Source organism: Archangium sp. (genome assembly GCF_045802675.1).
Classification (GTDB): domain Bacteria; phylum Myxococcota; class Myxococcia; order Myxococcales; family Myxococcaceae; genus Archangium.
Window position 1 is genome coordinate 228,983 of record NZ_JBJMQO010000026.1, and the last position, 57,671, is coordinate 286,653.

Annotated in this window: 43 protein-coding genes (2 of these 43 running past the window's edge); 18 read left to right on the forward strand and 25 right to left on the reverse strand. The window is 68.7% G+C overall.

The features are described 5' to 3' along the window. A protein-coding gene (locus ACJ8AN_RS07850; RefSeq protein WP_407754623.1) for an Rpn family recombination-promoting nuclease/putative transposase crosses the window boundary here: on the reverse strand, positions 1-840 show its 5' portion. Its footprint begins 213 nt before the window's first position; only the first 840 of its 1,053 coding nucleotides appear in the window; its start codon is at positions 838-840; the stop codon falls past the left edge of the window. A gap of 270 nt (positions 841-1,110) precedes the next feature. On the opposite strand from ACJ8AN_RS07850, the gene ACJ8AN_RS07855 reads away from it, so the two are divergent. Then, positions 1,111-1,482: an SDR family NAD(P)-dependent oxidoreductase gene (locus ACJ8AN_RS07855; protein ID WP_407754624.1), complete on the forward strand. Its 372-nt coding sequence runs from the start codon at positions 1,111-1,113 to the stop codon at positions 1,480-1,482. A 148-nt stretch (positions 1,483-1,630) separates the two neighbouring features. On the opposite strand, the gene ACJ8AN_RS07860 is transcribed toward ACJ8AN_RS07855, so the two are convergent. The 3 genes from ACJ8AN_RS07860 to ACJ8AN_RS07870 all read right to left on the reverse strand — a co-directional run bounded on the left by ACJ8AN_RS07860 (position 1,631) and on the right by ACJ8AN_RS07870 (position 8,774). Next, positions 1,631-4,009, reverse strand: coding sequence for a PKD domain-containing protein (locus tag ACJ8AN_RS07860; protein ID WP_407754625.1), 2,379 nt, complete (start codon positions 4,007-4,009; stop codon positions 1,631-1,633). Between the two features lie 89 nt (positions 4,010-4,098). Continuing rightward, positions 4,099-7,089 carry a PKD domain-containing protein gene (locus ACJ8AN_RS07865; RefSeq protein WP_407754626.1) on the reverse strand — a complete coding sequence of 997 codons (2,991 nt, stop codon included), beginning with the start codon at positions 7,087-7,089 and terminating at the stop codon, positions 4,099-4,101. 398 nt (positions 7,090-7,487) lie between these two features. Next, positions 7,488-8,774 carry an adenylate/guanylate cyclase domain-containing protein gene (locus tag ACJ8AN_RS07870; RefSeq protein ID WP_407754627.1) on the reverse strand — a complete coding sequence of 429 codons (1,287 nt, stop codon included), beginning with the start codon at positions 8,772-8,774 and terminating at the stop codon, positions 7,488-7,490. A gap of 322 nt (positions 8,775-9,096) precedes the next feature. Here ACJ8AN_RS07870 and ACJ8AN_RS07875 point away from each other — a divergent pair, with 322 nt between their 5' ends. Both ACJ8AN_RS07875 and ACJ8AN_RS07880 read left to right on the forward strand, forming a co-directional pair. After that, on the forward strand, positions 9,097-10,176 hold the full coding sequence (locus tag ACJ8AN_RS07875; RefSeq protein ID WP_407754628.1) for a hypothetical protein: 1,080 nt from the start codon (positions 9,097-9,099) through the stop codon (positions 10,174-10,176). Positions 10,177-10,189: 13 nt separating this feature from the next. Further along, the gene (locus tag ACJ8AN_RS07880; RefSeq protein ID WP_407754629.1) at positions 10,190-11,056 is read left to right on the forward strand and encodes a hypothetical protein; all 867 of its coding nucleotides are present in this window, start codon (positions 10,190-10,192) and stop codon (positions 11,054-11,056) included. Positions 11,057-11,160: 104 nt separating this feature from the next. On the opposite strand, the gene ACJ8AN_RS07885 is transcribed toward ACJ8AN_RS07880, so the two are convergent. Genes ACJ8AN_RS07885 through ACJ8AN_RS07895 form a run of 3 tightly spaced genes read right to left on the reverse strand, consistent with a single transcriptional unit; the run spans position 11,161 to position 13,498 of the window. Continuing rightward, the gene (locus ACJ8AN_RS07885) at positions 11,161-11,685 is read right to left on the reverse strand and encodes a DUF1993 family protein (protein ID WP_407754630.1); all 525 of its coding nucleotides are present in this window, start codon (positions 11,683-11,685) and stop codon (positions 11,161-11,163) included. Between the two features lie 40 nt (positions 11,686-11,725). Further along, on the reverse strand, positions 11,726-13,021 hold the full coding sequence (locus ACJ8AN_RS07890) for a WD40/YVTN/BNR-like repeat-containing protein (protein ID WP_407754631.1): 1,296 nt from the start codon (positions 13,019-13,021) through the stop codon (positions 11,726-11,728). A gap of 18 nt (positions 13,022-13,039) precedes the next feature. Continuing rightward, the gene (locus ACJ8AN_RS07895; RefSeq protein ID WP_407754632.1) at positions 13,040-13,498 is read right to left on the reverse strand and encodes a hypothetical protein; all 459 of its coding nucleotides are present in this window, start codon (positions 13,496-13,498) and stop codon (positions 13,040-13,042) included. 116 nt (positions 13,499-13,614) lie between these two features. Between ACJ8AN_RS07895 and ACJ8AN_RS07900 the strand changes: the two genes are divergently transcribed. Continuing rightward, positions 13,615-14,478, forward strand: a complete 864-nt coding sequence (locus ACJ8AN_RS07900; protein WP_407754633.1) for a hypothetical protein — start codon at positions 13,615-13,617, stop codon at positions 14,476-14,478. Next, on the forward strand, positions 14,475-15,980 hold the full coding sequence (locus tag ACJ8AN_RS07905; RefSeq protein ID WP_407754634.1) for a putative metal-binding motif-containing protein: 1,506 nt from the start codon (positions 14,475-14,477) through the stop codon (positions 15,978-15,980). Before ACJ8AN_RS07900 ends, ACJ8AN_RS07905 begins: the two co-directional genes overlap by 4 nt. A gap of 21 nt (positions 15,981-16,001) precedes the next feature. Here the strand turns inward: ACJ8AN_RS07905 and ACJ8AN_RS07910 are convergent, their stop codons facing one another. After that, entirely contained in the window at positions 16,002-16,745 is a 744-nt protein-coding gene (locus ACJ8AN_RS07910; protein WP_407754635.1) for a glutathione S-transferase family protein, read from the reverse strand. A gap of 115 nt (positions 16,746-16,860) precedes the next feature. Between ACJ8AN_RS07910 and ACJ8AN_RS07915 the strand changes: the two genes are divergently transcribed. Together ACJ8AN_RS07915 and ACJ8AN_RS07920 are read left to right on the forward strand one after the other, a co-directional pair. Further along, on the forward strand, positions 16,861-19,836 hold the full coding sequence (locus tag ACJ8AN_RS07915; protein WP_407754636.1) for a chemotaxis protein CheB: 2,976 nt from the start codon (positions 16,861-16,863) through the stop codon (positions 19,834-19,836). Between the two features lie 104 nt (positions 19,837-19,940). Beyond that, positions 19,941-21,542 (forward strand): ATP-binding protein, encoded by a 1,602-nt coding sequence (locus tag ACJ8AN_RS07920; RefSeq protein WP_407754637.1) that lies wholly within the window; start codon positions 19,941-19,943, stop codon positions 21,540-21,542. Positions 21,543-21,609: 67 nt separating this feature from the next. Here ACJ8AN_RS07920 and ACJ8AN_RS07925 read toward each other — a convergent pair whose 3' ends face one another. The 4 genes from ACJ8AN_RS07925 to ACJ8AN_RS07940 form a co-directional block, all read right to left on the reverse strand. Continuing rightward, positions 21,610-23,067, reverse strand: a complete 1,458-nt coding sequence (locus ACJ8AN_RS07925) for an ELWxxDGT repeat protein (RefSeq protein WP_407754638.1) — start codon at positions 23,065-23,067, stop codon at positions 21,610-21,612. 210 nt (positions 23,068-23,277) lie between these two features. Continuing rightward, positions 23,278-26,433, reverse strand: a complete 3,156-nt coding sequence (locus ACJ8AN_RS07930; protein ID WP_407754639.1) for an efflux RND transporter permease subunit — start codon at positions 26,431-26,433, stop codon at positions 23,278-23,280. A gap of 76 nt (positions 26,434-26,509) precedes the next feature. Next, entirely contained in the window at positions 26,510-27,649 is a 1,140-nt protein-coding gene (locus ACJ8AN_RS07935; protein WP_407754640.1) for an efflux RND transporter periplasmic adaptor subunit, read from the reverse strand. 14 nt (positions 27,650-27,663) lie between these two features. Beyond that, positions 27,664-29,052: a TolC family protein gene (locus ACJ8AN_RS07940; protein WP_407754641.1), complete on the reverse strand. Its 1,389-nt coding sequence runs from the start codon at positions 29,050-29,052 to the stop codon at positions 27,664-27,666. Between the two features lie 135 nt (positions 29,053-29,187). Between ACJ8AN_RS07940 and ACJ8AN_RS07945 the strand changes: the two genes are divergently transcribed. Further along, a complete protein-coding gene (locus ACJ8AN_RS07945; protein ID WP_407754642.1) occupies positions 29,188-29,613 on the forward strand; it encodes a MarR family winged helix-turn-helix transcriptional regulator in 426 nt (141 codons plus the stop codon). A 16-nt stretch (positions 29,614-29,629) separates the two neighbouring features. On the opposite strand, the gene ACJ8AN_RS07950 is transcribed toward ACJ8AN_RS07945, so the two are convergent. The 7 genes from ACJ8AN_RS07950 to ACJ8AN_RS07980 form a co-directional block, all read right to left on the reverse strand. Next, positions 29,630-30,943, reverse strand: a complete 1,314-nt coding sequence (locus ACJ8AN_RS07950) for a hypothetical protein (RefSeq protein ID WP_407754643.1) — start codon at positions 30,941-30,943, stop codon at positions 29,630-29,632. 137 nt (positions 30,944-31,080) lie between these two features. After that, a complete protein-coding gene (locus ACJ8AN_RS07955; protein ID WP_407754644.1) occupies positions 31,081-31,905 on the reverse strand; it encodes a cyclase family protein in 825 nt (274 codons plus the stop codon). Between the two features lie 103 nt (positions 31,906-32,008). Further along, a complete protein-coding gene (locus ACJ8AN_RS07960) occupies positions 32,009-33,040 on the reverse strand; it encodes a histone deacetylase family protein (RefSeq protein ID WP_407754645.1) in 1,032 nt (343 codons plus the stop codon). Between the two features lie 151 nt (positions 33,041-33,191). After that, on the reverse strand, positions 33,192-34,280 hold the full coding sequence (locus tag ACJ8AN_RS07965) for a metallophosphoesterase (RefSeq protein ID WP_407754646.1): 1,089 nt from the start codon (positions 34,278-34,280) through the stop codon (positions 33,192-33,194). A gap of 195 nt (positions 34,281-34,475) precedes the next feature. Then, entirely contained in the window at positions 34,476-36,317 is a 1,842-nt protein-coding gene (typA, locus tag ACJ8AN_RS07970) for a translational GTPase TypA (protein ID WP_407754647.1), read from the reverse strand. A gap of 212 nt (positions 36,318-36,529) precedes the next feature. Beyond that, complete coding sequence (locus ACJ8AN_RS07975) at positions 36,530-37,507, reverse strand: alpha/beta fold hydrolase (protein ID WP_407754648.1); 978 nt, start codon at positions 37,505-37,507, stop codon at positions 36,530-36,532. A 4-nt stretch (positions 37,508-37,511) separates the two neighbouring features. Further along, positions 37,512-39,095: a sigma 54-interacting transcriptional regulator gene (locus ACJ8AN_RS07980; protein ID WP_407754690.1), complete on the reverse strand. Its 1,584-nt coding sequence runs from the start codon at positions 39,093-39,095 to the stop codon at positions 37,512-37,514. Between the two features lie 110 nt (positions 39,096-39,205). On the opposite strand from ACJ8AN_RS07980, the gene ACJ8AN_RS07985 reads away from it, so the two are divergent. The 3 genes from ACJ8AN_RS07985 (at position 39,206) to ACJ8AN_RS07995 (ending at position 42,355) form a co-directional block, all read left to right on the forward strand. After that, positions 39,206-40,189, forward strand: coding sequence for a cation diffusion facilitator family transporter (locus ACJ8AN_RS07985; RefSeq protein ID WP_407754649.1), 984 nt, complete (start codon positions 39,206-39,208; stop codon positions 40,187-40,189). Positions 40,190-40,255: 66 nt separating this feature from the next. Beyond that, positions 40,256-41,044 carry a ceramidase gene (locus ACJ8AN_RS07990; RefSeq protein ID WP_407754650.1) on the forward strand — a complete coding sequence of 263 codons (789 nt, stop codon included), beginning with the start codon at positions 40,256-40,258 and terminating at the stop codon, positions 41,042-41,044. Positions 41,045-41,131: 87 nt separating this feature from the next. Continuing rightward, complete coding sequence (locus tag ACJ8AN_RS07995; protein ID WP_407754651.1) at positions 41,132-42,355, forward strand: Bcr/CflA family multidrug efflux MFS transporter; 1,224 nt, start codon at positions 41,132-41,134, stop codon at positions 42,353-42,355. Positions 42,356-42,377: 22 nt separating this feature from the next. On the opposite strand, the gene ACJ8AN_RS08000 is transcribed toward ACJ8AN_RS07995, so the two are convergent. After that, a complete protein-coding gene (locus tag ACJ8AN_RS08000) occupies positions 42,378-43,280 on the reverse strand; it encodes a LysR family transcriptional regulator (protein ID WP_407754652.1) in 903 nt (300 codons plus the stop codon). A 165-nt stretch (positions 43,281-43,445) separates the two neighbouring features. Between ACJ8AN_RS08000 and ACJ8AN_RS08005 the strand changes: the two genes are divergently transcribed. The 3 genes from ACJ8AN_RS08005 to coaD are packed head-to-tail and all read left to right on the forward strand — an operon-like array spanning position 43,446 to position 45,553. Further along, the gene (locus ACJ8AN_RS08005; protein ID WP_407754653.1) at positions 43,446-44,483 is read left to right on the forward strand and encodes a hypothetical protein; all 1,038 of its coding nucleotides are present in this window, start codon (positions 43,446-43,448) and stop codon (positions 44,481-44,483) included. Beyond that, positions 44,483-45,040: a 16S rRNA (guanine(966)-N(2))-methyltransferase RsmD gene (gene rsmD / locus ACJ8AN_RS08010; RefSeq protein ID WP_407754654.1), complete on the forward strand. Its 558-nt coding sequence runs from the start codon at positions 44,483-44,485 to the stop codon at positions 45,038-45,040. The genes ACJ8AN_RS08005 and rsmD overlap by 1 nt, the downstream gene beginning before the upstream one ends. A 33-nt stretch (positions 45,041-45,073) precedes the next feature. Next, entirely contained in the window at positions 45,074-45,553 is a 480-nt protein-coding gene (gene coaD, locus ACJ8AN_RS08015; RefSeq protein ID WP_407754655.1) for a pantetheine-phosphate adenylyltransferase, read from the forward strand. Between the two features lie 9 nt (positions 45,554-45,562). Here coaD and ACJ8AN_RS08020 read toward each other — a convergent pair whose 3' ends face one another. Then, entirely contained in the window at positions 45,563-45,985 is a 423-nt protein-coding gene (locus ACJ8AN_RS08020; protein ID WP_407754656.1) for a GtrA family protein, read from the reverse strand. A gap of 159 nt (positions 45,986-46,144) precedes the next feature. Between ACJ8AN_RS08020 and ACJ8AN_RS08025 the strand changes: the two genes are divergently transcribed. Continuing rightward, positions 46,145-47,335, forward strand: a complete 1,191-nt coding sequence (locus ACJ8AN_RS08025) for a pyridoxal phosphate-dependent aminotransferase (protein WP_407754657.1) — start codon at positions 46,145-46,147, stop codon at positions 47,333-47,335. A gap of 188 nt (positions 47,336-47,523) precedes the next feature. Here ACJ8AN_RS08025 and ACJ8AN_RS08030 read toward each other — a convergent pair whose 3' ends face one another. From ACJ8AN_RS08030 to ACJ8AN_RS08040, 3 genes are all read right to left on the reverse strand, one after another. Beyond that, positions 47,524-48,075 carry a hypothetical protein gene (locus ACJ8AN_RS08030; protein ID WP_407754658.1) on the reverse strand — a complete coding sequence of 184 codons (552 nt, stop codon included), beginning with the start codon at positions 48,073-48,075 and terminating at the stop codon, positions 47,524-47,526. Between the two features lie 3 nt (positions 48,076-48,078). Continuing rightward, on the reverse strand, positions 48,079-48,573 hold the full coding sequence (locus tag ACJ8AN_RS08035) for a hypothetical protein (protein ID WP_407754659.1): 495 nt from the start codon (positions 48,571-48,573) through the stop codon (positions 48,079-48,081). A gap of 75 nt (positions 48,574-48,648) precedes the next feature. After that, positions 48,649-49,329: a hypothetical protein gene (locus ACJ8AN_RS08040; protein WP_407754660.1), complete on the reverse strand. Its 681-nt coding sequence runs from the start codon at positions 49,327-49,329 to the stop codon at positions 48,649-48,651. A gap of 156 nt (positions 49,330-49,485) precedes the next feature. Between ACJ8AN_RS08040 and carB the strand changes: the two genes are divergently transcribed. The 3 genes from carB to ACJ8AN_RS08055 all read left to right on the forward strand — a co-directional run bounded on the left by carB (position 49,486) and on the right by ACJ8AN_RS08055 (position 56,926). Next, the gene (gene carB / locus ACJ8AN_RS08045) at positions 49,486-52,713 is read left to right on the forward strand and encodes a carbamoyl-phosphate synthase large subunit (RefSeq protein WP_407754661.1); all 3,228 of its coding nucleotides are present in this window, start codon (positions 49,486-49,488) and stop codon (positions 52,711-52,713) included. Between the two features lie 489 nt (positions 52,714-53,202). Then, entirely contained in the window at positions 53,203-56,289 is a 3,087-nt protein-coding gene (locus ACJ8AN_RS08050; protein WP_407754662.1) for a class I SAM-dependent DNA methyltransferase, read from the forward strand. After that, positions 56,273-56,926 (forward strand): hypothetical protein, encoded by a 654-nt coding sequence (locus ACJ8AN_RS08055; RefSeq protein ID WP_407754663.1) that lies wholly within the window; start codon positions 56,273-56,275, stop codon positions 56,924-56,926. The genes ACJ8AN_RS08050 and ACJ8AN_RS08055 overlap by 17 nt, the downstream gene beginning before the upstream one ends. A 263-nt stretch (positions 56,927-57,189) precedes the next feature. On the opposite strand, the gene ACJ8AN_RS08060 is transcribed toward ACJ8AN_RS08055, so the two are convergent. Next, a protein-coding gene (locus tag ACJ8AN_RS08060) for an aldehyde dehydrogenase family protein (protein WP_407754664.1) crosses the window boundary here: on the reverse strand, positions 57,190-57,671 show its 3' end. Its footprint extends 904 nt past the window's final position; the window shows 482 of its 1,386 coding nt (coding positions 905-1,386); its start codon lies off the right edge, out of view — the gene reads right to left on this strand; it ends in the stop codon at positions 57,190-57,192.

Sequence of the window (57,671 nt, forward strand, 5' to 3'; positions counted from 1 at the left end):
GCCGCGCGCCAACCCTTCTTCCCTGCCTCGCACCAAGCCCCGCTCAATCATTTCCTCGGCCCAGCTTCCCATCAGCGCCTCCGCTTGCTGTGCGTCCATCACCGAATGTAGCACCTGCCCCGCTGCTGCGTGGGTGGCTGTGTCCCCAATCCAGAGGAGGTAACGGATGACCACCACCAGATGTTCGGTGCCCTCGGGGGTGGCATGCACTTGTGCGAACAAAGCCGTCCACTCCGGTAGACGGTGGGCCAGTTCCTTGGTGCGTCCGTAGCGCAGGACGAGCCACGCCAATCGGGCCAGAGGCGGGCCGGGCCGGGCTCGCAGCGCCTCCGCCTGCTCGGCCGTCAAGTCATCGAGCAGATACTCGAAGCGCGGCACCAACGCTCGCCAGTACCTCCGCGCTTCCTCTGTCTCTCCCGGCAACTCGAAGAGGTCCTCCACCCGCTGCGGCGCCGTCCAGGCCCCCTCTGGCCCGTGATACATGACGAGCGGGATGATGACTGGCAGCAGAGAGCGCTCCGGATGCTCCTGACGCCAGCGCTCCACCTGGCGCACCACGTAGCGCAGCATGCGCAAAGCCATCCACCTGTCCACCGTCGACTGGTGCTCCAGTAATACGTACAGCAGCAGCGAGCGGCCCGTCCGCAGGCGCGCGGTGAAGAGCAGATCGCTCTCCGTCTCGCGCAGTTCCGGATCCACCACGCTCCCGGACTCCAGGCGCAGGCTCGACCAGTCCACCTCGGAGACGACATGGGCGGGGAGGACGGCACGCAGCTCGGCCTCCGCCCGCTCGGGGCGGCCAAAGGTATAACGGGCGAAGAGGTCATGAGGTCCGGGCATGGCGCACGGCGCCCAAGCACGGAGCGCGCCAGCACCAGCGCTCAGGGAGCCAGCAGGCTGTGTACGTCCGCTCGCGCGCCCCTTCGTCCCGTCGGCGAGACGCTACCCTCCGGGGCCACCAGCTCATCCGCCCGAGCCCGTACAGCCGATTCGACCAGGCCGCGAGGATTTGCGTGGGACCGCGCTGCCTCCGCGTGCGGGAGACTCCTGTCGCTCGTGGTACCGTCCGCGCCCCATGTGGCTCAGGACACGTCGCTGAAGGGTCGCACGATGCTCCTCACCGGTGCCAACACGGGCATCGGGCTCGCCACGCCTGAAGTGCTCGCCGCGCGAGGCGCACGGGTGTGGCTCGACTGCCGCTCCGAGGAGCGCGACCGGCCCGTCCTCGAGCGCCTGCGCGCGAGCGGTGGCGGCGTGGAGTTCCTCTCGATTGATCTCGCGGACCTCGCCTCCGTGCGCGCCGCGGCCGGGCGCTTCCTGGCTACCGGCGAGCCGCTCCACGTCTTCATCAACAACGCGGGCGTGGCGGGAAGGAGCGGGCTGACGCCCCAGGGCTTCGAGCTCACCTTTGGGACCAACCACCTGGGCCCCTTCCTCTTCACCACGCTGCTGCTCGACCGGCTTCGAGGCCCTGGCCGCTGAGCTGTGGGCTCGGAGCGAGGCCCGGGTGCGCGAGGCGTGAGCAGGGCGGGGGCTGGTTGAGTCCATCCGAGGTGGTGTCCAGGGGAGGCCGGAAGCCGCTGAGTCCCAGCGGCTCCCGGCCTTGGGTGTTTTCAGGCCCCGGAGGGCCTCAGAACGCTGGCACCTGCATCGGCAAGAGGCGGTTGGTGAGGGTTCCATCTCCGAGCTGGCCGGTGCCGTTGTTACCCCAGGCCCACAGCGTGCCGTCCTGGCGCAGCGCCAGCATGTAGTAGGCGCCCGCGGAAATGGCGGTGATACCGCTGAGGCCGGGTACCTGCGCCGGGGAGGCGCGGTCGGTGGTGGTCCCATCCCCGAGCTGACCCAGGTTGTTGCGGCCCCAGGTCCAAACGGTGCCGTCCTGGAGCAGCGCTGCCGTGTGGAACTGACCCGCGGAAATGGCCGTGACGCCGCTCAAGCCCGGCACCTGCACCGGGGAAGTGCGGTTGAGGGTGGTTCCATCCCCGAGCTGGCCTTGGGCGTTTTGGCCCCAGGCCCAGAGGGTACCGTCCTGGCGCAGCGCCAACGTGTGGAGGTGGCTCGCGGAAATGGCGGTGATGCCGCTGAGGCCCGGTACCTGTATCGGGGAAGTGCGGCGGGTGGTGGTTCCATCCCCGAGTTGGCCGTCGTTGCTACCCCAAGCCCAGAGGGTACCGTCCTGGTGCAGCGCCACGGTGTGGTAGGCGCCCGCGGAAATGGCGGTGATGCCGCTGAGGCCGGGTACCTGTCCCGGTGAGGTGCGGTCGGTGGTGGAGCCATTCCCGAGCTGACCGCCGAAATTGTAACCCCAGGTCCAGACGGTGCCGGCCTGGCGCAGCGCCACCGAGTGGTAATCACCCGCGGCAATGGCGGTGACGGTGCTCAGGCCTGGCACACTCGCCGGGGAGGAGCGGTCGGTGTTTGTCGCATTCCCGAGTTGGCCGTAGAGGTTATAGCCCCAGGCCCAGACGGAGCCGTCCTGGCGCAGTGCCAACATGTGAGCAACCCCTGCATCAATGGCGGTGACACCACTGAGGCCCGGCACCTGCATCGGGGATTTGCGGGTGGTGGTGGTCCCATCCCCGAGATTGCCATAGGCGTTGGAGCCCCAAGCCCAGACAGTGCCATCCTGCTTCACGAGGGCGGAATGGTAATTGGCCAGGAGGGTGGTCGTCTCTTGGGAAGCACAGGGGGGCAAGCCCGTGACGGTGAAGGATTGGGAGGCGGAAGCGCCCAGGGCGTTGGCGACGGTGACCGTGACAGTGGGAGTGGTAGCCGAGGAGACGCAGGCGGGGGCCGTCCACACCACCTCACTGGTGCTCGCGCCGGTGGTGGGCGTGCCGGTGGTGCCCGTGTTGGAAGCCCAGGAGAAGCTCATGGCGCTGCCCTGCGGGTCCACCGCCTTCACGCGGAAGGTGACGGTGCCATTGGCGGAGGTGGAGGCCGCGGACTGGAACGTCTCGGTGATGTCGGGAGGGAAGAGGGCCGTCTTCTTGGGGCCCACGCAGAGGGAGAGGGTGCCCGTCGTCTGGCCGCCAATGGCCAGGCCGTTGCGGAAGTCGGTGACGGTGACGGTGAGGTTGCAGTTGTTGCAGGTGCTGCTGCCGGGCAGGGCGGTGGCGGTGAATTGCGCGGTGGCGGAGGTGGCATTGGTCCACGTGCCGGGGCAGGAGGCCGTCCAGCTGTAGGCCAGCGTGTCGCCATCGTTATCGGAGGCGGTGGCGGAGACGGTGGTGGAGTCATTCACCTCGAGGGCGGTGGCGCTGGCGGAGAGGTTGCTCACCTGGGGCCAGGTGTTGAGGGAGGCATTGACGGCGGCATCTCCCTTGCCGGAGGTGACGTTGACGTTGAAGGTCACCTTGCCCTGCAATCCCTTGGAGTCCGTCACCGTGAGCGTCAGGGGCACGGTGGCGGCGGAAGCGGGTGCCGTCCAGGAGGTGGAGAGGCTGGAGGGCTGGGCGAAGGTGCCCGAGGGAGCGCTCCAGGCGTAGGTGAGGGTATCGCCCGGGTTGGCGTCGGAAGCGGAGGCGTTGAGCGTCACCGTGCCGCCGGGCTCGACGGTGCCGGGGGCGGCGGACAGCGAGGAGATGATGGGCGCGGCATTGGAGAAGGGAGCCGCGGGGCTGACCTCCTGCAGGGTGATGGAAACGGCGGTGGTCTGCCTGGCGAGGATGGTGACGCTGGTGGCCGAGCCGGCGTACAGCTTCGTGCCGCTGCTGTTGAAGGCCTCGGCGGAGAAGGAGCGGCCGGTGCCCGCCGGCAGCTTGCCGACGAGGCCGCTCCACTGGTAGTTCGTCTTCACGAGCTCGGAGGTGCGCGCCGGCATGTCGGCCGCGGACACCGTGACGCGCACCGAGGTGACGTCAGCGGAGGAAATAGCCTGCTCCACGCTGCCAAACAACTGGGCCGAGCCAGTGGTGTCCTCGTCCTGCTGAGGCGCGCCGCAGCCAGCTGCTAGCGCGAGGAGAGTGGCTGCCAGGTACAGCCACACGTGTTTTGTCATTCGAGTCATGGGGTATCTCTTCGAAAGCCGGTGAATGCTGCTGGAGGCGATGGCGTGCGCCCGCGCGTCAATGGCACGCGGGCGCACGCGGGAGGGCGTCAGGGGAGTTGGGACTGGATGGGCGAGGAGTAGACGGCGGGGACGCCGCCATTGCCCAACAGGCCGGAGTTATTGTTGCCCCATCCCAAGAGTGTCCCGTCCTGCTTCACCGCCAGGGAGTAGTTGAAGGTCGCGGTGATGGCGATGGGGTTGGACAGACCGGGCACCTGGACGGGAGAGGTGCGTCGGGTGGTGCTTCCGTCGCCCAGCTGACCATGGTCATTGAGGCCCCAGGCCCAGACAGTCCCGTCCTGTTTCAGCGCCAGGGTGTGGGAGATGCCCGCGGAGATGGCGGTGAGGTTGGACAGACCGGGCACCAAGACGGGAGAGAAGTGGCCGATGGTGTTGCCGTCGCCCAGCTGTCCGTCGCTATTGTTGCCCCAGGCCCAGACAGTGCCGTCCTGCTTCAGCGCCAGGGAATGGACTTGGCCCGCGGAGACGGCGATGACGTTGGACAAGCCGGGCACCTGGCTGGGGGAGGTGCGTTGGGTGGTGGTGCCGTCGCCCAGCTGGCCGTTGTAATTGCTGCCCCAGGCCCAGAGCGTCCCGTCCTGCTTCACCGCCAGGACGTGGCCGACCGCGGCGGTGGAGATGATGTTGGACAGGCCAGGCAGCTGGCTGGGCGCGATGCGATGGACGCTGGTGCCATTGCCGAGCTGGCCGTATTGATTGTAGCCCCAGGACCAGACGGTGCCGTCCTGCTTGAGCGCCACGGTGTGGTACTGGCCCGTGGAGAGGGCGGTGATGTTGGAGAGGCCAGACACCTGGACGGGGGAGGTGCGTTGGGTGGTGGTGCCGTCGCCCAGCTGGCCGGTGACATTATAGCCCCAGGCCCAGAGATTCCCGTCCTGCTTCAGCGCCAGGGAGTGGTAGTTGCCCGCGGTGAGGGCGATGATATTGGAGAGGCCGGGCACCTGGACGGGGGAGCTGCGGTTGGTGGTGGTGCCATCGCCCAGCTGGCCGTAGCTGTTGTAACCCCAGGCCCAGACGGTGCCGTCCTGCTTCAGCGCCACGCTGTGTGAAGTGCCCGCCGAGATGGCGATGATATTGGAGAGGCCGGACACCTGGACGGGGGAGCTGCGGTTGGTGGTGGTGCCGTCACCCAGTGGGCCGTATTGATTGTAGCCCCAGGCCCAGAGGGTGCCGTCCTGCTTCAGCGCCAGGGAGTGGAGGTAACCCGCGGAGAGGGCGGTGATATTGGACAGGCCCGGCACCTTGATGGGGGAGGCGCGGTAGTTGGTGGTGCCGTCGCCCAGCTGGCCTTGGCCATTGGCGCCCCAGGCCCAGAGGGTGCCGTCCTGCTTCAGCGCCAGGGAGTGGACGCCGCCCGCGGAAATGGCGGTGATGTTGGACAGGCCTGTCACCTGGACGGGGGAGGCGCGGCTGGTGGAGGTGCCATCGCCCAGCTGGCCGTTCACATTGGAGCCCCAGGACCAGACGGTGCCGTCCTGCTTCAGCGCCAGGGTTTGATTGCTGCCTGCGGCGATGGAGATGATGTTGGACAGGCCCGGCACCTGGCTGGGGGTGCCGCGATAGCCGGTGGTGCCGTCGCCCAGTTGGCCGTAGCCATTGTAGCCCCAGGCCCAGACGGTGCCGTCCGGCTTCAGCATCACCGTGTGGTCGTCTCCAGCATCGAGGACTTGTGCCGCCGGGGCGGTGCTGCACGCGGGGAGCCCGGAGACGGTGAAGGCGGTGTTGGCGGAGAGGCCGAGCGCATTGGTGACCGTCGCGGTGACGGTCGGAGAGGTGCCAGAAGAAACACAGGCTGGAGCCGTCCACACCACGTCACTGGTGCTCGCGCTGGTGGTGGGCGAGCCCGTGGTGCCCGTGTTGGAAGCCCAGGAGAAGCTCATGGCGCTGCTCTGCGGATCCACCGCCTTCACGCGGAAGGTGACGGTGCCGTTGGCCGAGGTGGAGGCCGCCGACTGGAACGTCTCGGTGATATCGGGAGGGAAGAGAGCCGTCTTCTTGGGGCCCACGCAGAGGGAGAGGGTGCCCGTCGTCTGTCCGCCGATGGCCTGGCCATTGCGGAAGTCGGTGACGGTGACGGTGAGATTGCAGTTGTTGCACACGTTGCTGCCGGGCAGGGCGGTGGCGGTGAATTGCGCGGTGGCGGAGGTGGCGTTGCTCCAGGTACCAGTGCAAGAGGACGTCCAGCTGTAGGCCAGGGTGTCGCCGTCGTTGTCGGACGCGGTGGCGGAGACGGTGGTGGAGTCATTCACCTCGAGGGCGGTGGTGCTGGCGGAGAGGTTGCCCACCTGGGGCCAGGTATTGAGCGAGGCATTGACGGCGGCGTCGCCCTTGCCCGAGGTGACGTTGACGTTGAAGGTCACCTTGCCCTGCAGGCCCTTGGAGTCCGTCACCGTGAGCGTCAGGGGGACGGTGGCGGCGGCAGCGGGTGCCGTCCAGGTGGTGGAAAGACTGGCAGCTTGGGCGAAGGTGCCCGAGGGAGCGCTCCAGGCATAGGTGAGGGTGTCGCCCGGGTTGGCGTCCGAAGCGGAGGCGTTGAGCGTCACCGAGCCGCCGGGCTCGACGGTGCCAGGGGCGGCGGACAGCGAGGAGATGATGGGCGCGGCATTGGAGAAGGGAGCCGCGGGGCTGACCTCCTGCAGGGTGATGGAAACAGCGGTGGTCTGCCTGGCGAGGATGGTGACGCTGGTGGCCGAGCCGGCGTACAGCTTCGTGCCGCTGCTGTTGAAGGCCTCGGCGGAGAAGGTGCGGCCGGTGCCCGCGGGCAGCTTGCCGACGAGGCCGCTCCACTGGTTGTTCGTCTTCACGAGCTCGGAGGTGCGCGCCGGCATGTCGGCCGCGGACACCGTGACGCGCACCGAGGTGACGTCAGCGGAGGTAATGGCCTGCTCCGTGGTGCCGAACAACTGGGCCGAGCCGGTGCTGTCCTCCTCCTGCTGTGGGGGCGCGCCGCAGCCAACCGCGAGGGCGAGGAGGGAGGCTGTCAGGTACAGCCACACGTGCTTTCTCATTCGCGTCATGGGGAACCTTTCCGGGAACCCGGGGACTGGGATCGACCCGGGTTCGCTTCCACGGGGCCAACCACGTCTCCCGTGAAATACAGGAGCCGACGAATGAGAAATTGATGCAGAAAATCTGCATGCCACTGGAAAGCGCCCTGCGAGTCCCCCCGCGACGAGGGCGCTCCAGGCCCCCGCCACGCCAGCCGTGCCAGTGGTGGGCCGGGCCGTGCTTTCAGCGCCCCTTTCCGCTCGGCTATCAGGTCATCTGGCAGGTACTCGAAGCGCGGCACCAACGCTCGCCAAGGCTTCCGCGTTTCTTCTGTCTCTCCCGGCGGATCGAAGACGTCGGCGAGACGCCACGCTCCGCACCACACCCGCGGCGCGGCGAGTACGACGAGCGTGCTTCCGGCCCCGGCTCAGGCGGCCTGCTGGGCCTCGGACTCGCGCAGGCTGAAGAGCTCGAGCTGCTGGAGGCGGCCCTTGACGGCGTGGGAGCCGAGCGGCTCGAAGGTGCTGTCCGCGAGGGCCTCGCGGCACTCGCGGGTGAGCAGCAGCGAGCGCCCGAGCACCTTGGTCAAATCCTGCACGCGCGAGGCGGTGTTCACCGTGTCGCCAATGGCGGTGTATTCCTGGCGTTGCGCGCCGCCCACGTTGCCCACCACGGCCTCGCCCCGGTGCAGGCCCACGCCAATGCGCAGTCCGGGAAACTCGCCGCTCTCGCGCATCCGGTCCGCCTCGGCCAGCATGTCGCGCGCGGCGGCGAGCGCCCGCTGCGCATCGTCCGGCTGGTGCGTGGGCGCTCCAAAGACAATCATCATCCCGTCTCCGAGGAACTTGTTCACCAGTCCCCCGTGCGCCGCGACAATCTCACACATGCGCCCGTAATAGAGATTGAGCAGGCGCACGGTCTCCTCGGCGGGCTGGGACTCGGAGAGCCGGGTGAAGTCGCGGATGTCGGTGAAACAGACGGTGATGGCGCGCCGCTCGACTCCGCCGGGCACGTGGCCGGACAGCAGGTGCTCCATCACCTGCTCACTGACATGCATTCCCAGCACGCTGCGCACGCGCTCGCGCTCCAGGGCACTCTCGGTGAGGCGCAGCAGCATCCAGCGCATGGAGCGGCTGGCCACCATGCCCAGCACGCCGATGGTGACCAGGAAGATGGCCTTGCCGAGCACGACGGTGAGGTCCCCCACGCCGGTGGCGAGCAGCTCGGGCGAGAGGCCCGGGCGCACGGCGAGCATCATGACGGCCACGAGCTGGGCCGCGGCGGCCAGGCCCGCGAAGAGGCACAGCCCGGGCTGGAGGCGCAGGGTCGCCATGACGACGCCCACCGCGTAGAAGGCGGGCCCCGCGGCCGTCACGGTATAGAGCGAGCCATTGGCGTGCACGTCCAGCAGCGTCACCACGCTGCCCAGGGACACGTCCACCAGCGAGGAGGCGTAGCGCATCCAGGGCCGGAAGAGCCCGGCCTTCAGCAGCAGGCGGATGCCGAGGTACCACACGAAGAACGTCACCGGGACGGCGAGGATGATGGGCGGCGTGGGGGAGCCCAGGCGAATCCCCCCGAGCACGAGCAGCGTCACCACGGCTCCGCCGATGGCGACGATGCGCGCCATGCGCGCCTCGAGGTGCAGGATGGTTTCCTCGAAGAGGGAATCGAACCCCCGGGAGGCGGAGTCGAAGCCAGGGTTGGCGCGCATGCTGTGCGGCAGGATAGCGCACCTGCCATGGGCATTGCGCTTCAGCGGCTACCGCGGCTCGGCCGGCGCGGGCCGCTGCTCCAGGGAGAGCTTCACGGTGAAGGTGGATCCCTGACCGGGCGAGCTTTCGACGTGAATCTCCCCGCCCCTGGCACAGCAGCGCCAGCAAGGCACTCAGGACAGCGAGCGCGTACCGGTAGGGACCTCCACCGCGCGATGCGAAGTGGCGCTCTCAAATGGTGAGAGGCGAGTGGGAGTGCTTTTCGCGGAGAAGTGCAGGATGCTCGCCAGCCGTCCCACTCCCTCCAACCCGAGGTCCTCCGTGAGAACCCCGCTCGCTCTCATCGCCTGGATTGCCCTGACGGCCTGTTCCGGTACTGTCGAGCCGCCCGACCCGGGCACGACGGATACCTATGCGCTGGACCCCGTCCCGCGGGGGCAGGGCTTCCAGTTCAGCACCCGGGAGACCGAGGTTCCCCAGGGCGTCGAACAGCAGGACTGCTACTTCTTCCGGGCGGGCGAGCTCGCCGCGGCCAACGGTCTGCCGGACGAGCCCATCAACCTGCATCGCGTGCAGATCTCCCAGCGTGATGGCTCGCACCACATGAACATCTTCCGGGTGCGCACCATCTCGGGGTTGGATCCGGCCAATGGCACCTTCCAGCCCGCCGCCAACGGCGTGGGTCCCTGCTTCAACAGCGCGAACTGGGCGGACTGGCCCCTGCTGGCCAACACCCAGCAGGAGGGGACCGTCGATTGGACGTATCCGGAGGGGGTGGCCAATGTCATCCAACCGGATGAATGGTTGATGTTGCAGACGCACTTCGTCAATGCCTCCACCCAGAAGACGCCACAGAACTACGGCCGGGTGTGGGTGAACTTCTGGACCGTCCCCAAGGAGCAGGTGAAGGACGAGCTGGGGACCCTCTTCGTCACCAAGCAATCCATCCGGGTGTGCTCGAAGCTCCTCACGCCGACCTTCGAGGGCGGCTGCCATATCAACAGCCCGAGCCCCGTGCAGATCATCGGGGCCAACGGCCATTTCCACAGCCGCGGCAGGGAGTTCCGGATCTACTCCTGGGATGGCAAGAGCACCGAGCGGCCCGCGGAGGGCCAGCGCTTCTACACCTCGGAGTCGTGGGATGACCCGCCCATGACGCACTCGCCCGAGCTGGACATCACGGTGCCCGCGGAAGGTGGCATCTGGTACACGTGCTCCTACGAGTGGACGCCTCCTCCCGTGGGCTGCCAGGCCCTGGACGAGTTCGATCGCAAGAAATACTCGACCCCTGATCGCCTGCTCGACTGCTGCTACACCTTTGGACCGCAGGTGGATCAGAACGAGCACTGCAATGCCTTCGTCTATTACTATCCCAAGCAGGATGACGTAACCTGCTTTTGACGGGAATCGTGTCATGCAAGTGTATTCCATGAAGTATGTCCCCCTGGTGCTGCTGTCTCTCTGTCTGGCCATGAGCTGTGGCTCCGAGGGCGACGACTCCTCCCATGACGCGGGCACGGGTCAGGATTCTGGCACGGGCCACGACGCGGGGACGAGTCAGGACGCGGGCACGGGCCACGACGCGGGCACGGGCCACGACGCGGGGACGAGTCAGGACGCGGGGACGAGTCAGGACGCGGGGACGAGTCAGGACGCGGGTTCGGGTACTGTCGAGGACGCGGGGACGAGCCAGGACGCGGGCACCGTTGTGGACGCGGGCACGACTCCGGACGCGGGCACGGTCACCACCTCGTGTGGCATCCCCTACCTGGGAGACCTCAATGGCGAACCCGACTTCACTCCCAAGGCGCTCTCGTCGCTGTGGCCGGATGCGAAGTCGTCAACGATCACGAACGGGAGCACTGTCTCGCTCATCTTTCCCCCCCAGGGCGGGCGTGTGTCGTTCATCGGGGTGCGTGACGTGATCAACATGGATCCCTGTGGAGTGGTCCTGCAGGGCGTGGTGACGGATCTCAACGGCAAGCCCCAGTTCGACACGCGGACCATCAACCTGCAACGGGGTGCGGACGGCCGGGGGTACACCCTCGACGAGGACGAATCCTCGTTCTCCAACGTGCCGTTGTGTCCCAACCCATGGTCGAGCCGGGACATCTTCAACCAGGACTACGAGCTCATCGTCCGCCTCCAGGATAGCCGGGGCAAGAAACTCCAGAAGATCCTCACCATCCGCCCCGCCTGCAACGTGCCAGGGCAGGAAGCGGGTTGTCTGTGTCTGTGCAAGCAAGGCTACAAGTCGACCGATTCCTGCCCGACCCCGTAGCGTGGCCAATGGAGGGCCCTTCCCTCCGCTCGCCGCCCACCGCGGCTAAGAACCTGTTTCGGTAGGAGCCAATCTGCTCAGGAAGCTCCTACCGAAACTGGTTCTTAGGCTGCTCTGGTGCGCAGCCGGCCTTCGTAATCACGCTTGCCGAGCGGTACACCGCGCGAGCGGAGGATGTCGTAGGCAGTGACGGCGTGGAAATGGAAGTTCGGCAGGGAAAACGAGAGAATGAACGTCTCCGACGTGAAGGCGAGCCTCCGCGGCCCGATCTGAAGGTCCAGGTCCTTGCCCGCGCATTGGTCGACCTCGTCGGGCGTGAACGCCTCCAGCGCCACTTCCGCTTTGCCGATCATCGCCTGCAGGTCGGCGAAAGGGACCGGTCCGACCAAGGCCGGCGGGGCGAACACACCGGTCTTGAGGGCTTCCACCCCCCACACGGAATGGTGCCATGTGGCTTCGACCTGAAAGTGGAAGGGCGCCATGTCGTCGAAAAGGCGCGCGTTCACGAAGTCGTCGGGATCAACACCCGTCTCAGCGCAGTGCCTGGCCGCACGGTCGAGAAAGCCTGCGACGGCCCTCACGGTCTGCAGGAAGGTGGGCACGCTGAGGTCGTAGAGTGATGTTGCCATCGGCTTTCCCTCGCTTTCTGGCGCTCGCGTTTCCGCCTTTTCAGCATCTGCCCGAACGACCACGACAGCAAGAACCGGGCGTTCGAAGCCGTCCGTGGCTTAGCAGGGTCACGAGGAGCAGCGGGGCCATCCCCGCGCTCCCGGCCGAGGCACCACACCCCTCGGATTTCGGAGGGGGTTGTTCCCCGGGCGTTCCGGCATCCGGTGGCGCGGGCGAGACAGGTGCACCGAGCTGAGCGGCGAGCTGGGGCCAGAGCGGCGTGCACAGCCCGCTCACGGGCGTACCCGCCGGGCACTGGTGGACGCCCTGGACCTCACGCAGGCTGAAGAGCGGCTCCCACGAGTTGCCCTCGTCGGTGCTGCGCGCCAGGGCCCAATCGTGCAGCCAGGTGGAGCCGCAGGCGTAGAGGGCACCGCTCTCGCGCTTCACGCACGCATTGCCCGTGGGCAGGGGCAACGGAAGGAAGGGCTCACCCTCGCGCGCCCGGTACAGGCGCGTGTAGCTCGCCACCCACGCGGTCTGGCCATCGGCCGAGACGTCCATGTCGACGAGCGGCTCGTCCACCTCCAGCACGGACGTGAGCGTGCGGCCGCCATCGTCACTGCGCAGCACGGTGTAGACGATGTTGCCCGCCGCCCTCAGCGAGGACACGCGCACCCACAGCACGTCGGGATGGGCCGGGCTCACCGCCAGCAGCTTCAAGTCATATGCGCCCTCGAGCGGCCCGGAGAACGCTCGAGGCAGGTCCTCCCACGTCTGGCCGGCATCGCCGCTGCGGAACAGGTACATCGCGTAGCCCATCCAACCGCTGACATAGAGGCGCTTCGGATCGGAAGGCGCCACGCGCACCGTGGAGAAGACGGCGTCGCGCTTCAGCGGAGTGGGCGTCCACGTCTCCCCGCCATCCTCCGAGCGGTACAGGAGATTGCTCACCGCGGGCCTTCCCGTGGCCACATAGAGCACGGTGTCGTCCGTGGGGTGCTCGGCGAGACTGGTGACCCAGGCGTCCTGGAAGGCGGGGGAGGGGGCCCAGGAGCAGCCTCCGTCGCGCGAGCGCAACAGCACCTTCCCGGTGGCCGTGAGGAGCTCTCCGCTCGAGAGCCACACGTAGCGCTCGGGAGTCCAACTGCCGTAGCCCATGGCCTCCGCGCACACCCAGCGCCACGAGCTACCGCTGTCGCGCGAGATGAGCGTGCCCCGGCTGAAGCCCATCACCTGATCTTCCGGATGCCCGCGGCGCGAGGTGTAGCTCTGGGTTTCCATCAAGCCGCCGTGTGCATGCACGGCGGCCGCGGACAGCACGCCCAGACAGGCGAGGAATCTCCATGAGGCCATGGTGCGGAGTGTATCGCCCTACTCGAGGCCGGCGCCCTGTTGGATCCACTGCTCCAGCAAGTCGAGGTCCTCCCGCGGAAGCGGCGTGCCGCGCTGGGGCATGCGCTCGCCACAGGCGCTCGGAGCACACGGCAGGCCGGTGAAGTCCCCCGTCACCTTTCGCAGCAGGAAGCTCCCCGAGGGATTTCCCGGGTCCACCAGCGGCAGCGAGGGCTCGCGGACGCTCTTCGCCTTCAACCGCTCCAGGAGGGCGGCGGCGTCTCCCGTGCCGAGGGTGAGTTGCACGGAGCCCGCGGGCTGGGCGGTGCCGTGGCACCCCGAGCCGAAGCCGCACGAGCCCTGGAGGAGGGGAGCCACGTCACGGCTGAAGGTGGGAGGCGTCGCTAGCGGTTCCGGTTCCGCTCCACCGCCGCATCCCCACGCCAGCGTCCACCCGCCCAGGACGAGCACCCAATGCCTCGGTCGCTGCTTGCGCATGGGTCCCAACCTACCAGGGCCGTGGACTCGAAACAGGCAAGCGCACGCCCCTGGGTGGAGCAGCGGGAGGGGGAGGACTGCCAGTAGCGGGCCTGCTCCTGCTACGGTGTTGCACCATGAATTCCAGCTCCCCCCGGACAGGACGAGCACGGGCGCTTGCCCTCTGCCTCGCGGCCTGCCTGCCTGCCCAGGCGCTCGCCTCCGCCGCGCCCGCCCGGAAGACCCCGGCCCGGAAGACTCCGAATCGCAAGGCCCCGGCCCCCCAGGAAGACTTCCAGAGCGTGTTCTCCGCCGCCGTCAGCCTCTACGAGAACTTCGAGTACGAGAAGTCGCTGGAGCAGCTGTCGCGGGCCAAGGCGTTGGCGCACGGCGTCGAGCAGGAGGTGCCGGTGGCCCTGTACCAGGGCATCGTGCAGGCGGAGCTCGGCCAGCACGACGAGTCGCTGGCCTCGTTCCGCACCGGCCTCTACCTCCAGCCGGACGCGAGGCTGCCGGTGAAGGTCTCCCCCAAGGTGGAGCGCGACTTCGAGGACGTGCGCCAGTCGGTGCGGCGTGACCTGGGCGTCCAGGAGCCGGCCTCCGGGGCTACCGCGCAGGCTCCGGCGGATCGCCCGGTGCAGACCCCCGGGCTCACCCCGCGCGTGGAGCCGCGGCCCCAGACTCCCGCCTACGTGCCCTCCGTCAACGAGCAGAAGGCGTCCGGCCGCTCGGTGCTGCCGGCGGTGCTGCTGGGGACGACCGCGGTGGCGGGCGGCGCCGCGGCCTTCTTCGGCCTGCAATCGGCCACCCAGGTGTCGCACGCGCGCGAGGCCGGCTTCTACGACGAGCGCGTCGCGTACCTGAATCGCGCCGAGAGCAACGCCCTCGTCGCCAACATCCTGTTCGGCACCGCGAGCGCCGCCGCGCTGGGTGCGCTCGCCACCTTCCTCATTCCCGGGAGCTCCACCGCTTCCGCCTCCACGGGAGGAGGTTCGCCGTGAGCCCCCTGTCCAAGCTTCTGCTGTTGTCCTGTCTGGCCTGCTGCGCCGTTGCCTGCACCGTCCCCTCCATCGAGGAGGTCGAGCAGGAGGAGGGCCCCGCGGGCTGCAACGCCACGGACCACACGTGTCCCGCGGACTTCGTCTGCTACGAGAACCGCTGCATCCAGCTCACCTCGGACATGGTCTGCAAGCCCGGGACGGCCGAGGACTGCACCTCCTCCGGACTGGGCGAGTGCGTCGCGGGCGCGCGTGTGTGTGGCGCGGAGGGAACCTTCGGCGCCTGTGAGAGCAAGAAGAAGCCGGCCTTCGAGCGGTGCGACGGCCTGGACAACGACTGCGACGGCACGCCGGACAACCAGGCGTCCCTCAACATCACCCGGAGCCAGGACGCCGACGCCTCGCTGGTCGCCCTTCCCCTGGGGGGCCCGGGTACGGACGAGCCGGAGGTGACGCTCATCGTCACGACGGAGTCCGGCAAGGTCGTGACCCGCACCCTGTCGCCTGGTGGAACCCTGCGCGACGGGGTGACGTTCCCGCCCGCCACCTCGGGTGGCAGGAACACGGCTGTCGCGGGCGCGTCGGCGGGCCTGGCCGCGGTCGCCTGGCTCGAACAGCCCGGGGTGCTTGGCGGGACCCAGATCAAGCTCTACGTGGCCCTGCTGGATGCGCGCGGCGACATCCTTCGCGCTCCCGTGGAGATCCCCTACACCAATGGCGGTGCCTCCCCCAATGCATCGGAGGTCAGGCTCGCGGTCAATTCGACCCATATCCTGGTGCTCGTCCGGACGACGGGGGGGGCCTCCGCACCCGTCCCCGAAATCTGGGCGCTCACGATTCCCGTCGGGCTCGACCAGGATGCGAGCACCGCCTTCAAGCTCGCCAACCCGCAGACGAATTTCGGGCTGCATGCCACGGAGAACGGCATGTCGACCCGGTTCCTGGTGGCGTACGAGAGCGGCCTGGTCCGGAACGTGGCGACCATTTCCAACGAGGGCGCGCTCGTCGGCAACCCCATGACCCTCTTCCGGGATCCGGACACGCATTCGCCGTTCCTCGTTCCGACGGTCGGCAACGAGACGGACTACAGCCTCTTCTACGTGCGGTACGACTCCCTCGAGAACACGTCGTATCTCAGCATCCAGACGTACGACAACGGGACGTTCCTCTCGCCGGCACCCTACGCCCATGCCGGCTTCATCGAGCGCATGCAGATGACGGCGCCGGCGGGGGCCCCGATGCCGAGCCTCGCGCTCTGGTCCTGGCGGAACAAGCGTGACTCCGCCCCGCGCGACATCCAGGCCGCCAGACTCTCGTTCTCGTCGGACATCGTGGACAAGGTCGCCACGCTGTCGCTCTCGAGCTCGCCCACCTTCTCCGAGGTGCCCGTCCAACTGCCGGGGGACCCGTACTACGTGGTCTACCAGCGCGACCCCGCCATGGCGGTGTCGAGCGCCGCGCCGCCGCCCCTGGAGGTGAACCTGCAGCCCTTCTGCAAGCTGTAGCCAGGGGGCGCCCACCCGCGGTCAGCGCGCCGGAGCGGGGCGATGCCCGGCGTAGAGCTGGTCCCTCCAGCGGAGCAGGTCCGCGAACCGCTCCGCGAGGGCCGGGTGGCTCCAGGCCTTCCTCCGGCCCGGCCCCAGTGGGATGAAGCGATCATCCACGGGCTGGATGAACTGGAGCGTCAGCGCCATGGCGATGTCCGCGTACGAGAACGTGCCGGTGAGGAAGGGCCCTCGCTGGAGCGCCGTGCGCAGCCGCTCGAAGCCGGGCACCGCCGTGGCGAGCAGGGCCGCCTCCGGATCCGACGCCGCCTCGTGCTTGTTCGCGAGGAAGCTCGCCGCCATCCGCGCCATGGGCTTCATCGCGCCCCGTGTCCACCCGGGGATGAACGAGGGGAGGCTCTCGGTCTGGGCGTCGGGGAACTGGATGAGCCGTTGCACCATGTACGCGCGCCCCACGCGGAGGATCGCGTCACTGAGCTGCTCCCATTGCTCGATTTCCGGGAGCGAGGCCGCGGGGAGGAGGGGAGCGCCCTGGCCCTCGCGCTCGGCCCGCTGGGCGATCGCGTAGGAGCCCATCGTGGCGCCCGAGTCCTCCAGCAGGAGCGGCACGGTGCCGCGTTGCCCGGGAGGCGCATGGCGCCGCAAGCGCAGCTCGCCGAGGAGCGGAATGTGTTCGCGGTACTGGTACGCCAGGCGGTGGTGATCCATCGCCCAGCGCGCCTTCTCGGTCCAACCGGAGTAGCCCAAGCCCACCAGGGTTCGCATGGCCGGTGACTCTCCTCCCGGTCCAGCCCCCTGGCAACAAGCGGAGGTCAGGGAGGCCGTGGCGGGCTCGGACAGGTGATAAAGAAGGCCCGTCCGGAGTCATGACGAGGGGCCCGTGAGGAAGAAACAACCCACCACCCAGAGCCGTACGCCCCGGCGCGGCGCCAGGCAGCAGGCCCACCCCCTGGAGCGCTTTCCCGTGGTGGGTATCGGAGCCTCCGCCGGCGGGCTTCGCCCCCTGCAGCTCCTGCTCGAGTCCCTGCCCCCCCATACCGGCATGGCCTTCGTCATCGTGCAGCACCTCTCGCCCGACCACGAGAGCGTGCTGCCCGCCCTGCTGGCCTCGAGGACGGCCATGCCCGTGCTCGAGGCCCGCGAAGGACTGACGCTCTCGCCCGACCACGTCTACGTCACTCCGCCCGGTGTCCGCCTCACGGTCGAACAGGACTCGCTGCACATCGGCGCGCGCACGTCCCGCCCCCACGGCTCCTTGCGCCTCATCGATGATCTCCTGCTCTCCCTGGCGAAGCTGGCGCCGGGCCGGGCCATCGGCATCATCCTCTCGGGCTCGGGCTCGGACGGCACCCGCGGCCTCGAGGCCATCCGCGACGCCGGGGGCACCACCTTCGCCCAGGAGCCGGCCTCCTGCGCCTTCGACGCCATGCCCCTGAGCGCCATCAACGCCGGCTGCGTGGACCACGTGCTCGTCCCCGAGGACATCGCGAGGAACCTGGCCGGGCTCGCTCCCACCTCCCGCTCCGGCCTCGTGCCCTCCGCCCCCCCTCCCTTCTCCCAGCACTCCGAGGAAGACCTGGCTCGCGTCTTCCACCTGCTGCGCACCACCACCCGGGTGGACTTCAGCCACTACAAGCCGAGCACCCTCCAGCGGCGCCTGGAGCAGCGGCTGCGCCTCCACCACGCCAACAGCCTCTCCGACTACGTCCGCTACCTGGAGGCGCATCCCGAGGAGTGCGAGGCGCTCGGTCAGGAGCTGCTCATCCACGTGACGAGCTTCTTCCGCAACCCGGAGGTCTTCGAGGGGCTCCAGCAGCGCGTCTTCCCCGAGCTCCTGCGCAACCGGCCCCCCGAGCTCCCCCTGCGCGTGTGGGTGCCGGGCTGCGCCACCGGGGAGGAGGCCTACTCCATCCTCATGTGCCTGCTGGAGTACCTCGGGGAGCACGCCATCTCCACGCCCATCCAGGCCTTCGGCACCGACCTGAGCGAACAGGCCCTCACCCGGGCCCGCCTCGCCCATTACCCCGAGTCCATCACCGCCGACGTCTCCCCCGAGCGGCTGCGCCGCTTCTTCGTCCGCACCGAGGACGGCTATCAAATCCACAAGTCCCTGCGCGACCTGTGCATCTTCGCGCGGCAGAACATCCTGGCGGATCCTCCCTTCTCCCGGATGGATCTCATCAGCTGCCGCAACGTCCTCATCTACCTGGATCCGGTGCTGCAGAAGAAGGTGCTGTCCGTCTTCCATTACGCCCTCAACCCCGAGGGCTACCTGCTGCTGGGAACGTCCGAGACGGTGGGGGCCTCGGCGGACCTCTTCTCGCTGGTGGACCGGCGGCACAAGCTCTACCGCAAGAAGGCCGTCTCCTACCGGCCGAGCCTCTCCTTCTCCTACCGGGAGCCCGTGGCCGGACGGCACGAGGACGGGCGTCCCCGGCCCAAGCGCGGCGTGCTGGAGCAGGATCCGCAGCGGGAGGCGGACCGGCTCGTGCTCGCCCGCTACGGCCCCCCGGGCGTCATCATCAACGACGCGATGGAGATCCTCCACTTCCGCGGCCATACGGGCCCCTACCTCGAGCCCGTGCCCGGAGTGGCGAGCCTCCACCTGCTGAGGATGGCGCGCGAGGACCTGGCCCTGGAGCTGCGCGCGGCCATCCGTGAGGCCCAGCGGGGCCAGGGCCCGGTCCGCAAGGAGCGGCTCGGAGTGTCCGCCGGGGACGGACAGCGGCGGCTCAACCTCGAGGTGCAACCCCTGTCCGCCTCCTCGGGCCTCCGGGAGCGCTACTACCTCGTCCTCTTCGAGGAGGTCGTGGAGCCCCCGGCCCCTCCCGCTCCCCGGAAGGGCCGCGAAAAGGCGGGCCTGGGCCAGCGCTCCGCCACGCGCCAGGAAGTGGAGCGGCTACGCGAGGAGCTGCACGGCGCCCGGAAGCACCTGCGGATGCTGCTGCAGGAGCAGGAGACCACCTCCGAGGAGCTGCGCGCCGCCACCGAGGAGACCCAGTCCAGCAACGAGGAGCTCCAGTCCACCAACGAGGAGCTGGAGACGGCCAAGGAGGAGCTCCAGTCCACCAACGAGGAGCTCACCACCCTCAACGAGGAGCTCCAGAACCGCAACCTCGAGCTGAGTCAGATCAACAGCGACTTGAACAACCTGATCGGCAGCCTGCGGACCGCCACCGTCATCCTGGGAAGCGATCTGCGCATCCGCCGCTTCACCCCCATGGCGGAGAGCGTGCTGGGGCTCGCCGCCGCGGACGTGGGCCGCTCGCTGCGCGAGGTGCGGCTCGCGCTCGATCTGCCCGGCCTGGAGCGCGCTGTCTCCGAGGTCACCCGGGAGTTCACCCCCTTCGAGCAGGAGGTGCGCTCCTCGTCCGGGCACTGGTACTCGCTGCGGCTGCGGCCCTACAAGACGCTGGACAACAGGCTCGAGGGCGCCGTGATGACGCTGCTGGACATCGACCGGCTCAAGCTCAGCCTCGAGGAGTCCAACCAGGCCCGGGAGTACGCGGAGGCGCTCGTGGAGACGATGCGCGAGCCGTTCCTGGTGTTGGACGGCTACCTGCGCGTCCTCACCGCCAACAGCGCCTTCTACTCGGCCTTCCGTGAGACGGAGCCGCGCACCGTGGGGCACCTCCTCTACGAGCTCGGCAACGGCCAGTGGAACATCCCCGCCCTGCGGCACGTGTTGGAGGAGATCCTCCCGGAGAACACCCGGGTGCGGGACTTCGAGGTGGAGCACGACTTCGAGCACCTCGGCCACCGGCGGATGCTGCTCAACGCCCGGAGGATCTCCGGCCGGGAGCTGGGGACTCAGCGCATCCTCCTCGCCATCATGGACGTCACCGGCCGGACATAGCTCCTGGGTCGTACGTGGTTCCGACTAACCCTTTGGTGCTAGACCGAGGCATGTCCGACTACGCGAGCCTTTCCCGTGCGGAGCTTGCGCGGGCGCTGGAGGCCATGGAATCCACGCCCGTGGCTCCGGACAGGCTCAAGCACCTGCTCCGGGAGCTGCAACGCCACCAGTTGGAGCTGGAGCTGCAGAACCGCGATCTCCGGGAGGCGCAGCAGGAGCTGGAGGAGTCGCGCGCACGCTATGTGGACCTCTACGACTTCGCCCCCATGGCCTGCGTGAGCCTGGATGGCCGGGCCTGCATCCGCGAGCTCAACCTCACCGGCGCCTCCCTGCTGGGGCAGGCTCGCTCCCACCTGCTCGGTCAACCCTTCGTGCCCTTCGTGGACCCGCCGGACCTGAGCCGGTTCCTCCAGCACGTGCGCCACTGCCTGCTGGGCAACCGCGTGAGCACGGAGCTGGGGCTGCGGGTGGGCAAGCAGCGCTTCGAGGTGCGCATCCACAGCGCTCCCTTCGACGGTGGAGAGCCCCACGGGCCCCTGTGCCGCGCGGCCATCCTCGACATCACCGAGCTGCGGCAGATGCAGTTCCGCCTGAGCCTCACCGAGCGGCTGGCCACCGTGGGCACGCTGGCGGCGGGGATGGCCCATGAGATCAACAACCCGCTCGCCTTCCTCATGGCCAACCTCCAGCACGCCACCCAGCAGCTCCAGCAACTGCCCACGAGCGAGCCCGTGCGGACGGCGCTCCAGAGCCTGACCGATGCCTCGATGGGCGCCGAGCGCATCCGCGGCATCGTCCGGGACCTCGGCAGCTTCTCCCGGCCCGAGGAGGGCACCTCGGGCCCCATCGACGTGCGGCAGGTGCTCGAGCTGTCCGTGAAGATGGCCCTGGTGGAGCTGCGCCACCGCGCCCGGCTCGTGCTCGACTACGACGAAGTCCCGGAGGTCCTCGCCGACAGCGCCCGGCTGGGCCAGGTCTTCCTCAACCTGCTGATGAACGCGGCCCAGGCCCTCCCGGAGGGCAGGGCGGATCAACACGAGGTCCGCGTGCGCGTGCGGGACGTGGAGGGGTGGGTGGTGGTGGAGGTCCAGGACACGGGGTCCGGCATCCCCCCGGCGCTGCTCGGCCGCGTCTTCGATCCGTTCTTCACCACCAAGGAGGTGGGCAAGGCAATGGGGCTCGGCCTGTCCATCAGCCATGGCCTGGTGAGGGCGCTCGGGGGCGAGCTCACCGTGGAGAGCGAGCTGGGACGGGGCAGCGTGTTCCGCGTCCGCCTCCCCGCGGCGGCGAGGCCACGCGCGCAGCCACCTCCGCCCGAGCCCCCGCGCCTCGTGGCTCCACGGCGGGGACGGCTGCTCATCGTGGATGACGAGCCGCTGCTCGCGCAGAGCCTCGAGCTGCTGCTGGAGATTGACTACGACATCACCCTGGCCCGGGGTGCGCGCGAGGCGCTGGAGCAGCTTCTCCAGGGGGCCCGTTACGACGCCATCCTCTGCGATCTCATGATGCCGGAGATGACCGGGGGGCAGTTCCACGAGGCGCTCTCGGGGCTCCTTCCCGAGCAGGCCGAGCGGATCATCTTCATGACCGGCGGCGCCTTCACGCCAGCGACCCAGGCCTTCCTGGAGCGGGTGCCCAATCCCCGGCTCCTCAAGCCCTTCAGGCGGGAGGAGCTCGACAGACTCCTCGCCGTGCTCATCCAGTAGCCGTGGGCCCCGGGCCCTCAGGATACGCTTTCGTATGTGAATCCTTTGGGTCGCTGGCCAGCGGACGTCAGCGCGGCGGGCAGTACGAGCCCGTCTTGATGGACCAGAGCGCGTTGTCTGGGGTCTCGCCGGACGCCGTGAGGAAGAAGACGAAGCCCCCCGCGCGGACGAAGGACGCGGCCGGTGCATCGAAGGGCCCTACGCCGGGCTCTATCGGCGCCGAGCCACTGCCGGGGACGATGTCCGCCACCAGCCGGGGCCGATCCTCGAACACCTTCCAGGGCTCTGTCCCGTGAACGCCGTCATCCGCCGCGAAGTAGAGCTTCCCGTTGGCCGCCGCGAGCCCATAGGGGAACGAGGAGGGTGCTCCAGGCTGGATGTCGATGAGGAGCCGGGTGCCCGCGACCGTGCCATCCGTCACCCACGGCTCACGGCCGTGCACGCCATCATCCGCCACGAAGTAGAGCTGGTCGCCGAGGACCGTCATGTTCGTCGGGAGCGAGCCCACCGCTTCCCCGGGCCGGATGTCCACGAACGGGTGGGTACCCGAGGGCGTGCCGTCGCTCACCCACGGCTCGAAGCCCCGGGGCCCGTCCTCGGCGCCGGCGGTGAAGAAGAGCCGCCCGTCGAACGAGGTGAGCCCGAAGGGCGGGGCGATCAGCCCGAAGTTCCGCAGCAGGACGGCGCTCCCCGGGGTGCCGTCGCTGCTCCACAGGTGGGAGGGCTCGCCCGGTGACAGCTCGTCGGTGAAGAAGAAGACCCGGTCCCCGACGGCGGTCAACTGGCCGATGCCGATGCCGCTCGCCGAGGCCCGGAAGAGCTCCACCAGGGCTCCCGAGCGGGGGAGCCGGAACAGCCGCGACGTGCCCGGGTCCGCCAGCGTCTCCGCCGTGAAGACGAGATCCCCGCTCTCCGTCTCCACGATGCCCGAGGAGAAGACGTTGATGGCGAGTGCGGGAGGCGCTCCCAGGATGCGGTGGCTGCCTGAGCGCGTGCCGTCGGTGAGCCACAGCTCGTCCCCACGCCCGGGCACGGGCCGGATGACGAGCAGCCGGCCCCGGTACTCCCGCCGGGGAAAGGCATTCGTGAGCTGCGGCACGTCCACCGGGTGCGTACCGGACGCCGTCCCATTGCTCCTCCAGAGAACGCCATTGGAGGAGAAGAAGAGGAGCCCCCCGGCTTCCGTGAGCGCTCGCGGGCCCGCGGGTGCGGTGATGGGCGCGATCGTCTTCACCCTGACCGTGCCCGCGCGCGTCCCGTCGCTCTTCCAGAGGGACCAGCCCGTGGTGGGGTTCACGACGATGAAGAAGAGCCGGTCGCCCACGGCGACCATTCCCTCTGGCCCCCGGATGCGCGTGGTCTCCAGAACCCGGGTGGCCGGAACGCAGTCCACTGACGCCAGGGCTTCGTCCGCCTCCGTCGCCACGCCCGAGGACGGTTCCTCCCTGTCCCCGGAGGACATCCCGCAGTGGGTGAGGCCCAGCGCCAGCAAGAGCATCGGCAGCCGGCTGAATCCCGGTTTCATGGTCATCCCCCCCCCCCGAGGCACGGCATGCCCCGGACCTGAGGGAAGCTGTAGCCCCGCGAGGAAACCTGGCACCCGCGCCAGAGGAGCGGCACGACGCCACCCAACGGACAGAAGCCTCGTCCTCCTGGCCTTCGTCGGCCTCGCGCGAGTGACATACCCGGCACGGGCCCGGGTCCCGAGGGAAGGGGACCCGGGCCTCGCTCGGGCTCAGGGCGCGGGAGCGGGGGCGGCGTGCTCGCCGTCGTGGTGCTCGGGCTGCTGCGTCGGCTTCGTCTGGCCCCGCAGCCGCTGCATCAGCACGTACAGGCCGGGGATGAAGACGAAGTTGACCACGGTGGACACGAGCATTCCGCCGAACACGGCCGTGCCCAGCGAGTTGCGCGCGGCGGCACCGGCCCCGCTCGCCGTCATCAGCGGCACCACGCCCAGGAGGAAGGCGATGGACGTCATGAGGATGGGGCGCAGGCGCACGGCGGCCGCCTCCACCACCGCGTCCACGGCGCTCTTGCCGCTCGCGCGCAGCTGCTCGGCGAACTCCACGATGAGGATGGCGTTCTTGCTCGCCAGACCCACCAGCATCACCAGTCCCACCTGGCAGAAGACGTCGTTGGCGAAGCCGCGCGCCACCTGCAGGCCCAGCGCTCCCATGATGGCCAGGGGCACCGAGAGGATGATGACGAAGGGCAGGGTGAAGCTCTCGTACTGGGCCGCGAGCACCAGGAACACGAACAGCAGGCCGAGCGAGAAGATGATCATCGTCTGCCCGCCGCTCTCCTTCTGCTCGAGGCTGATGCCCGTCCACTCCGTGCTCATGCCCTGGGGCAGCCGTTCCGCGGCGAGCTGCTCCATCAGCTCCATCGCCTGGCCGGAGGAGACGCCCGGAGCGGCCTGGCCGTTGATCTCCGCCGCGCGGAAGAGGTTGTAGTGGCGGATGGACTGGGCCGTGACGGTGGGAGCCACCTGCACCAGCGACTCGAGCGGCAGCATGGAGCCGCTGTCGCTGCGCACGTAGAAGGCGCCGATGTCCTGCGGGCTGTTGCGGAACTGCTGCTCGGCCTGGACGTAGACGCGGTAGGTGCGGTTGGCGTAGTTGAAGTCGTTGACGTACTGGCTGCCCATGTAGACCTGCATGGTGCCGAACACCTGATCCAACGGCACCCCGAGCGCCTTGGCCTTCTGGCGATCCACCTCGACGTCCAGCAGCGGGGTGTCGGCGTTGAAGGTGGTGAAGACGCCACGCAGCTGGCCCTGCTCATTGCCGCCCGCCGCGAGCTCCTGGGCGGACGAGGCCAACTCGCCCAGGGGGCGGCCACCGGCGGTGTCCTCGACGATGTACTGGAAGCCGCCCACCGAGCCCACGCCGCGGATGGCCGGAGGCTGGAAGGGGATGACGCGGGCGCCCCCAATCTGACCCAGGGGGCCACGCAGCCGCTCCACGAGCGCGGCCACGGAGTGCTCCTTGCCCGGCCGCTCCCCCCAGGGCTTGAGGGGGACGAAGATGCTGGCGTAGTTGGCGCCGGTCCCCTGGAAGGAGAACCCGCCGATGGCGAACATGGTCACCACCTCGGGCTGGGCCTGAAGCACCTTCTCCGCCTCCATCAGCACCTTCTCCGTCTGCGCGAGCGCCATGCCCTCGGGGCCCTGGATACCGATCATCAGGTAGCCCTGGTCCTCGTCGGGGATGAAGCCGGTGGGCGCGGAGCGGAAGAGCATCACCGTTGCACCGATGCACAGCAGGAACGCGAGCAGGATGAGGAGGGGGCGCGCCAGCAGCACGCGCAGGCTCTTGCTGTACGTGTCGCGCGTCCAGTCGAGCGCCTTGTCCATCATGCGGAAGAAGATCCACTTCTCCCCGTGGTGGTGCCGGAGCAGGCGGGCGCTCAGGGCGGGCGTCAGCGTCAGGGCGCAGAAGGTGGAGAGGGCCACCGACGCGGCGATGGTGAGGGCGAACTGGCGGTAGATGGCGCCGGTGGTGCCCGGGAAGAGGGCCACGGGGACGAACACCGCCACCAGCACGATGGAGATGGCCACCACCGCACCGGCCACTTCCTTCATGCCCTCGCTCGCCGCCCGTAGAGGGGTGAGGCCCCGCTCGGCCATCAAGCGCTCGATGTTCTCGATGACCACGATGGCGTCGTCCACGACGAGACCCGTGGCCAGGGTGAGGCCGAAGAGGGTGAGCGTGTTGATGGAGAAGCCCATCAGGTAGACGAAGGCGAAGGTACCCACCAGCGACACCGGCAGGGTGATGGCGGTGATGAGCACGCTGCGCCAGCCGTGGAGGAACAGGAAGATGACGAGGATGACGAGCGCGATGGCCTCCACCAGCGTGTGCATCACCTCGTCGACGGAGGCGCGCACCGCGAGCGTGGTGTCCGTCCCCGTCTTGAACTCCATGCCCGGGGGGAACTGCGTGGAGAGCCGATCCAGCTCCTTGTAGACGGCGTCACGCACGTCGAGCGCGTTGGCGGTGGGCAGCTGGAAGATGGCCATGCCCACGCCCGTGCGGCCGTTGAAGCGCAGGATGGTGCCGTAGTTCTCCGCGCCCAGCTCCACGCGGGCCACGTCCTTCACGCGCACCATCTTCCCGTCGTTGCTGCGCTGCAGGACGATCTCCCCGAACTCCTCGGGCTCCACGAGCCGGCCGTGCGCCCGGACGGCGATCTGATAGGGCTGCTCGGTGCTGGAGGGGGGCTGGCCCACCTGGCCCGCGGCCACCTGGACGTTCTGCTCCTGGAGCGCGCGCACCACGTCCTGGGCCGTCATGCCGCGGCGGGCGATCTCCGTGGGGTTGAGCCACACGCGCATGGAGAACTTGCGCTCGCCGAAGATGCGCACCTCGCCCACGCCCTTCACGCGCTTGACGGCGTCCTTGAGGTTCACGTCCGCGTAGTTGCTCAGGAACTTCGCGTCGTAGCGGTTGTCCGGGCTGGAGAGGCCCACCGTCAGCAGCATCTGGCTGGAGGCCTTGTTGACGACGATGCCCGTCTGGTTCACCTGCGAGGGCAGACGCGAGGCGGCACGGCTCACGCGGTTCTGCACGTCCACCGCGGCTACCTCGATGTTGCGCGTGGGCTCGAAGGTGACGGTGATGGTGCTGGTGCCGTCGTTGCTGCTGGTGGAGCTGATGTAGCGCATGCCCTCCACCCCGTTGATTTCCTGCTCGAGCGGGATGGTGACGGCGCTCTCCACTTCCTCGGCGCTCGCGCCCACATAGGCGCTGGTGACGGTCACCTGGGGCGGCGCCAGGTCCGGGTACTGGGAGATGGGGAGGGTGGGAATGGCCACCGCTCCCGCCAGCGTCAGCAGGATGGAGCAGACGGCGGCGAAGACGGGCCTGCGGATGAAGAAATCGACGAACACGGCTGTGGAGCCCTCGTTCTGATGGCTGTGGCCGGGCGCCCACCCCCTCCCCGAGGCGCCCGGTCCTGCGAATGATTTAGCGGCTGCCCCCGGCGGCACCACCGCCAGCGACGGCCCCGGCCTGAGCGGCGGCGGGGGACTGCTGCGCCTTCACCTTCACCGGCGCGCCATCCCTCAGCGCCTGCAGCGAGGTGACGGCCACCTGCTCGCCCTCCTTGAGCCCGCCCTCGACCACGTAGGCCAGCTCTCCGAGCGTCCCGAGCTGGATGGGGCGGCGCTCCACCACCGTCTTGCCTTCCTTCTCCTTCACGACGAGGGCGAAGGGCTGGCCGCTCTGGCGCACCACCGCGAGCGCGGGGATCTGCAGGGCGTTGCGGGTGTTGTAGACGAGCCGCGCGCGCACCAGCTCGGCGGGGCGCAGGCCCACGGTGTTGCGGAAGGCGGCCTTCACCTCCACCAGCTGGGTGCGCGGATCCGCCTGGGGCGCGACGAAGAAGACGGTGCTGGTGAGGAGCACCTTGCCGCTCTCGTCGAGCACCTCGAGCGGCGTCTCCGGGCGCAGCGTGCGGGCGCGCTCGGCGGGCACCGACACACTCACCTCGAGCACGTCCGCCTGGGCCACGCTGGTGAGCGGCGTGGTGGCGCTCACGAAGTCACCCATGCGCACCAACACGTCGCCCACGGTGCCGGCGAACGGCGCGCGCACCGTGTTGAACTGCAGCTGCACCTCGCGCTGCGTCTCCGTGGCGGCGGCGGCGCGCGTGTTGGCCTCCAGCGCCTCCACCTGGGCGCGGGCCTGCTCCAACTCCTGGGCGCTCGCCAGGCCCTCCTTGTAGAGGGACTCGAGGCGGGTGCGCGTGCGGCGCGCCTGCTCCAGGTTCACCTCGGAGGAGGTGCGCTGGGCCTTGGCCGTCTCGAGCGCCGCGGTCTCCTCGCGCGAATCCACGTCGAGGAGCGGTGCTCCGGCCTCCACCTTCTGGCCCGGACGCACGTGGATTTTGCGCACGTAGCCGGCCACCTGCGGCAGCACCGTGACGCTCTGACGCGACATCAGCGTCCCGAGGTACTCGCTCGCATCGCGCACCGGGCTGGGGGCCAGCTGCACCACTTCGATCTCACGGGGTGGGGGAGGCGCCTTGGCCACCTGTTTGTCCCCGCAGCCGATGGCACCGGCCACCAGGGCCGCTCCCCACAGTCCCACCACCAACGTCTTCATGGGTCGTCCCTTCTTCACCAGTCGCACCGTGCCTCCGTCAGGAATGCGTCCAGGCGCGCCTGGACAAGCTCGAATTCACGCAGGGCCAATGACAGCTCCGCCTGCCGCAGCGCCGCACCGCTCTGCACCAGCTCGAGGCTGCTGCCCCGGCCCACCTCGAAGGCGCGGCGGGTGAGCTGATCCGTCTTCGCGGCCAGCTCCCGGGCGTCGGACGCCGTCTTCACCAGCGACTCGCTCACGCCTACGTTGCGCCGCGCCCGCGTCACCTCCACCGTCGCGTCGCGCTGCGTGCGCTCGAGCGTCTCGGCCGCCTGCTGCTCGAGGCCCGCGCGCTCGCGCACCAGCCCTCCCCGGAGGCCTCCCTCCCAGAGCGGCACCGACAGCACGGCGGCGATGCTCCAGGTGGCGACGCGCCCGGGCGCGGGCTCGGTGGTGTAGCCATAGGCCGAGGTGTTGACGCCAATCGTCGGCAGGTAGCCCGCCGAGGCCTGGCGCTTGCTCTCGCGCGCCGACTCCAGCTGGGTGCGCGCGGCCTCGAGGTCCGGCCGCTCCATCAGGGCCTTCAGCGGGGCACACGTGGCGCGCGTCTGGTCCACCAGCCCCTGCAGGTTGAAGGACGGGCTCACGCCCACCTCCTGCGGCAGGCCCAGCGACAGGCCGAGTGCCTCGCGGGCGCGGTGCAGCTGCTCGTCACCGGCGATGAGGGACTGGCGTGCCACCTCCACGTCCTGGCGCACGCGCACCACGTCCAACTGGTTGCCCGCGCCCAGCTCGAAGGAGCGCTGGGCGAGCGCGGCGCGCTCCAGGGCCCGGCGCAGGCCCACGCGGTTGATCTCCGCGGCGCGCTCGGCGGCCACGGTGGCCACCAGCGTCCGCGCCAGCCCCAGGGTGAGGCGGCGCTGGATGTCCTGGAGGTTCGCCTCGGCGCTGCCCTGGGCCGAGCGGGCCGACGACAGCCCGCGCCAGGCCCCCAGGTCCACCACCGACTGCGTCAGCGACACCGAGGCCGAGGCGAGGGGCAGGGTGGGCTGGCGGGCGGCCGTGAGCGGCACCGTCACCGGCGTGCCGGTGAGGCCCACGGAGGTGCCGGGGTTGAGGATGTCGTAGGCGACTCCCGCGGACGCGCGGGCGTTGGGCAGGAGCGTCGACAGGGCCTGACGCCAGCGGCCCTCGGCGCGCTGCACGTTGGCCTCCGCGATGCGCAGGTCCGTGGAGCGCTCGCGCGCCAGTCCGAGCGTCTCTTCCCAGCTCCCCACCAGCTTGGACGCGGGGGGCGCCGGGGTGAGCATCGGATCATCCACCTGCGGCTGGAACGCGGGCGGCGCCGGCACGAGCGGATCCTGCTCGGCCAGGGAGGGGGCGGCGGTGAGCACCGCGATGAGGAAGGCGAGACGGTAGGTCATACCCTTGAGGAGTCCTGGCTTCGGGTACCGTCCGCGCTGTCCGGTCGCCCCCCGGCACGGCCAGCCTTGTTCGGTACCATTGACAACAGTTGTCACTGACAAGCATCCTTACGCGAGATGACCCTTCCCGAGCAAGTGGGATCCCTGCGTCGCACCCTGCACCGGCTGGTTGGCCGCCGGTTGAGCGGGCGTACACGCCGACCCTTCAACCACCTGCTGGCCATGAAGTTCATCGCCCGGCTGGGGGTGCGCACCCAGGCGGAGCTGGCCGAGCGGATGCTGATGGATGCCCCAGCGGTGAGCCGCCTGGTGGATCGCCTGGAGGAGGATGGGCTGGTGAAGCGCTGCGCGGGCGAGGATCGCCGCTGCGTGCGCCTCCAGGTGACCGAGTCCAGCCGGGGCGAGCTCGAGGTCCTGGACGAGGCGGATCAGTGGGTGCAGGCCGAGGCGGACAAGTACCTCACGGCCACGGAGGTGCGCGAGCTGATGCGCCTGCTGGGCAAGCTCCAGGCGGGGCTGTCCCAGGTGCTGGAGGAGTCCGAGCGGGAGTCCGGGTCCTGACGGAGGGGCCCGGCGCTCAGTCCGGCCGCAGCCCCGTGGTCGCGCCCGCGAGCTTCAGCGACTCGAAGGAGCGCGTGGGCCCGAAGGCCATCACCCGCAGCAGCGTATTGCCCGTCTTGTAGAGGGACAGCTCGAACTGGAAGGGCTTGCCCGCGCGGGTGGCGCTGCCGGTGAGGGTGGCGAGGCTCGCGTCGAGGAGCGGGGTGCCGTTGTCGGAGGTCTCGGCCACCTGGAAGTCGGGGTACTGCAGCCGCAGGTCGTGCAGCGCCAGGTCCCTCGCCTCGCGCAGGTTCTCCGCCTGGGCCTCGTTCCAGCCGCGCACGGCCACCGTCAGGTGCGCGTTGTAGTCCGGGTGGGACAGCCACAGGTCGATGTCGGGGTCCGCGGCCCGCACCACCGACTCCTTGCGGCGGAACCAGCCCTCCGAGGGGATTCGCAGCTTGTAGGGGTGGCGGTCTCCGACGACCGAGTCCTCCGCGCCCAGCTGGCGTCCCTCGAGGTCCGGCCGCAGGGCGATCTTCATCCGCTCGTCGAGCGACTGGGTGGAGGCGAGCCGGGTGAAGCCGATGAGCTCCACGGCCACGCTGAGCAGCACGGCGGTGAGCGCCACGCCGCCCAGGAAGGACGAGGGCTTGCTCCAGACGAGCACCAGCACGCCGCAGGAGAAGGCGAAGACGACGAGCGTGAAGAGGTACTGCACCTGGTACAGGCTCATGCCTCCGAAGAGGAACATGCCGAGCACCAGCCGGACGAAGGCGAGGGTGCGGAAGCGGTTGCTGCCCAGGAGGAAGCTGACGCCGAGCACCGCATCCAGGCCCACGCCGACGAGCGTGCCGGCGAGCTGGGCGGCGCGGAGCGAGGGGTCCGTGGACACCGAGGGCAGGAAGAGGAACTCGAAGAGGTGGAGCACCGCGTTGAGCAGCAGGATGCCGCCGCCGAGCAGGAGCATGGAGCTCGCCTGGGAGGCGGGGGCGGCCTGGGGTGCCGGGGCGGGGGTGCTCGTCGCGGCCGGGGTGGGCTCGAGCGACGGGATGTACTCCACGGTGGGGACGTACTCCGCGGCGCGGGCGGGAGGGGCGCTCACGGGGGCGCTGGCCGCGGCGGCGCGGGCCACGGGGACGCTCGGCATGCCCGTGGAGGACGCGCGAGCCACCGGGATGCCCGGCATGCCCGTGGAGGAGGCGCGGGCGGCGGCGGGGATGCTCGGAAGGGAGACGGCGGACTCACGGCCGGCCGAGGCGCCGCCCCGGCCACACCGAGGGCAGAGGGCCTGGGCTCGGGGGCGGTGCTTGAGTCCGCAATGAGGGCAGTTGATCCAGGTGTCGTCCACGCTCTCCCTCCCTGGGCGTCCTCGTTCGCGGCAATGGGGGTTGCCGGGACTCGTCTTCTAACAGAGTGGGACGGCCGCGAGGTAGAGGGTCCCCCCTGTGGGGAGATGTCCGCCCGGAGAGGCCCGCCCGTCCGGGCTCAGGGGAGGATAGCGAAGGCGCGGGCCGGGAAGCCGAACCCGTTCTCCACCTTGGGCCAGGTCACCACGATGAGGGCGCCCGCGGGAGGCACCGCGTCCAGGTGGGCCATGACCTCGATCTGGTAGTGGCCCTGGCCGAGCACCCACGTCTCCGATTCCATCTTCTCCGTGGTGTCGGTGTCGAGCGACTCGTGGCCAATGGCGGTGATGTGCCGCTCATTGAAGAGGAACTGGATGGCGGCGAGGGACCAGGCGGGGAAGGGGAAGCGCTTGAAGCGCTCGGGGTTGTTCCAGTCCTTGTACAGGTCCGTGCGCAGCGCGGCGAAGGCGCCCGCCGGGACGCGGCCGTGCTTCTTCTCCCACTCGAGGATGTCCTGCACGGTGAGCGCGTGGTTCGGATCCGCGCCGAGCAGCGGGGTGATGTCGAAGACGGCCAGCGGGAGGATCATCTCCTCGAGGGGGATGCGATCCATCGTGAGGGCGTTCTCGTGGAAGTGCGCGGGCGGATCCACGTGGGTGCCGTACTGGCCCACCATGGAGTAGTAGGTCGTCCGGAAGCCGTCCTGCGCCAGGCCGTAGGGCCGGTACGTCTTCGGATCCGACGCGGCGGTGAAGCTGGCCTGGCCGAAGCCCTGCCACACCGGAGTGCTGGGGCTGAAGCTGTGGGTGAGGTCGACGAGCTTGCGGGTGGAGATGACCTTGTAGGCCTCGGCCAGGCTCATGCTGCCATCGGCATGAGCGCACGCGGAGCCCAGGAGCACGAGCACCGCGAGCAGGCAATGCACCGGGCTGCTCTTCTCGAAAACACGGCTGGATACGGACATGGACGCCTCCGTTGGTGGATACGTGTTTTCATGCTCTACCGGTTCCGCTCCAGCTTCTCCAGGTCGCCGAGTTGGATCTGCAGGGCCCGGATGGAGAGGTGGCTCAGCGGCGGGCCAGGAAGCCTTCCAGCACTCCGGCGACGTTGGTGCCGATCTCCTCCACGGCGTAGCCGCCCTCCTGCACGAACACGGTGGGGAGCTTCAGCCCGGCCAGACGCTGGCCCATCAGCGGGTAGGCCTCGGTGCCGAGCTTGAAGGCGCTGATCGGATCTCCCTCGTAGGTGTCCACGCCGAGCGACACCACCAGCGCGTCGGGCGAGAACCCGCCGATGACGTCCATCGCGGCCGCCAGCGCGGTGCTGTACTCCGTCCAGGCGGTGCCACGCGGCAGCGGGAAGTTGCGCGTGGAGCCCTCGCCCGCGCCCGCCCCGCGCTCGTCGGCATAGCCGAGGAAGTAGGGGTACTCGGTCTCCGGGGTGGCGTGGATGGACACGAACAGCACGTCCGGGCGCTCCCAGAAGATGTCCTGGGTGCCGTTGCCGTGGTGGTAGTCCACGTCCAGCACCGCCACCCGAGCGAAGCCGTGATCCCTCAGGTACTGCGCGGCCAGGGCGGCGTTGTTGAGGAAGCAGTAGCCGCCGTAGAGCGAGTGCCCGGCGTGATGTCCCGGCGGACGGCAGAGGGCATAGGCGCTCTTCTCGCCCTCGGCGACCCAGGCGGCGGCCGTCAGGGCGCAGTGGGCGGCGGCGAGCGCGGCCTCCCAGGTGCCCTCGACGATCGGCGTGCTGGCGTCGAAGGCGTAGTAGCCCATCTTCCCGTTGATGCCGGAGGGGATGTGGTCGCGGCGCAGGCTCCGGGCGGGGAAACCGCTCGGCAGCATGAAGCCTTCCTTGCCGGCGGCGCGCCACTCGGCGTGCGCGGTGCGCAGGAACTCGACGAACGCGGCGTCATGGACGCGCAGGAGCGACTCGTGCGGGAACGCGCGCGGCTCGCTCAGCTCGAAGCCCGCGCGTTGGAGCGCCTTCAGGATGTAGTCGGCGCGCACCGGCATCTCGAAGCACGGCACCAGCTCGCCGCGATGGAGCTCTTTTCCACCGTCATGGCGGGCGTGCAGGGGGGAATGAGCGACTTTCACCGAGCGAGCTCCCTGGGTCGGGGACAGGCGGACCCGCCGCGACTCTCTCAAGCCCGTCGAGGCCCGCGCAAGACGGGTCCTCCCACCGACGGATGCCCTCGCGGCCGAGCAGCACTCCGCGCACGGGTGCCGCCTCACGCCGCGAGAGCGCTCACGCCCGGCGCAGCGTGATGACCGCCAGCTCGGCGGGAGCACCCAGGCGCGCGGGCGGACCCGTGGTGCCCGCGCCGCGATTCACGTACAGCCACGAGCGGTCCCGGCGGTACAGCCCCGCGGCCCAGACGGTGACGAAGCGCCCCAGCGACAGACGGGGCACACCCGGAACGCCGAGCTGGCCTCCATGGGTGTGGCCCGAGAGCGTCAGCTCGACCGCCTGGGCCTCGGCCTCGGGGAACAGGTCGGGGTCGTGCGCGAGCAGGACCGTCGGCACACCTTCCGGCCTCTTCGCGAGCGCCCGGTCCAGGTCATCGCGCCGGGTCCACGTGTCATCCACGCCCGCGACGTAGAGGCGGGCCCCGTTGCGCTCGAGCACCACGCCCTCGTTGCGCAGCACGGTGAGGCCGTTGTGCCTCAGTTGCCGCACGAGGTGCTCGCCATCGGTGAAGTAGTCATGGTTGCCCATGCACGCGAAGGCGCCGTCCTTCGCTCGCAAGCCGCCGAGCGCCCGAGCGACCGCCTCGACGTATGTGGAGCCATGGGTGATGAGATCGCCCGTGACGGTCACCAGGTCCAGCTCGAGCGCGTTGAGGCGCGAGACCCACGAGGCCACCTGCTTCTCGGTCGCGTAGGGGCCGCAGTGGACGTCGGAGAGCTGGCCGATCCGGTAGCCGTCCAGCTCCGGAGGCAGCCCCGCGATGCGCACCGCCTTCCGGCGCACCCGCGGCCTCCCAAGGACCGAGTCCACCCCCATCCCGAGCGCGAAGGCCCCGGCCAGGCTCCAGGCCGCCACGGAGGGCACTCCAGCCCGGACGGCCAGCGCGGCGGGAAGCATGAGCACGTCGAACACCGCGCAGGCGGCCCACCAGCCCAGCGCCAGGTAGACGGAGCGCGCGGGCTGCATGGTCTGCCACGGCGCCTCGAACTGGCGCAGGTAGGGCCGTGAGATGAGCACCGCCGCGATCGCGGGTATCGGCGTGCGGGTGAGCCAGCACAGCCAGAGCACGGCCGGCAGCTGGACCCCGGTCACGAGGACGGTCGCGAGCAGTTGGTAGCGGTTTCGGAAACGGGCGAGGCTGGACATCGGACCCGGAGATGTAACCGGCTCGCGCCTGGGCCGCACATGCCCCGGGGGCCTCTTGTGAGCCCTTGAACGCCGAGAGGGCCGCGAGTGCGAGTCCCGTAGACCCTCACTCCGGCCCTCTCTGGGAGGCACGGGGACCGGACCCGATCGGGCCCGCCCCCTCACCCCGTCCCTCTCCCGGTGGGAGAGGGGTGATTACGCCTCGCTGCGCTCCTCGCGCTTGCGGTCACGCTCGGCGCGGTAACGATCGCCGGAGCTCAGCGCCTTCTTGCGCATGCGCACCGACTTGGGCGTCACCTCCACCAGCTCGTCGTCGGCGATCCACTCGAGCGCCTTCTCCAGCCCCATCTCGCGCGGCGGGGTGAGGATGACGTTCTCGTCGCGGCCCGCGGCGCGGATGTTCGTCAGCTTCTTCTCGCGGCAGGCGTTCACGTTCAGCTCCGAGGGGTGGACGTGCTCGCCGATGATCATCCCCTCGTACACCGTCACGCCGGCGCCCACGAAGAGGTGGCCGCGCTCCTGGATGCTGAAGAGCGCGTAGGGCACCGTCTCGCCCAGGCGGTCGGACACGATGGCGCCGTTGGCGCGCTTCGGGATGTAGCCGAACCACGGCTCGTACCCGTCGAACTGGCTGCTCATGATGCCCTCACCGCGCGTGATGGTGAGGAACTCCGAGCGGAAGCCGATGAGGCCACGCGCGGGGATGCGGAACTGGAGACGGGTGCGCCCGCCGCCCAGCTGCGTCATGTCCGACATGCGGCCCTTGCGGGGCCCCAGGCGCTCCGTCACCGCGCCCACGCTGTTCTCCGGCACGTCGCAGAAGAGCAGCTCCATCGGCTCGTGCACCTGGCCGTCGATCGTCTTCGTCACCGGCTCCGGGTTGGAGGCCGTCAGCTCGTAGCCCTCGCGGCGCATCGTCTCGATGATGACCGCCAGCTGGAGCTCGCCACGGCCCACCACGCGGAACGCGTCCGGCGTCTCCGTGTCCTCCACGCGGATGGACACGTTGCGGTAGGACTCGCGGTACAGGCGCTCGCGCAGGTTGCGGCTGGTGACGTACTTGCCTTCCTTGCCCGCCAGCGGCCCGTCGTTGACCTTGAAGATCATCATCATCGTGGGCTCATCCACGGTGATGCGCGGCAGGGCCACCGGCTTCTCCACGTCGGCGATGGTGTCGCCGATGGAGATGGCCTCGATGCCCGCGATGGACACGATCTCACCCGGACCCGCGTCCGCGATCTCCGTGCGCTTGAGGCCCTGGAAGCCGTAGAGCTTGACGACCTTGCCCTGCTCGACCTTGCCGCCGTCCCGCATCACCACCACGGGCATGTTGGGCGTCAGGCGGCCGGCCTGGACGCGGCCCACCGCGAGGCGGCCCACGTAGTCGTCGTAGTCCAGGTTGGCCACCAGCAGCTGCAGCGGCTCCTGCGTCGGCGCCGGAGGGGGCGAGATGTGCGAGAGGATGGCCTCGAACAGCGGCTCCAGGCTCTTGCCCGGCTGCTCCAGCGAGGGCGAGCTCTGGCCCTGGCGGGCGACCGTGTAGAGCACGGGGAACTCGAGCTGGGTGTCGTCCGCGCCCAGGTCGATGTAGAGCGAGTAGACTTGGTCCAGGATCTCCTTGGGACGCGCGTCCTGACGGTCGATCTTGTTGATGACGAGCACCGTCTTCAGGCCCATGCCCAGCGCCTTGCTGAGCACGAAGCGCGTCTGGGGCAGGGGACCCTCGGCGGCGTCCACCAGCAGAATCACGCCATCCACGAGGCGCAGACCGCGCTCCACCTCACCGCCGAAGTCCGCGTGGCCCGGGGTGTCGATGATGTTGATCTGCGCGCCCTTGTAGGTGACGGCCGTGTTCTTCGCGAGAATGGTGATGCCCTTCTCGCGCTCGAGGTCGTTGGAGTCCATCACCCGCTCGGTCACGGCTTCGTTGCTGCGGAAGATGCCCGCCTGGCGGAGCATGTGGTCGACGAGGGTGGTCTTGCCGTGGTCGACGTGGGCGACGATGGCGACGTTGCGAATGTTCTCTCGTGCAATCATGAAGTCGAAGGGCCGGGCTTGAACCGGCGAAAATCGTGAATGGGGGCAAAGGCGCCCAGGCCCCGCGTGAGGGACCCTGTGTGAACTCCACAGGAACGCGAAGGGCGGGCGCTTATATGCCGTGGGTCTTCCTCCTGCAACGTGGCTGGAAGGAGGGCCCGCGAGCGGCCAATCAGGTAGGACCGGCCAATACCCCGGAATTCACGCCTTTTTCACCTCGACAGGGGGACGACCACCGGCTCTTCCGCCTGCCGGCCAGGCTTGGAGGAGGCCTCCCGGGCCGCGAGCCCATCCGCCCGGTAGGGCGCCGGAGGAGAGGCGGGCAGGTGCTCGCGCAGGAAGCGCTCCACGCGCAGCTCCACCAGCTCCCGGTGCTCCAGCGGGGCGGCATGGGTGCCCTGGGGCACCATCATGAACTCGGCGTCGGGGATGTGCGCGGCCATGCGGCGCGAGAGCCACGCCGGGGTGAACTTGTCGTGCTCGCCCGCGATGATGAGCGTGGGCACGTCCACATGCGGCAGGTGGTCCCACGCACTGTGGGTGGAGGCCGAGTCCAGCGTCCGCACGAAGACCACCGGATCCATGTTGGCCAGGTGGGTGAAGTAGGGGACGAGGTCGCTCTTGGAGAGCAGCGAGCGGTTGAGCTCCACGGAGAGGGCCACCTGCATGGCCAGCTCGGTGCTGAGCAGGGTGCGGGTGAGCCGGGCGGCGGGCTGGGGGAAGCGCTCCACGCCGTAGCGGATGAAGGGGAAGAGCCGCTTGAGCCAGTTGCCGTCGTGGAAGGTGTCCAGCGGGTTGCCGTAGCTGCCGCAGATGAGGACGAGCCCCTTCACGCGGTGGGCGTAGCGGCGGTGGAACTCGAGCGCCACCTGCACGCCCATGGAGTGGGCGAAGAGCACGGCCTGCTCCACCCCCGCGGCGTCCATCACCCGGTTGAGGTCATCGCAGGTGTAGAGCATGCCGATGCGGTGGCGCTCGCGGGGCAGCCCCGAGCGGCCATGGCCCCGGTAGTGCCAGCGCAGCACCCGGTAGCGCTGCTGGAGGTAGGGCGCGAGGTACTTCCAGACGAAGCCGTCGCAGCCCAGGCCGTCGCACAGCACCATTCCCGGCTCGCCCTCGCCCTGCACCTGGTAGTACAGCGACGCCCCGTCGGGCACGGTGAGGAAGTCCTGCCGGAAATAGTGGCTCATGCGTTCACGCATCCGCCTCGGTGTCGGGCGGCAGTCCCTTGTCCAGTCCGTACCTGGCGATCTTCAAGATAAGGTTGGAGCGGCTGATGCCAAGCTCGCGCGCCAGCCGGCTCTTGTTGTTCCCAGTACGCAACAAACCCTGGTGGATCATCTCCCGCTCGAGGGTCTCCACGGCCTCGTGCAGCTTGCCGGCGGCGCGGGCGGTGAGCATGGAAAGGCCCCCGGGCGTCACCGCGTCGCGGATGCGGCTGGAGATGAGCTCGGCGGGCAGCCACTCCAGGTCTCCGCCGAGCACCAGCAGCCGTTCAATCTCGTTCTCCAGCTCGCGCACGTTGCCCGGCCAGGCGTACATGCCGAGCAGGGCCATGGCCTCGGTGGAGAGGCCCCGGGCGCGCTGGCCCTCGCGGAGGTGCTTGCGCATGAAATGGTCGACGAGCAGGGGCAGGTCGTCGCGGCGCTCGCGCAGCGGGGGCAGGTGCACGCGGATGACGTTGATGCGGTAGTAGAGGTCCTCGCGGAACTCGCCGCGCTTGACCATCTCGCCCAGGTCCTTGTGGGTGGCGGCGATGACGCGCACGTCCACCTCGCGCGACTCGGTGCCACCCACGGGCAGGAAGGTGCCCTCCTGCAGCACGCGCAGCAGCTTCACCTGCAGGGCGGGGGACATGTCGCCCACCTCGTCGAGGAAGAAGGTGCCGTTGTCGGCCACCTCGAAGAGGCCCTTCTTGTCGCGCATGGCGCCGGTGAACGAGCCGCGCACGTGGCCGAAGAGGGCACTCTCCAGCAGGTTGTCGTTGAAGGCCGAGCAGTTCTGCACCACGAAGGGGCCCTGCTTGCGCGGGCCGTTGAAGTGGATGGCGCGCGCCACCAGCTCCTTGCCCGTGCCCGACTCGCCGTTGATGAGGACGGTGGCCTCCGAGTTGGACACCTTCTCCAGCAGCTTGAAGATCTCCTGCATCGGCCCGGAGCGGCCGATGATGTCCTCGAAGCGCGCGTGCTCGCCGCCCCCCTGCGGGGCCGCCTGGAGGCCGCGATCCTCGCCGCGGGCGCGCCCGGCCTCGAAGGCGGAGATCTCACTGGCACCGTACTCCAGCAGATCCGCCAGCTTCTCCTGGTTGCCGTCGCCGAGCACCGGCAGCCGCTCCACGGCGCGCTCCACTTCGGAGCTGGAGGGCTGCAGCTCGCGCAACCGGACCGCGAGCGCCTCGCGCTCCCGCTCCGAGAACGGCTCGCGCAGGAAGCCCTCCACGAAGAGAAAACCTTCGTACTCGTCTTGCACGTAGAGCGGCGCGCCCACCAGGCTGAACCCCAGGTGGCAGGGGTGGGTGAGGGCGCGGCGCAGACGGCGGTTGGCCCGGAATTGCTCGTGGAGCTGGCGCACGGACTGGTTGCAGCGCCGCAGGCCCTCGCGCGAGCTGAGCGACAGGCGGCAGCACGCGTTGGGCGTCGGGGGAATATCCCGGCCACCCTGCCAATCCATCACCTGCCCGTGGCGATCCGCGAAGTGCAGCTCCGCTCTCCACCACTTGCGGATGATTTCCCGCAGCATGATGATGGTGTGCAGGTTCGGGTGCTTCTCGAGGTCCATCTGCCGGGGCTTGGGGATGCTCAACAAGTGAAAAACCTTGAACCTGCGAGGTTTCTGGACTCTATCTGCTCGCGCGTCTCCGTGGAGGAGCGTCCGCACATCTCCCGCACGTGACTACATCTCCCCACAGCCATGGCGGTCATGACCATGACCACGACCACGACCACGAGCATGGGGGGCACGGGCACGGCAAACGCACGAAGCGTCCGTCTCCTTCCCTGAAGGAGGAGCGGCGGAAGGACCGGAGCCGGCTGCTCTTCGCGCTGGCGCTCACGGGCACCATCGCGGTGGCCGAGGCGGTGGGCGGGTACATCACCAACTCGCTGGCCCTCATGTCCGACGCGGGCCACATGCTCACGGACATCAGCGCGCTGGGGTTGAGCCTGCTGGCGCTGTGGTTCTCGGGCAAGCCGGCGGATCTGAAGAAGACGTACGGCTACTACCGCATGGAGATTCTCAGCGCGCTCCTCAACGGGGTGCTGCTGCTGGGAATCACCGTGGTGATCGTCGTGGAGGCGTGGGAGCGCTTCCGTGCTCCGGCCGAGGTGAGGCTGGGGCCCATGGCGGTGGTGGCGACGATCGGCCTGCTGGCGAACCTGGCGGCGCTCGCCTTCCTGCACCGTACGCACTCGATGAACGTACGCGGGGCCTTCCTGCACGTGCTGGGCGATGCGCTCTCGAGCGTGGGCGTGCTGGTGGGCGCCGGGGTGATGTACTTCACGGGCTGGTACACGATTGATCCGCTCATCTCGCTGCTCATCTCGGTGGTGATCGTGGTGGGGGCGGTGAAGCTGGTGCGCGACGCGGTGGACGTGCTGCTGGAGGCGGTGCCCTCGCACGTGGACATGGCGGCGGTGAAGGAGCTGCTGGTGAAGGTGCAGGGGGTGCGCGACGTGCACGACCTTCACGTGTGGACCATCGCGAGCGGCATGTACGCGCTCTCGGCGCACCTGGTGGTGGCGGATCCGATGGTCTGCAACAACGACGACATCCTCTCCGCGGTGAAGCACGAGCTCTTCGATCGTTTCGGGATCGATCACACGACCATCCAGATCGAGAGCGAGACGTACGCCCACCTGGGCGAGGTTCACTGAGATACGCCTTGCTCCCTGGGGCGTGGTGGGCGCACGCGTGGGCCCGGTGGTAGGGTGGCCGGCCGTATGCCGACACTTCACACGGGCTTCTGGGGCGCGGCGACCGCGACGGTGGACTGGTGCGAGACGAACTACGAGCACGTCTCGTACGTCTGCGAGCTATTCAATTCGGTCTCCAGTCTGGCGATGGTGCTCGCGGGGGTGCTCGGCATCGCGCTGCACCACCGGGTGCTGGAGCGCCGGTTCCTGTTCGCGTTCGCGATGGTGTCGGTGGTCGGGCTTGGCAGCATCGCGTTCCACGCGACGCTCCTCTTCCAGCTCCAGATGACGGACGAGCTGCCGATGCTCTACCTCGCGCTGCTGATGGTCTACATCCTGGTGGAGAACCGCCCCGAGCGGCGCTTCGGGAGCTGGTTCCCGCTCGCCCTGTTCGGTTACGCGGTGCTCTCCACGGGCCTGTCGGCGTTCACGCGGGGGCGCCTCCAGTTCTTCCTCTTCCAGGTGAGCTTCGCGTCGCTCGAGTTCTTCGCGCTCGCGCGGGTCTGGCTCATCCATCGCCGCAGCCAGGACAGGCTGGCGAGGCGCATCTTCCAGGTGGGTATTGGCTCCTACGCGCTCGCGATCGTGCTGTGGATGAGCGACAACCAGTTCTGCGCCACGCTCAACGAGACGCTGCCCGCGTACGGCGTCCCCAACCCGCAGTTCCACGCGTGGTGGCACGTGCTCGTGTCCTGCGGGTTCTACGCGCTGCTGATGGTCATCGCCCATGATCGGCTGAAGACGCTCGGTCATGCGCCGCGGGTACGGTTCGCCGCTGGGGTGATTCCGCTCGTGAGAGGCGAGACGCCGCCCTGACGCCCCCGGAGCATTGTTCTCCTGGCCGAACACTGATTCCGCCAGGCGCGCCTTGGTGTGCCTGGGGCCGGCCGTTATAGGGGCATGATGAGCTCCGCCCCCTCGGCCCGGCGACGTGGCCTGCTGCTGTTCGTACTCGGCACCCTGACCGCGTTCGCCCCGCTGTCGATCGACATGTACCTTCCCAGTCTCCCCTCCATCCAGGAGACCCTGGGGACGTCCGCCTCCCTGGTCCAGCTCACGCTGGCGGCCTTCATGGCGGGGCTGGGAATCGGCCAGTTCGCCTACGGGCCGCTCTCGGACCGGTTCGGCCGCAGGGCGCCGCTCCTGGCGGGCATCGTGCTCTACATCGCCGCGTCCGCCGCCTGTGCGTTCGCTCCGAGCGTCCACTGGCTCATCGCGCTCCGGTTCCTCCAGGCGCTGGGCGGCGCCGCCGGAGCCGTCATCGCTCGCGCCATCGTCCGCGACCTCTACAGCGGCCGGGAGATCGCCCGCGTGCTCTCCCTGCTCATGCTCATCATGGGCGCGGCCCCCATCCTCGCGCCGCTCCTCGGCGGCTGGGTGCTCGGCTTCGCCGGCTGGCGGGCCATCTTCGGGGTGCTCACCGTGCTCGGCGCCATCGCCCTGGTGCTCACGCTGGTGGCCATTCCCGCTCCCACGCGCTCCGGGCCTCCGGTGGGCGCCAGTTCGCTCGGAACGAACCTGCGCATCCTCTTCACGGACCGGCGCTTCCTCGCCGCCACGCTCGCCGGTGGCTTCGTGTATTCCAGCATGTTCGCCTACATCTCCGGCTCGCCCTTCGTGTTCATGGAGATCCTCCATGTCTCGCCGAAGCACTTCTCGTGGATGTTCTCGCTCAACGCCCTGGGCCTCATCAGCGCGAGCCAGCTCAACCGGCGATTCCTGGCCCGGCGCTCGCCCGAATGGCTCTCCGTCGCGGCGACGCTCTTCGCCGTCTGCATGGGCGCGGTCCTCCTGGTGCTGGCCGTGAGCGGGCTCGGGAGTGTCGCCACCCTGGCGCCCGCCCTGTTCCTGTTCATCTCGAGCATCGGCTTCGTGTCGCCGAACACGGCCGCGCTGGCCCTGGAGGAGCACGGCTCGCGGGCGGGGGTGGCGTCCTCCGTTCTCGGCTCCATGCAGTTCGCCGTGTCGGCCGCGGCCTCGGCGTGCGTGGGCCTCTTCAACGATGGCACCATGCTCCCCATGGCGGCCGTGATGGCCGTGTGCGCCACGGCCTCCTGTGTGTCGGCCCTGCTCCTGCCCGCGCGCAAGCGGGAGGAGCCCCAGGACGCCACCACCTCCCCGGCCTGAGGGGCCGTGCCTCCCGCCCCGGTCACTCGCCGCGGAACAGCTTGCGGAAGTGCTCGGTCATGAAGTCGATGAACACGCGCACCCGCTGGGGCATGTGTTGGCGCTGGGGGTAGAGGAGCGAGATGGCCAGCGGGTCGGGCGCGTACGCATCGAGCACGGTGCGCAGCCGTCCCTCCCGCAGGTCCGAGTCGATGAGGGAGCGGGGCAGCCGCGCCAGGCCCATGCCCTCGAGCGCCGCCTCGCGCAGCACGGCGATGTTGTCCACGACGAGCGAGCCCGAGACCGGGACGACCACGGGGCCCTCCTGCGTCCGGAAGGTCCACTTGCTGCCCTTCATGAGCAGGCAGTTGTGATTCGTGAGGTCGTGCGGGGCCCCGGGTGGCGCGCGCCGATCGAGGTACCGGGGCGCCCCGCAGATGAGCACCTTCTCGGTGCCGAGCCGCCGCTCGACGAGCGAGCGATCATGGGTCTGCGGGAAGAGCCGCACCGCGACGTCGATGCCCTCGGCGAGCAGCTCCATGTGCCGGTCCGACACGGACAGCTCCACGTGCACGCGGGGGTAGCGCTCGGAGAACTTCTCCAGCACGGAGGCCAGCGGGTGCAGGGAGATGCCGACGGGGGCCGCGACGCGCACGATGCCCTCGGGGATGGTGCCCACGTGGCCGAGCAGATCCGAGGCCTCGTCCGCCACCGAGAGCAGCTGCGCGCAGCGCTCGTAGAGCCGGGCACCCTCGTGGGTGACGGAGAGCCGGCGCGTGGTGCGCTGGAGGAGCCTGACACCGAGCCGGCGCTCGAGCGCGGCGACGCGGGTGCTCACCGCCGACTTGGACAGGCCGAGCCGGGCCGCGGCGCCCGAGAACGAGTGCGCCTCCACCACGCGCGCGAAGACGGTCATCGCCACGAGATCGTCGAGGGAAGCGCTCACGATTGTTCTCCTTCTGGAACAGTGTCTCCGCCCGGCTCGCCGGAGTCGAGGCCGTGCCTGGCGGACACCTCGCTCCCCGGAATCGCCGGGTGGGTGAGGGGCTGAACGAAATTCCCCACATCGCGCTTGCGGCTTCCCTCGGGGGCGGATGATTCTCGGCCCTGGATGAACGTGCTCGACAAGGTGCTGACGCTGCGGCCGACGAGCGTGGTGGCTCGGCTGGGGACGGCCTCGCGGCTGCCCGTGCTCAACCCCCGCGACCTGGTGAAGGCGCTCGAGAAGCTGCCGGCGGCGCTGCCGTGTCTGCCGGTGCCGAACCGGTCGATGCTCCCGGGGCTGCTCGCGGCGGCCCGGGGCGAGGACGCGGTGCTGGGGCTCGTGTGCCCGCATCCGCTCGCGGACCGCGGGGCAGCCGAGCGCTTCGTGACCTGGGTACAGCAGGTGGCGGAGGCGGATGGCCACTCGCGGCCCCTCTTCCTGCAGGCCGGCCCGGTGCGGGTCTCCAAGGTGGAGCCCGAGGCGGTGGGCCAGCTCCAGGAGGGCCTCTTCCGCCTGGTGGACGCGGGCTTCTCGCTGGTGTCGCTGGACGTGTCGCGGCTGGAGGTGGGCACGGCCCCGGAGGTGGTGCGCAGGCTCTCCACCCCGGTGGTGGAGCGAGAGCTGGCGCTCGAGGTGTCGCTGCCCGCGGTCTCCGTGGGCGATGAGCTGGAAGGGGCTCGCGCGCTGCTGGCGGGCCTTCAGCGGCAGGGCGTGGGCGTGCGCTTCCTGCGGGTGTCCGCGTCCATCCTGGGCGAGGAGGAGCCCGACGTGCAGTTCCTCCAGAGCCTCGTGGAGCTGGCGGCGCAGTACGGGGCGGGGGTGGCGGTGGGCGAGGCGGGGCGGCGCTCGGCGCGGGTGCTGCCGACGTACGTGGCCGCGGGCGTGAAGAAGGTGGAGTGCGCGGCCCCCTTCGAGAAGCTGGCGCTGGCCTCGTACCCGGAGGCGGTGCGCGCGAGCCTGGAGCAGAAGGCGGAGAAGGCGGGCCTGGGGGCGGGGGAGTTGCTGGGCGTGGTGGGCGAGCAGCTCGCGCCGCTGGACGCGCAGGACGCGTCCCGGCTGGAGGCGCTGACGTTCGCCGAGGCCTGCGAAGTGCTCGCGGCGCTGGGCGCGTCGCGTACGGGGTGGAAGTCCATGCTCTTCCTCGCGGAGAACCGGGGCGACTGATGCGGATTGTTGCGGGCAGTGCGAAGGGCCGGGCCCTGGCGGGTCCCAAGACGACGTCGAAGCACATCCGCCCCACGGCGGACCGTGTGCGCGAGACGATCTTCAACGTGCTCGGCCAGTGGCTCGAGGAGCAGAAGGTGTTGGACCTCTACGCGGGCACCGGAGCGCTCGGCCTGGAGTCCGTGTCGCGCGGGGCCCCGAAGGCCGTGCTGGTGGACTCGGATCGCGAGGCGTTGGCGCTCTGCCGGGCGAACACGGACTCGCTGGGCTTCGGCGCCCAGGTGGAGCTCATCGCGCAGCCGGTGGAGCGGGCGCTCCAGACGCTCGGCCGTCGGGGGGACAAGTTCGAGCTCGTCTTCGCGGACCCGCCGTACGCGGCGCGGGTGGTGGAGACGGTGCTGGAGGGGATCGCGCGCAGCGGTGTGCTGGCGCCCGGGGGCGCGGTGGTCATCGAGCACGACAAGCGCGAGGCCGCCCCCGAGTCCCACGAGGGCTTCGAGCGGGTGGATCAGCGGCGCTTCGGGGACACGCTGGTGAGTATCTTCCGCATTCCTTGACCGCCCGCCAGGGTGCGCCGACACTGGGCGTGCATGCGCACCGCCATCTACCCGGGCTCGTTCGATCCGCTCACCAACGGCCACCTCAGCATCATCCAGCGCGCCCTCCAGATGTTCGATCGCGTGATCGTCGCGGTGGCGGTGAACCCGAAGAAGGTGCCGCTCTTCACCGAGGAGGAGCGCAAGGACCTCATCCGCCAGGCCTGCCCGGATCCGCGCATGGAGGTGGATGCCTTCCAGGGCCTGCTGGTGGAGTACGCCAAGGCGCGCGGCGTCAACGTGCTGCTGCGCGGCCTGCGCGCTGTCTCCGACTTCGAGTACGAGTTCCAGCTCGCGAACATGAACCGCAAGCTGGCCCCCGGCATCGAGACCGTCTTCATGATGACGGGCGAGGACTACTTCTACGTGTCGTCGCAGCTGGTGCGCGAGGTGGCTTCCTTCGGCGGGGACGTGCAGGCCCTGGTGCCTCCGAACGTGTGGAAGGCCCTGGGCGCGAAGTACGCGAAGAAGTAGGGCGGGGCGCTACGCGCGGAAGAGCGTCAGCCGCCGCACCGAGAAGTTCCAGCCGAGCACCAGCCCCGCGGACACCAGTTTGGCCAGCAGGTAGTGCAGGCCGAATCGGTGATGCAGCGTCCAGAGGATGAGCTCGTTGAGGCACAGGCCGGCGAGCCCCACGGACGCGAAGAGCGCGAACTCGAGCCGGCGATCCTTCACTCGGCGTGAGGAGAACACCCACCGGGTGGAGAGGAAGTAGTTCACCTGCGTGCCCACCAGGAAGGCGAGGGCCGCGGCTCCGAGCACCCCGAACGCTCCGCTCTCCTTGAGGACGGCCAGGGTGGTGAAGTCCGCCACGAACGCCGTGCCGCCCACGAGGACGTAGCGGAGGAACTGTCCGAGCAGGCCCCGAGGGCGTCCCGGCACGCTCGGGCCCGCTTCGGTATGCATGGGGGAGTTCTCGATGACGGCTTCTCGATGACGCAATGCGATGACGCGGTGAGGCGTGAGCCGAACTCTACTCGCGAGTACACGCATCTGTTCACTCCCGGCCCTCGGGCGCGCGTTGGCTTCTTGTCCGCCCGGGGGGCGCGCTGCTAGGCACCGACCATGAATCTTGCGAACCGGCTGAAGGCCATCAAGCCGTCACCCACGCTCGCGCTCAACGCGAAGGCGAAGGCGCTGGTGGCCCAGGGCGTGGATGTGGCGAGTCTCGTGGCGGGCGAGCCCGATTTCGACACCCCGGACTTCATCAAGCAGGCGGCCATCGAGGCCCTGCGCCAGGGCTTCACCAAGTACACGCCCACCGCGGGCATCCCCGAGCTGCGCGAGGCCGTCTGCGCCAAGTTCGAGCGCGACAACCGCCTCACCTTCGCGCCGGATCAGGTGCAGGTGTCGGTGGGGGCCAAGCAGGCCATCTACAACATCTTCCAGGCGCTGCTGAACGAGGGCGACGAGGTCATCATCCTCGCGCCGTACTGGGTGAGCTACCCGGAGATGGTGCAGCTGGCGGGGGGCAAGCCGGTGTTCGTGGAGACGCGCGAGGAGAACGGCTTCGCGCCGGATCCGGACGCCATCCGCCGGGCGCTCTCGCCGCGCACCAAGGCGCTGGTGCTCAACAGCCCGAGCAACCCCTCGGGTGCGGTGTTCTCGCGGGCCGCGCTGGAGGGCATCGCCCAGGCGGTGCGCGGGCACGACTGCCTGCTGGTGAGCGACGACATCTACGAGAAGCTGCTCTACGAGGGCGAGTTCCTCAACATCGGCAACGTGGCGCCGGACCTGGTGCCGCGCCTGGTGGTCATCAACGGGATGAGCAAGGCCTTCTCGATGACGGGCTGGCGCATGGGCTACGTGGCGGGGCCCAAGTGGCTCATCTCGGGCATTCAGATGATCCAGGACCAGTCCACTTCGAACGCGCCGTCGTTCTCGCAGAAGGCGGCGGTGGCGGCGCTCAAGGGCCCGCCCGACATCTTCGTGCCCATGGTGCAGGAGTACCGGGGGCGGCGGGACATGGTCGTGGACGCGCTCAACTCGATGCCGGGCGTGCGCTGCCGGCGTCCCGAGGGCGCCTTCTACGTGCTGCCCAACGTGCGCGGCCTCTTCGGGCGCTCGTACAAGGGCGAGCCGGTGACGAGCGCGATGCAGATCTCCGAGATCCTGCTGAACGACTTCCGCGTCGCGGCGATGCCGGGAACCCCGTTCGGCGCCGAGGGCTACATCCGCATGAGCTTCGCGACCTCGCGCGAGCAGCTGCGCAAGGGCCTGGAGCGCTTCCGCGACTTCGTGGGCAGCGTGCGCTGAGCCATCCTGCATTGAGCTTGAGCTCGCCAAGGCGGAATCGCGCGGGTGGCGCGATGCGACCGCAGCTGTCGGTAAGCTAATTAGGCCGGATCGGCAGGAGCAGAAGTGATTGTCCTTTGGCTATGGCGCGTGCGTGTTGGCCCACAGATTTAAGATTATTGACGCCTCACCCGCCCAGGAGCCGGGCTTCAGTCTTCTACTGATGGGATGAGGCCCTGCTGCTCGGCGTAACGCCTCGCGTCCGTCACGTAGTAGAGGATGCGTTCGGACTCGGGGAAGGCCTTCAACGCCCTTTCCCCTAGACGGAGGGCCTGTGACAGCGACTCGGTGGTGCGCTGGTCGGTCCAGTACCGGATCATCCCCGCCCACGAGTATTCGAGTGTCTCCTGTGCCTTCGCCGCTCCCTCCTGGTAGAGCACGAACGCGTCCTCGGGGGCGTTGCGGAGGTCGTCCAGGAAATACCCGAGCTCCACCAGCGAGGGCGCGCTCCTCTCCGAGCTCTGTACGGCCTGCTCCAGCAATCGTTGGGCTTCCGCGAACGACTCCTGGGCGTCCACGTTGGGTTGATCGATGAGCTGAAGCAGTCGGGCGAGTCTCAGGAGATTGGGGGTGAACGCGGGGCAGGCCGCGAGCAGCTCATGGTGGAGCCGAAGCTGCTCGGGATTGTTCTTGTCGGGCTCTCCCGCCTTTCGTGCCGCCTGGAGCATCGCCGTCAATTCGTCGAGACTGGGATGCGCCACGGTTCACCTCACCTTGTCCATCAAGCGATCCGGGTTCTCGAGCAGCTTCTTGGCCATTCTCAACTGCGCTTCCGTTGCCAGGCTGAAGTCGCCCGAGTCCAGCATCCGCTTGATCTGGAACAGGGTGTAGTCCTTGAGCTGCGAGGGGAAGTCCGGAGCGCGCTGAAGTCTCGCGGGCAGCTCGCCCAACTTCGTGTTCAGCTGGGCGATTCGTTCCAACAACCGGGCCGCCTGGGGCTGGGAGAGGAGCCCCGATTCCGTGCCATCCGCGATCAGGGCCTCCGCCTGGGCGAATTCCCCATTGGCGATGAGCACCGAAATGCGCGAGGAGAGGGTGCTGCCCTTGACGCGCACACCCTCCTCCCCGGTATCGAAGCCGGGCCCGCCGCGCTCCTGCGAGGCAGGATCGGAGGTCTCTCGGACAGCAACCGAGCGATCGTGACTGCACCCCATGCTGAACAGGATGGAGCCGACGAGCAATAAGACCCTGATGCACATGCCTCCCCCTCTTTCAGGTAGACCCTGATGATAGGAGGGAAGCCTTGTGGCGGGTGAGGCCCCGCCGGACTCGAGTCAGTCCGTATAGGCGAACGCCTTCCACTCCGAGCCTTCCTGCCGGTAGAGGATGACCGCCGCGTGCCCCGAGAGGTTGGCCACGGCGGCGTACACCTCGGTGCCGCGCGCGGGCGCGATGGCGCCGAGCCGGGCAGGGGGCTTGCCGTACTTCTTCTCCATCTCCGCGTAGGGCAGGACCTCGATGTCGTAGAGCGTGACCAGGTCCGTCCGCTTGTTGCGCAGCTGCTTCACCCACGTCACCACCAGCGACTCGGGCGCGTCGAACCTCCGCTCCTCGAGCTGGAAGGGGAACGAGAGCATCGGCACGCTGCCTCGCACGTCACCGGTGAGCAGATAGCTGAGCAGGTAGCGGGCCTCGTCGCGCACCCGGTCCGCGGGGCTGCCGGGCTGGGGAGGGACGATCTGCGCGTTCGTGTTGCGCATGCGTTCATCGAGGGGGAGCTCGGGCACCGCGGGGGCCTGGGCTTCGGGGGCGGGTGCCTCGGCCGGGGCCTCCTGCTTCGCGCGGCGGCGGGACGGCTTCTCGGCGGGCGCCGCGTCTCCGGCGGGGGCCTGCTCGGCGGTTGGAGCAGCGGCGGGGGCCGGCTCGGCCGCTGGAGCGGCGGGAGCTTCCTGGGCCTCCTGGGCGAAGGCGGGAGACGCGGCGGTGAGGAGCAGAGCCAGGGACCAACGACGCATGAAACCTCCGGAAAACCGAGCGCAGCCTAGCAGAGCGCCCGGCTGCCTGGGACCGACCCTCTCTGCCGCCGGGCAGGCGCGTTTTCCGACTCTCCGGCTACCGCTTTCACACGGTTGATGCAAGCCGGGGCGAACGTTGCTATTGGCCCCCCCTCGATGCCAAAGCGAAGCGATATCCGGAAGGTTCTCGTCATCGGCTCTGGCCCGATCGTCATCGGGCAGGCGGTCGAGTTCGACTACTCTGGGACCCAGGCCATCAAGGCCCTGCGTGAAGAGGGCGTGGAGGTCGTCCTCCTCAACAGCAACCCGGCAACCGTCATGACGGACCCGGAGTTCGCTCACCGCACGTACATCGAGCCCATCACCGTCGAGGTCGCCGAGCGCATCATCGCCCAGGAGCGCCCCGACTCTGTCCTGCCCACCATGGGCGGCCAGACGGCGCTCAACCTCGCCAAGGCGCTCGCCGAGCAGGGCATCCTCGAGAAGTACGGGGTGCGGCTCATCGGCGCCTCGCTCGAGGCCATCAACAAGGCCGAGGACCGGCTCCTCTTCAAGCAGGCCATGGAGCGCATCGGCGTGGCGCTGCCCAGGAGCGGCTACGCCACCACCATCCAGGAGGCCCTCGCCCTGGCGGACGACATCGGCTTCCCCGCCATCATCCGCCCCTCCTTCACCCTGGGCGGCACCGGCGGCGGCATCGCCTACAACCGCGAGGAGTACGAGGCCATCTGCCGCTCGGGCCTCAAGGCCAGCCCCAACTCCACCATCCTCGTCGAGGAGAGCGTGCTCGGCTGGAAGGAGTACGAGCTGGAGGTGGTGCGCGACTCGGCGGACAACGTCATCATCGTCTGCTCCATCGAGAACCTGGACCCCATGGGCGTGCACACCGGTGACTCCATCACCGTGGCCCCGGCCCAGACGCTCACCGACCGCGAGTACCAGCGGCTGCGCGAGGCCTCGCTGCGCATCATCCGCGAAATCGGCGTCGACACGGGCGGCTCCAACATCCAGTTCGGCGTCAACCCACAGGATGGGCGCATCGTCGTCATCGAGATGAACCCGCGCGTGTCGCGCTCCAGCGCGCTGGCCTCGAAGGCCACGGGCTACCCCATCGCGAAGATCGCCGCGAAGCTGGCCCTGGGCTACACGCTGGACGAGCTGCGCAACGACATCACCCGCGACACCCCGGCCTCCTTCGAGCCCACGCTCGACTACGTCGTGGTGAAGGTGCCGCGCTTCAACTTCGAGAAGTTCCCCCACGCCAACCGCACCCTCGGCACCAGCATGCGCGCGGTGGGCGAGGTGATGGCCATCGGCCGCACCTTCCGCGAGGCCTACCTCAAGGCGATGCGCTCGATGGAGTCCGGCCGCACTGGCCTGGAGCCGCCCGAGCTGCCCGAGGAGAAGGAGGAGCGCCGCAAGGTGCTGCGCGACTTCGTGCGCGTGCCTCGTCCCGAGCGGCCCAGCTACGTGGCCCAGGCCTTCCGCGAGGGCATGAGCGTGGAGGAGGTCCACGAGCTGTCGGCCATCGACCCGTGGTTCCTGCGTCACATCCAGGGCTTGGTGCAGGAGTCGCGGCAGCTCCAGGAGTTCGGCACGCTGGACAAGGTGCCGGACGAGGTGCTGCGCGCGGCGAAGGCGGACGGGTTCGCGGACAAGTACCTGGCGCAGCTGCTCGGCTGCACCGAGGCCGAGGTGCGGACGCGCCGGCACTCGAAGGGCATCCGCCCCGTGTACAAGCGCGTGGACACCTGCGCCGCCGAGTTCGAGGCGTACACGCCCTACCTCTACTCCACGTACGAGGAGGAGGACGAGGCGCCGCCCACCTCACGCCAGAAGGTGCTCATCCTGGGCAGTGGCCCCATCCGGATCGGCCAGGGCATCGAGTTCGACTACTGCTGCGTGCACGCGGCCTTCGCGCTGCGCGAGGCCGGGTACGAGACGGTGATGGTCAACTGCAACCCGGAGACGGTGTCTACCGACTACGACACGTCGGACCGCCTGTACTTCGAGCCGCTGACGATCGAGGACGTGCTCGAGGTGTCGCAGCGCGAGAAGCCGGTGGGCGCCATCGTGCAGTTCGGCGGGCAGACGCCGCTGCGCCTGTCCGTGCCGCTGGAGAAGGCCGGGCTGCCGATTCTCGGTACGCCGCCGGACGCCATCGACCGCGCCGAGGACCGCGAGCGCTTCGCGCAGCTGATCGAGAAGCTAGGGCTGAATCAGCCGGAGAACGGCGTGGCGCGCAGCCACGAGGAGGCCTACCGCGTGGCCGAGCGCATCGGCTATCCGGTGATGGTGCGGCCCTCGTACGTGCTGGGCGGCCGGGCGATGGAGGTCGTCTACGATCAGCAGAGCCTGGAGCGCTACATGCGCGAGGCGGTGAGCGCGTCGCCGGAGCACCCGGTGCTGATCGACCGCTTCCTCAAGGACGCCATCGAGGTGGACCTGGACCTGGTGGCGGACAAGACGGGCGCGGTGCTGGTGGGCGGCGTGCTGGAGCACGTGGAGGAGGCGGGGGTGCACTCGGGTGACGCGGCGTGCACGCTCCCGCCGCACTCGCTGTCGCCGGACCTGGTGGAGCGCATGAAGGATCAGGCCATTGCCCTGGCGAAGGAGCTGGGCGTGGTGGGCCTGATGAACGTGCAGTTCGCCATCCAGGGCAAGGCCATCTACGTGCTCGAGGTGAACCCGCGCGCGAGCCGCACGGTGCCGTTCATCTCGAAGGCCACGGGCGTGGCGCTGGCGAAGATCGCCTCGCTGTGCATGGTGGGCAAGACGCTGGCGGAGCTGGGCGCGACGCAGGAGCCCGAGTTCAAGCACGTGGCGGTGAAGGAGTCGGTGTTCCCGTTCGCGCGCTTCGCCGGGGTGGACGTCATCCTCGGGCCCGAGATGAAGTCCACGGGCGAGGTGATGGGGATCGCGGCTGACTTCCCGTCGGCCTTCGCCAAGAGCCAGCAGGCGGCGGGCGTGAAGCTGCCGAGGGGCGGCAAGGTCTTCATCTCGGTAAAGAACGACGACAAGCCGGCGGTGGTGGACCTGGCGCGGCGGCTGAGGGCGCTGGGGTTCAAGCTGGTGACCACGAGCGGCACGCACCAGTACCTGGTGACCAAGGGCATCGAGACGGACAAGGTGCTCAAGGTGACCGAGGGCCGGCCGCACATCGTGGACAAGATCGTCGACGGGCAGATCGTGCTGGTGATCAACACGACGTTCGGCAAGCAGGAGATCGCGGACAGCTTCTCCATCCGCCGCGAGGCGCTGATGCACGGCGTGCCGTACTACACGACGGTGCAGGCGGCGCGCATGGTGGTGAGCGCGCTGGAGGCGCTGCTGAGCAAGGAGCAGACGGTGCGCCCGCTCCAGGACTACCTGGCGAAGAAGTAGTCGAAGGAAACCCAACCCGGAGCCCTCTCCCTCTCCCACCGGGAGAGGGATACGTTGAGTTTTGTTGAAAGAGCCAGTGATTCAAGCGGGTTAGGCCCTATTGCGAATTGTTTGAGCCTGCCCCGATTCCGTGGCTCTCCCGCACTTCGTGTGGTTCAGCGGCGGCGAGTAGGTGAAGCTTCATTCGCGCAGCCCATCAACACGTGCCCAAGATTCACACAAACTGCTGGAGAGCTACGTAACCGAGGCAAGCCCACTCAGAGCCGCCCCTGCGACAGAGTGTAGCAGAGGGGGTTCAGCTAGGTGTAGCGTGCCGACACTCCAGAAGGTAAGACCGAACCTAGGTTCAGCCCGCCTCGCCGAGTTCAACGACCCAATGGACGGATGCGACATATATCCGGAGCGCAGCGCCTCTCGCTGGTCTTCGCCCGGTGAAGGCACGATGTCGGCCCGCAGAAGCGCCCCTCTTCATCGGCGGCGGAGGAGCGCGTGAGCAGTGCCGCCTTCAAACGCGCCCTCACCGCCACCGGGTATCTGACCGCTAGCGGCAAACCCGCGCCTGGACTCTTGCGCGCTACCGACCCGGCAGCGGCACGTCTCCGGGTCGTTCTCAAAGACCCGAAGGTCGGCTTGCAGGCCGATGCGGTGTTCACGGCTCAGAGCACGCCCGCCGCCGTCTTCAAGGATTCGGGAGACTGCATCCCGACAGATGAAGATGTGCGGAGGTGGCACGAGGCCGCATGGAACGTTGGCGTTGCGCCGCTTCTGTGGATTGTGACGCCTACCGAAGTCCGGCTCTACGATTGCTATGCGTCACCGCCGAAGAACGGCACCCTGGGAGCGGCCAACCCGCTCGACCGCTTCGAGCTCGATGTCGAAGAGCGCCTCCGCACGCTCGACGCCATGTGCGGTCGCCTTGCGACCGAGACGGGCGCGTTCTGGTCTAGCCCTCTTGGTAGGCACATCGATCGCAGGCATCGCGTAGACCGTGAGCTCCTGAGCGAGATCAACGCCTTGGAGGAAAAGCTGACCGAACTGCCACCGGCTAGGGAAGCCTCGCGAGCCAAGAGCGCCGCCGAAGAGGTCAAGGCGTCGCGGGACTTCGCCCAGCGGCTGATCGGGCGGTGCATCTTTACTTGGTACCTGCTCGACCGGCAGATTGCCCAGCCGTTTCTGCCCAAGACGCTGCGTCACAGCCTCGAGGAGATTTTTGGGACACCTGACCGGGCGTTTCAGCTCTTCGATTGGCTGCGAGGGACCTTCAATGGCGACCTCTTTCCCATGAACGATCCAGGGGCAGAGCGCACCCGCCTGAGCGAAGCCCACCTAGCCCTCATCCAGGCGTTTATTCAGGGCCGCAGCTTGGTCCCCGGCAGTGGTGGCCAGGGGCGGCTGTTCCGGTTCCGGTTCGACGCCATTCCTGTCGACCTGATCAGCTCCATCTACCAGCAGTTCGCGCGCTCAAGTGCCGAGGAGGCGGCGCGCGTCCAGGGGTTGCACTACACGCCGGTCGAGCTCGTCCATCTCACGCTCGACCCGGTCTTCGAGGGCCTGCCCGCATCGGCCCGCGTCATTGATCCGACATGCGGGTCGGGGGCCTTTCTCGTCGAGGCATTCCGGCGTCTGGTGTGGGCGAAGACGAGTGGCAAGGCGGCTTCACGGACTCTTGTCCGCGAGATCCTCTACACCCGCCTCTTCGGCATCGACATCAACCGCTCAGCCCTGGGGATTGCTGCATTTAGCCTGTATCTGGCCGCGCTGGAGCTCGACGAGGAGCCCATCACCGACGTTGCCGACCTGAGGTTCGATCGCCTCATCGGCACCACGCTGTTTGAAGCCGATGCGATTGGGGACACACTCCCAGCGGACGTAACAGCCAAGCCTTTCGAGGCGGTGGTCGGCAACCCGCCTTGGACCTTTGACAGCCGAAACAAAGCCAAGCCGCGCAAGAGCGGCGAGAAGGGAACGCCCCGCCCGCGGCGCAGCCCGGATCAAGCCTTCTTGAATGTCGCCGCCACGTTAGCTGGCGATGCCGGTCGCATAGGCATGGTTATGAAGGCCTCACCCTTCTTCTCCAAGGACAAACACGCCATTGAGGCGCGCAACAGCCTGCTCCAGAGGTTGCGTCCCGCCGCCATCGTCAACCTCTCCGCGCTCAGGAAGGAATCGCTCTTTCCAGATGCGGATGGACCCGCGCTGCTGTTCTTCGCGCGCTGCGCCCTCATGCCGCGCGGAGATCAGGTCCTCGTCGGCTCAGTTCCCTGGACGCCTGACTTCCGACGCAACGGGATCTTCCAAGTGGGCCCTGGTGAGCTGCGCTCCGTGCCGCTGGCGCGCGTGCTCAAGACGCCGGCGGTCTTCAAGGCCGCTACATTTGGCACCCTCCGGGATAGCTGGTTGATCGAGAGACTGGAGCGAGAGTTCTCGACCCTGGAGACTTGGCTGGACAGTGTCGGCATCCTCGCGGAGAAATCCAGAGGACAAGGCTTTCAGGTCCAAGGGGACCTCAACATTCCCCCTAAGGGTTTCTATGAGCTGAAGACCTTGATACCGAAACAATACAGCCCGTTTCGGCTAGTCGAAGACCGGCTGGAGCGCTTCACCCATAAGACACTTCACAGGCCCCGGGAAGAGGGTATTTATGGCGGCCCCTTGCTGGTGTGCCCCAAAGGCAGCTTCAAGCTTGCGGCAGAGAGGGGCCGTTACGGCGCGGCGATCAGCGCCAACGACCTGCTCTACACCGAGAACTTTTACGGCATCTCGTTTGCCAGGAAGCCCTCCGAGTGGCCTTACGTCCTCAGCGGGATTCTCAATTCGAGCCTCACGACCTTTCAGCTGGCGTTTGGCGGTGGAATCTGGGGGCTTGAGCGCCCAACGGTGGAGCCGAAGGATCTCCTCTCACTCCGTGTGCCCGATTTGAGGAAGGTGGATGCCGAGGCACTGCAGCGGGTGCTCCGCGCGGAAGCCCGCGCCGCCAAGGCGCCGAATCCGAAGGCTCTCAGCGAGCTCGACGAGGCGGTTGGCGAGCTCTATGGCTTGGAGCGGGACGAGCTCCTTCTCGCCCTAGAGAGCGTCCAGCGATCCCAGATGCTGGTCTTCGAGGGCCGCGCCCAGAGAGAGGTCTTCGTCAGGCCACCGCAGCGTGAGACGTTGAAGGAATACGCCGCCTCCGTCGTTCAGGTCGTGGATGCCTATCTGCGAGCCAAGGGTGAGAGGCACATGGAGGCGACCATCTACTCGCGACCGCTGATGGCCGCGACCTGGGATGCCCCTTCCGCCGGCCTCACTACAGTCCGCTTCACGATGGTGGCTGGCGCTCCAACCCGCACGCCCGCTGTCAGACTGAGCACGGGTGCAGAACTCGACATGCTCGCGGAACGCCTTCGCGGGAAGCTGGCTGCAGACCTGCCACCTTACCTCAATGAGCGGCGTCAGCTGCGCATCTACCTCCAGCACGACCTCTATGTCGTGAAGCCCAGCGAGGCGCGCTACTGGAGCCGAACCGCGGGCCTCAACGACGCCGATGTCATTCTGGCTGATCACTGGTTGGGAAAGCGGAATGCAGCTCACGCTTGATTTCCCGGAGGGTGTTCCTTCCTTTGACCTGTCTGAGGACGAGGTCGAGACCGTCATTGCCGTTGCGTGCCAGGGCGCGCGCGAGGCCCGTACACACGTCACCCCGGGTCAGCTGGAGGTCCCTATCACCATTATCGTGCGCAAAGCGATGCGCCGAGTGAAGAAGGAACTCGGTCTGACGAACCTCGAAATCCAAGGCGAGCGCGAGTTGGAGAACATGGCCGCCAACGATTCCTCACTTCAGGGGCGGATCGACATCATCCTCAAGTTCCGTCGGCAATTCGGGGACGAAGACGACTACGTCGCCATGGAGTGTAAGCGCGTGGGCGCTGGTGGCGATTACAGCCAGCTCAATGGGCGCTACGTCTCCGAGGGCGTGGCTCGCTTTGTGAGTGAGCAGTACGCGGCTGGCCACGTTTGGGGGTTCATGCTTGGCTATATCCTGGCGCTTCCTGTGGAGAAGGTTGTCAAAACCATCGACACCCGCGTCTGCAAGGACTACGGCGAGGATGCCAAGCTCTCACCCAGGGCATGCCACAAGGACGCGCTGGCAATTCAGGTCGGCCACTTAGTCCAGAAGTCGGGGCACACAATTCGTCTGTGCCACCTATTCGTCGACATGACGCCAGCGGCATAGCGTCTACGCCGCCCCCTTACCCCATGCTGAGATGTGTTGAGAGCGCTCCACCGCGGGACTTGGATTGCCCCGATTACGTGGCTCTCCCGTAATTCGGGTGGTTCAGCGGCGGCGAGTAGGCGAGCTTCATTCGCGCAGCCCATCAAGATGTGCCGTAGATTCACACAAACTGCGGGAAAGCCACAAAATCGGGGCAGGCTCACAACGGCCCGAGCACCCAGAACATGGGGCGCCCGGGCCGTGTGGGGCTCACGCTTCCAGCGTCAGAACGACAGCCGGAAGTGGATGGACTTGGGCCGGGTGAGCTGGTCGAAGCCGAGCGCGCTCAGGCTGTGCCCGCGTCCCGAGTTCTTCACGCCGATCCACGGCAGCGCCGGGTCCACCGAGTCGCACCGGTTCATGTAGACGGTGCCGCACTCGAGCTGGGTGGCGAAGCGGGCCGCGCGCTCGCGGTCCTTCGTCCAGACGCTGGCGGTCAGCCCCAGCGCCGAGTCGTTCATCTTCGCCAGTGCCTCCTCGTCCGAGTCCACCGGGGCAATCGGCAGGATGGGCCCGAAGGACTCTTGCTGCATCAGCCGCATCGAGTGGTCCAGGTCCGCCACCAGCGTGGCCTCGAAGAAGCGGCCCTTGCCGCTCACCTGGATCCGCTTGCCACCGGCCACCACGCGGGCCCCCTTGCGGCGGGCATCCTCCACCAACTGCTCCAGCTCGGCCGGGTGGTTCGGCTGGGCGATGGGCCCCAGCG

Coding starts and splice junctions, on each gene's coding strand:
- ACJ8AN_RS07975 (WP_407754648.1), bottom strand. CDS start 37,507: ATGAGCCACTATTTCCGGCAGGACTTCCTCACCGTGCCCGACGGGGCG.
- carB (WP_407754661.1), top strand. CDS start 49,486: ATGCCAAAGCGAAGCGATATCCGGAAGGTTCTCGTCATCGGCTCTGGC.
- ACJ8AN_RS07880 (WP_407754629.1), top strand. CDS start 10,190: ATGCAAGTGTATTCCATGAAGTATGTCCCCCTGGTGCTGCTGTCTCTC.
- ACJ8AN_RS07935 (WP_407754640.1), bottom strand. CDS start 27,649: ATGAAGACGTTGGTGGTGGGACTGTGGGGAGCGGCCCTGGTGGCCGGT.
- ACJ8AN_RS07865 (WP_407754626.1), bottom strand. CDS start 7,089: ATGACGCGAATGAGAAAGCACGTGTGGCTGTACCTGACAGCCTCCCTC.
- ACJ8AN_RS07860 (WP_407754625.1), bottom strand. CDS start 4,009: ATGACTCGAATGACAAAACACGTGTGGCTGTACCTGGCAGCCACTCTC.
- ACJ8AN_RS07885 (WP_407754630.1), bottom strand. CDS start 11,685: ATGGCAACATCACTCTACGACCTCAGCGTGCCCACCTTCCTGCAGACC.
- ACJ8AN_RS07900 (WP_407754633.1), top strand. CDS start 13,615: ATGAATTCCAGCTCCCCCCGGACAGGACGAGCACGGGCGCTTGCCCTC.
- ACJ8AN_RS07955 (WP_407754644.1), bottom strand. CDS start 31,905: ATGTCCGTATCCAGCCGTGTTTTCGAGAAGAGCAGCCCGGTGCATTGC.
- ACJ8AN_RS07940 (WP_407754641.1), bottom strand. CDS start 29,052: ATGACCTACCGTCTCGCCTTCCTCATCGCGGTGCTCACCGCCGCCCCC.
- ACJ8AN_RS07855 (WP_407754624.1), top strand. CDS start 1,111: ATGCTCCTCACCGGTGCCAACACGGGCATCGGGCTCGCCACGCCTGAA.
- ACJ8AN_RS08040 (WP_407754660.1), bottom strand. CDS start 49,329: ATGCGTCGTTGGTCCCTGGCTCTGCTCCTCACCGCCGCGTCTCCCGCC.
- ACJ8AN_RS08025 (WP_407754657.1), top strand. CDS start 46,145: ATGAATCTTGCGAACCGGCTGAAGGCCATCAAGCCGTCACCCACGCTC.
- ACJ8AN_RS07890 (WP_407754631.1), bottom strand. CDS start 13,021: ATGGCCTCATGGAGATTCCTCGCCTGTCTGGGCGTGCTGTCCGCGGCC.
- ACJ8AN_RS07965 (WP_407754646.1), bottom strand. CDS start 34,280: ATGTCCAGCCTCGCCCGTTTCCGAAACCGCTACCAACTGCTCGCGACC.
- ACJ8AN_RS07920 (WP_407754637.1), top strand. CDS start 19,941: ATGGAATCCACGCCCGTGGCTCCGGACAGGCTCAAGCACCTGCTCCGG.
- ACJ8AN_RS07980 (WP_407754690.1), bottom strand. CDS start 39,095: ATGGACCTCGAGAAGCACCCGAACCTGCACACCATCATCATGCTGCGG.
- ACJ8AN_RS07910 (WP_407754635.1), bottom strand. CDS start 16,745: ATGCGAACCCTGGTGGGCTTGGGCTACTCCGGTTGGACCGAGAAGGCG.
- ACJ8AN_RS07925 (WP_407754638.1), bottom strand. CDS start 23,067: ATGAAACCGGGATTCAGCCGGCTGCCGATGCTCTTGCTGGCGCTGGGC.
- ACJ8AN_RS07995 (WP_407754651.1), top strand. CDS start 41,132: ATGAGCTCCGCCCCCTCGGCCCGGCGACGTGGCCTGCTGCTGTTCGTA.
- rsmD (WP_407754654.1), top strand. CDS start 44,483: ATGCGGATTGTTGCGGGCAGTGCGAAGGGCCGGGCCCTGGCGGGTCCC.
- ACJ8AN_RS08055 (WP_407754663.1), top strand. CDS start 56,273: ATGCAGCTCACGCTTGATTTCCCGGAGGGTGTTCCTTCCTTTGACCTG.
- typA (WP_407754647.1), bottom strand. CDS start 36,317: ATGATTGCACGAGAGAACATTCGCAACGTCGCCATCGTCGCCCACGTC.
- ACJ8AN_RS07990 (WP_407754650.1), top strand. CDS start 40,256: ATGCCGACACTTCACACGGGCTTCTGGGGCGCGGCGACCGCGACGGTG.
- ACJ8AN_RS08035 (WP_407754659.1), bottom strand. CDS start 48,573: ATGTGCATCAGGGTCTTATTGCTCGTCGGCTCCATCCTGTTCAGCATG.
- ACJ8AN_RS08005 (WP_407754653.1), top strand. CDS start 43,446: ATGAACGTGCTCGACAAGGTGCTGACGCTGCGGCCGACGAGCGTGGTG.
- coaD (WP_407754655.1), top strand. CDS start 45,074: ATGCGCACCGCCATCTACCCGGGCTCGTTCGATCCGCTCACCAACGGC.
- ACJ8AN_RS08020 (WP_407754656.1), bottom strand. CDS start 45,985: ATGCATACCGAAGCGGGCCCGAGCGTGCCGGGACGCCCTCGGGGCCTG.
- ACJ8AN_RS07870 (WP_407754627.1), bottom strand. CDS start 8,774: ATGCGCGCCAACCCTGGCTTCGACTCCGCCTCCCGGGGGTTCGATTCC.
- ACJ8AN_RS07895 (WP_407754632.1), bottom strand. CDS start 13,498: ATGCGCAAGCAGCGACCGAGGCATTGGGTGCTCGTCCTGGGCGGGTGG.